This is a genomic window from Rhodovastum atsumiense (genome assembly GCF_937425535.1).
Lineage (GTDB): Bacteria > Pseudomonadota > Alphaproteobacteria > Acetobacterales > Acetobacteraceae > Rhodovastum > Rhodovastum atsumiense.
This window is the reverse complement of the sequence record NZ_OW485601.1, coordinates 3,833,722-3,891,392: the sequence shown is the minus strand read 5'-3', so window position 1 is coordinate 3,891,392 and position 57,671 is coordinate 3,833,722. Positions and strand designations below refer to the sequence as shown.

At 69.4% G+C, this 57,671-nt stretch carries 48 protein-coding genes and 2 pseudogenes (2 of these 50 only partly in view); 32 read left to right on the top strand and 18 right to left on the bottom strand.

Going from position 1 to position 57,671, the window contains the following annotated elements:
- Both NBY65_RS17720 and NBY65_RS17715 read left to right on the top strand, forming a co-directional pair.
- Positions 1–204 carry the 3' portion of a hypothetical protein gene (locus tag NBY65_RS17720; protein WP_150043063.1) on the top strand. It extends 171 nt beyond the left edge of the window, so the window shows 204 of its 375 coding nt (coding positions 172–375); the start codon falls outside the window, past its left edge; the stop codon is at positions 202–204.
- A gap of 160 nt (positions 205–364) precedes the next feature.
- Positions 365–811, top strand: a complete 447-nt coding sequence (locus tag NBY65_RS17715) for a response regulator transcription factor (protein ID WP_162530731.1) — start codon at positions 365–367, stop codon at positions 809–811.
- A 145-nt stretch (positions 812–956) separates the two neighbouring features.
- Here NBY65_RS17715 and NBY65_RS17710 read toward each other — a convergent pair.
- From NBY65_RS17710 to NBY65_RS17700, 3 genes and pseudogenes are all read right to left on the bottom strand, one after another.
- Positions 957–1,067 (bottom strand): annotated as a pseudogene (locus NBY65_RS17710) (transposase); the annotation flags it as partial.
- Positions 1,068–1,087: 20 nt separating this feature from the next.
- Positions 1,088–3,613, bottom strand: a complete 2,526-nt coding sequence (locus NBY65_RS17705) for an EAL domain-containing protein (RefSeq protein WP_162530737.1) — start codon at positions 3,611–3,613, stop codon at positions 1,088–1,090.
- Between the two features lie 121 nt (positions 3,614–3,734).
- A complete protein-coding gene (locus NBY65_RS17700; protein ID WP_162530738.1) occupies positions 3,735–4,781 on the bottom strand; it encodes a TRAP transporter substrate-binding protein in 1,047 nt (348 codons plus the stop codon).
- Positions 4,782–5,610: 829 nt separating this feature from the next.
- Between NBY65_RS17700 and NBY65_RS17695 the strand changes: the two genes are divergently transcribed.
- From NBY65_RS17695 to NBY65_RS17685, 3 genes are all read left to right on the top strand, one after another.
- Positions 5,611–5,832, top strand: a complete 222-nt coding sequence (locus NBY65_RS17695; RefSeq protein ID WP_150043066.1) for a ferritin family protein — start codon at positions 5,611–5,613, stop codon at positions 5,830–5,832.
- A gap of 313 nt (positions 5,833–6,145) precedes the next feature.
- Positions 6,146–6,370, top strand: coding sequence for a hypothetical protein (locus tag NBY65_RS17690; protein WP_150043067.1), 225 nt, complete (start codon positions 6,146–6,148; stop codon positions 6,368–6,370).
- Positions 6,371–6,514: 144 nt separating this feature from the next.
- Entirely contained in the window at positions 6,515–6,670 is a 156-nt protein-coding gene (locus NBY65_RS17685; RefSeq protein ID WP_162530739.1) for a hypothetical protein, read from the top strand.
- A 97-nt stretch (positions 6,671–6,767) separates the two neighbouring features.
- On the opposite strand, the gene NBY65_RS33840 is transcribed toward NBY65_RS17685, so the two are convergent.
- Positions 6,768–8,033: a hypothetical protein gene (locus tag NBY65_RS33840; protein ID WP_284347514.1), complete on the bottom strand. Its 1,266-nt coding sequence runs from the start codon at positions 8,031–8,033 to the stop codon at positions 6,768–6,770.
- A 438-nt stretch (positions 8,034–8,471) separates the two neighbouring features.
- Between NBY65_RS33840 and bcsA the strand changes: the two genes are divergently transcribed.
- The 13 genes and pseudogenes from bcsA to NBY65_RS17615 all read left to right on the top strand — a co-directional run bounded on the left by bcsA (position 8,472) and on the right by NBY65_RS17615 (position 29,811).
- Positions 8,472–12,929 carry a UDP-forming cellulose synthase catalytic subunit gene (gene bcsA / locus NBY65_RS17675; RefSeq protein ID WP_150043835.1) on the top strand — a complete coding sequence of 1,486 codons (4,458 nt, stop codon included), beginning with the start codon at positions 8,472–8,474 and terminating at the stop codon, positions 12,927–12,929.
- Positions 12,926–15,592 (top strand): cellulose synthase subunit BcsC-related outer membrane protein, encoded by a 2,667-nt coding sequence (locus tag NBY65_RS17670; RefSeq protein WP_162530793.1) that lies wholly within the window; start codon positions 12,926–12,928, stop codon positions 15,590–15,592. The genes bcsA and NBY65_RS17670 overlap by 4 nt, the downstream gene beginning before the upstream one ends.
- A complete protein-coding gene (gene bcsD / locus NBY65_RS17665) occupies positions 15,589–16,089 on the top strand; it encodes a cellulose biosynthesis protein BcsD (protein ID WP_150043839.1) in 501 nt (166 codons plus the stop codon). The genes NBY65_RS17670 and bcsD overlap by 4 nt, the downstream gene beginning before the upstream one ends.
- Positions 16,086–17,519, top strand: coding sequence for an MBOAT family O-acyltransferase (locus tag NBY65_RS17660; protein WP_150043841.1), 1,434 nt, complete (start codon positions 16,086–16,088; stop codon positions 17,517–17,519). The genes bcsD and NBY65_RS17660 overlap by 4 nt, the downstream gene beginning before the upstream one ends.
- A 4-nt stretch (positions 17,520–17,523) precedes the next feature.
- Positions 17,524–18,651 carry an alginate O-acetyltransferase AlgX-related protein gene (locus tag NBY65_RS17655; RefSeq protein WP_150043843.1) on the top strand — a complete coding sequence of 376 codons (1,128 nt, stop codon included), beginning with the start codon at positions 17,524–17,526 and terminating at the stop codon, positions 18,649–18,651.
- 131 nt (positions 18,652–18,782) lie between these two features.
- On the top strand, positions 18,783–19,796 hold the full coding sequence (locus NBY65_RS17650; RefSeq protein WP_150043845.1) for an alginate O-acetyltransferase AlgX-related protein: 1,014 nt from the start codon (positions 18,783–18,785) through the stop codon (positions 19,794–19,796).
- Positions 19,797–19,800: 4 nt separating this feature from the next.
- A complete protein-coding gene (locus tag NBY65_RS17645; protein WP_150043847.1) occupies positions 19,801–20,511 on the top strand; it encodes an ABC transporter permease in 711 nt (236 codons plus the stop codon).
- Position 20,512: 1 nt separating this feature from the next.
- Entirely contained in the window at positions 20,513–23,050 is a 2,538-nt protein-coding gene (locus NBY65_RS17640; RefSeq protein ID WP_162530794.1) for a tetratricopeptide repeat protein, read from the top strand.
- Positions 23,047–23,811 (top strand): GDSL-type esterase/lipase family protein, encoded by a 765-nt coding sequence (locus NBY65_RS17635; protein ID WP_239003043.1) that lies wholly within the window; start codon positions 23,047–23,049, stop codon positions 23,809–23,811. Before NBY65_RS17640 ends, NBY65_RS17635 begins: the two co-directional genes overlap by 4 nt.
- Before the next feature lie 92 nt (positions 23,812–23,903).
- The gene (locus NBY65_RS17630; protein WP_162530795.1) at positions 23,904–24,869 is read left to right on the top strand and encodes an alginate O-acetyltransferase AlgX-related protein; all 966 of its coding nucleotides are present in this window, start codon (positions 23,904–23,906) and stop codon (positions 24,867–24,869) included.
- Between the two features lie 284 nt (positions 24,870–25,153).
- The gene (locus NBY65_RS17625; protein ID WP_162530796.1) at positions 25,154–27,670 is read left to right on the top strand and encodes a tetratricopeptide repeat protein; all 2,517 of its coding nucleotides are present in this window, start codon (positions 25,154–25,156) and stop codon (positions 27,668–27,670) included.
- 174 nt (positions 27,671–27,844) lie between these two features.
- Positions 27,845–28,126 (top strand): annotated as a pseudogene (locus NBY65_RS33835) (hypothetical protein); the annotation flags it as partial.
- 290 nt (positions 28,127–28,416) lie between these two features.
- Positions 28,417–29,811 (top strand): calcium-binding protein, encoded by a 1,395-nt coding sequence (locus tag NBY65_RS17615; RefSeq protein ID WP_239003048.1) that lies wholly within the window; start codon positions 28,417–28,419, stop codon positions 29,809–29,811.
- Positions 29,812–30,121: 310 nt separating this feature from the next.
- Here the strand turns inward: NBY65_RS17615 and NBY65_RS17610 are convergent, their stop codons facing one another.
- Positions 30,122–31,255 carry a glycosyl hydrolase family 8 gene (locus NBY65_RS17610; protein ID WP_162530797.1) on the bottom strand — a complete coding sequence of 378 codons (1,134 nt, stop codon included), beginning with the start codon at positions 31,253–31,255 and terminating at the stop codon, positions 30,122–30,124.
- A 359-nt stretch (positions 31,256–31,614) separates the two neighbouring features.
- Here NBY65_RS17610 and NBY65_RS17605 point away from each other — a divergent pair, with 359 nt between their 5' ends.
- Positions 31,615–33,318: a methyl-accepting chemotaxis protein gene (locus NBY65_RS17605; RefSeq protein WP_150043859.1), complete on the top strand. Its 1,704-nt coding sequence runs from the start codon at positions 31,615–31,617 to the stop codon at positions 33,316–33,318.
- 37 nt (positions 33,319–33,355) lie between these two features.
- Here NBY65_RS17605 and NBY65_RS17600 read toward each other — a convergent pair whose 3' ends face one another.
- From NBY65_RS17600 to ftsH, 7 genes are all read right to left on the bottom strand, one after another.
- Entirely contained in the window at positions 33,356–34,147 is a 792-nt protein-coding gene (locus NBY65_RS17600; RefSeq protein ID WP_150043861.1) for a bestrophin-like domain, read from the bottom strand.
- 166 nt (positions 34,148–34,313) lie between these two features.
- On the bottom strand, positions 34,314–34,949 hold the full coding sequence (locus NBY65_RS17595) for a DJ-1/PfpI family protein (RefSeq protein ID WP_150043863.1): 636 nt from the start codon (positions 34,947–34,949) through the stop codon (positions 34,314–34,316).
- Positions 34,946–35,539: a hypothetical protein gene (locus NBY65_RS17590; protein ID WP_203330658.1), complete on the bottom strand. Its 594-nt coding sequence runs from the start codon at positions 35,537–35,539 to the stop codon at positions 34,946–34,948. The genes NBY65_RS17595 and NBY65_RS17590 overlap by 4 nt, the downstream gene beginning before the upstream one ends.
- 39 nt (positions 35,540–35,578) lie before the next feature.
- On the bottom strand, positions 35,579–37,714 hold the full coding sequence (locus NBY65_RS17585) for an AGE family epimerase/isomerase (RefSeq protein ID WP_150043865.1): 2,136 nt from the start codon (positions 37,712–37,714) through the stop codon (positions 35,579–35,581).
- A gap of 66 nt (positions 37,715–37,780) precedes the next feature.
- Entirely contained in the window at positions 37,781–39,910 is a 2,130-nt protein-coding gene (gene glgX / locus NBY65_RS17580) for a glycogen debranching protein GlgX (protein WP_150043867.1), read from the bottom strand.
- A gap of 322 nt (positions 39,911–40,232) precedes the next feature.
- Complete coding sequence (locus NBY65_RS17575; RefSeq protein ID WP_150043869.1) at positions 40,233–41,213, bottom strand: aldo/keto reductase; 981 nt, start codon at positions 41,211–41,213, stop codon at positions 40,233–40,235.
- A 163-nt stretch (positions 41,214–41,376) separates the two neighbouring features.
- Positions 41,377–43,296: an ATP-dependent zinc metalloprotease FtsH gene (gene ftsH, locus NBY65_RS17570; RefSeq protein WP_150043871.1), complete on the bottom strand. Its 1,920-nt coding sequence runs from the start codon at positions 43,294–43,296 to the stop codon at positions 41,377–41,379.
- Between the two features lie 398 nt (positions 43,297–43,694).
- Here ftsH and NBY65_RS17565 point away from each other — a divergent pair, with 398 nt between their 5' ends.
- Complete coding sequence (locus tag NBY65_RS17565; protein ID WP_150043873.1) at positions 43,695–44,273, top strand: hypothetical protein; 579 nt, start codon at positions 43,695–43,697, stop codon at positions 44,271–44,273.
- 58 nt (positions 44,274–44,331) lie between these two features.
- Positions 44,332–45,426, top strand: coding sequence for an AI-2E family transporter (locus tag NBY65_RS17560; protein WP_162530798.1), 1,095 nt, complete (start codon positions 44,332–44,334; stop codon positions 45,424–45,426).
- Between the two features lie 25 nt (positions 45,427–45,451).
- On the opposite strand, the gene NBY65_RS17555 is transcribed toward NBY65_RS17560, so the two are convergent.
- Together NBY65_RS17555 and NBY65_RS17550 are read right to left on the bottom strand one after the other, a co-directional pair.
- Entirely contained in the window at positions 45,452–45,982 is a 531-nt protein-coding gene (locus NBY65_RS17555; protein ID WP_150043877.1) for a helix-turn-helix domain-containing protein, read from the bottom strand.
- A gap of 96 nt (positions 45,983–46,078) precedes the next feature.
- Entirely contained in the window at positions 46,079–46,429 is a 351-nt protein-coding gene (locus NBY65_RS17550; protein ID WP_150043879.1) for a hypothetical protein, read from the bottom strand.
- Here NBY65_RS17550 and NBY65_RS17545 point away from each other — a divergent pair.
- Positions 46,428–46,943 carry a DUF1269 domain-containing protein gene (locus tag NBY65_RS17545; RefSeq protein ID WP_150043881.1) on the top strand — a complete coding sequence of 172 codons (516 nt, stop codon included), beginning with the start codon at positions 46,428–46,430 and terminating at the stop codon, positions 46,941–46,943. The genes NBY65_RS17550 and NBY65_RS17545 overlap by 2 nt on opposite strands.
- 67 nt (positions 46,944–47,010) lie before the next feature.
- On the opposite strand, the gene NBY65_RS17540 is transcribed toward NBY65_RS17545, so the two are convergent.
- On the bottom strand, positions 47,011–47,325 hold the full coding sequence (locus NBY65_RS17540; protein WP_150043882.1) for an NIPSNAP family protein: 315 nt from the start codon (positions 47,323–47,325) through the stop codon (positions 47,011–47,013).
- Complete coding sequence (locus tag NBY65_RS17535) at positions 47,322–48,308, bottom strand: aldo/keto reductase (protein ID WP_150043884.1); 987 nt, start codon at positions 48,306–48,308, stop codon at positions 47,322–47,324. Before NBY65_RS17535 ends, NBY65_RS17540 begins: the two co-directional genes overlap by 4 nt.
- An 81-nt stretch (positions 48,309–48,389) precedes the next feature.
- Between NBY65_RS17535 and NBY65_RS17530 the strand changes: the two genes are divergently transcribed.
- Positions 48,390–48,995 (top strand): TetR/AcrR family transcriptional regulator, encoded by a 606-nt coding sequence (locus NBY65_RS17530; RefSeq protein ID WP_150043886.1) that lies wholly within the window; start codon positions 48,390–48,392, stop codon positions 48,993–48,995.
- 27 nt (positions 48,996–49,022) lie between these two features.
- On the opposite strand, the gene NBY65_RS17525 is transcribed toward NBY65_RS17530, so the two are convergent.
- Both NBY65_RS17525 and NBY65_RS17520 read right to left on the bottom strand, forming a co-directional pair.
- Positions 49,023–49,565: a hypothetical protein gene (locus tag NBY65_RS17525; protein ID WP_203330659.1), complete on the bottom strand. Its 543-nt coding sequence runs from the start codon at positions 49,563–49,565 to the stop codon at positions 49,023–49,025.
- 84 nt (positions 49,566–49,649) lie between these two features.
- Positions 49,650–49,913: a glycine zipper family protein gene (locus NBY65_RS17520; RefSeq protein ID WP_150043888.1), complete on the bottom strand. Its 264-nt coding sequence runs from the start codon at positions 49,911–49,913 to the stop codon at positions 49,650–49,652.
- A 566-nt stretch (positions 49,914–50,479) separates the two neighbouring features.
- Between NBY65_RS17520 and cimA the strand changes: the two genes are divergently transcribed.
- The 9 genes from cimA to NBY65_RS17475 all read left to right on the top strand — a co-directional run.
- Complete coding sequence (cimA, locus tag NBY65_RS17515) at positions 50,480–52,165, top strand: citramalate synthase (RefSeq protein ID WP_150043890.1); 1,686 nt, start codon at positions 50,480–50,482, stop codon at positions 52,163–52,165.
- Positions 52,166–52,376: 211 nt separating this feature from the next.
- A complete protein-coding gene (locus tag NBY65_RS17510; RefSeq protein ID WP_150045448.1) occupies positions 52,377–53,405 on the top strand; it encodes a patatin-like phospholipase family protein in 1,029 nt (342 codons plus the stop codon).
- Position 53,406: 1 nt separating this feature from the next.
- Entirely contained in the window at positions 53,407–54,864 is a 1,458-nt protein-coding gene (locus NBY65_RS17505; RefSeq protein ID WP_203330737.1) for a GntP family permease, read from the top strand.
- Positions 54,854–55,348, top strand: coding sequence for a Na+/H+ antiporter subunit E (locus tag NBY65_RS17500; protein WP_203330738.1), 495 nt, complete (start codon positions 54,854–54,856; stop codon positions 55,346–55,348). The genes NBY65_RS17505 and NBY65_RS17500 overlap by 11 nt, the downstream gene beginning before the upstream one ends.
- Positions 55,341–55,595, top strand: a complete 255-nt coding sequence (locus NBY65_RS17495) for a sodium:proton antiporter (protein ID WP_150045449.1) — start codon at positions 55,341–55,343, stop codon at positions 55,593–55,595. The genes NBY65_RS17500 and NBY65_RS17495 overlap by 8 nt, the downstream gene beginning before the upstream one ends.
- Positions 55,592–55,885 carry a monovalent cation/H(+) antiporter subunit G gene (locus tag NBY65_RS17490; RefSeq protein ID WP_150045450.1) on the top strand — a complete coding sequence of 98 codons (294 nt, stop codon included), beginning with the start codon at positions 55,592–55,594 and terminating at the stop codon, positions 55,883–55,885. The genes NBY65_RS17495 and NBY65_RS17490 overlap by 4 nt, the downstream gene beginning before the upstream one ends.
- Positions 55,882–56,820, top strand: a complete 939-nt coding sequence (locus tag NBY65_RS17485; protein ID WP_150045451.1) for a hydrogenase subunit MbhD domain-containing protein — start codon at positions 55,882–55,884, stop codon at positions 56,818–56,820. The genes NBY65_RS17490 and NBY65_RS17485 overlap by 4 nt, the downstream gene beginning before the upstream one ends.
- A complete protein-coding gene (locus tag NBY65_RS17480) occupies positions 56,817–57,134 on the top strand; it encodes an NADH-quinone oxidoreductase subunit K (protein WP_150045452.1) in 318 nt (105 codons plus the stop codon). Before NBY65_RS17485 ends, NBY65_RS17480 begins: the two co-directional genes overlap by 4 nt.
- Positions 57,131–57,671, top strand: partial view of a complex I subunit 5 family protein gene (locus NBY65_RS17475; protein ID WP_150045453.1) — the start only. It continues 962 nt past the right edge of the window; 541 of the gene's 1,503 nt are visible here — the first part of the coding sequence; it begins with the start codon at positions 57,131–57,133; the stop codon falls past the right edge of the window. The genes NBY65_RS17480 and NBY65_RS17475 overlap by 4 nt, the downstream gene beginning before the upstream one ends.

The window sequence follows — 57,671 nt, the reverse complement described above, 5'->3', positions numbered from 1 at the left end:
AGCAATCACGGCAACAACGGCATCGGCAGCAACCGGGGCAACGGTGCCGGTGGGGGAGTGAACGGCCTGTCCATCGCCCCGCAGTCGCTATCGGCGCCGGACGGAGGCCTGGGCCTGCCGGGCGTCGTTCCCTCACCCATCCTAGAAATACCCGGCGTGTCCGGATTACAGCTTGGCCCCACCCTGCCATCTGCAATCAAATGAGGACGGCCGTCGCACATACGATCCGGCGGCTCCGTCATGCCGCGCCGGACAAGGTGACTTTGCGAACGAGGCACAATCCGGCCCGCGCGTGGCTGCACCGGCGCCACGCGCGGATTCCGGCGGGACAGCTTCGCCGCGCGGACAGTCCCCGCGTACCCTGATGAAGGGCAGCGACAGACAGCCGTTCTTCCACGCAGGGCCGTCCCGCCGAATCTGCGCGCTGCTGATCGACCCGGTCAGGTTGAGGCGTGATTGCCTCGCACAGCTTCTGATGTCCAGCGCGCCTGACTTCGAAATCCACAGTGTCGCGGACTGCGGCGAAGCAGCACAGGAGCGCGCGGCGCTCGATATCGTCCTTTTCTATGCCATGCACCGGTGCGCCGCCACGGTCGATCTGGAGGCGGATCTGCAACGGGTTGCCGCGCATTTCCCCAAGCGGCCCATTCTCATGATCTGTGAACGCAACGAGGCGTTGACGATTTCGGAGACCCTGCAAGGCGGCCTGCGGGGAATTTTCCCGGCATCCCTTGGCACGACGCTGCTGATCGCGACGCTGCGGGTGATCGTCGCCACCGCCAGGCGCGCGGAACCACCGGCGCCACGCTGAGCGCGGCTGCCGGCCACGGCACCCTGACATCCTCTCGGAGGTGAAGCCCCGAGGTTCCCAGGTTTCGCCGGGCTGGTTCCTGCTTCATCGGGTCTGCCCACAAGGCGGCTTTTGTCGGGTTCCGGGGTGGTGTCCCACCAGCCATGCTGCGCGGTGGCAGGTCCTTCGGCAGCACCGCCCACTGGCAGCCGGTGCTCAGCACGTACATCACCCCGTTCACCACGGCGTGGATGTCGACGGTTCGCTTGTTGCCGCCGCAGGCAGTTATGAGCGGCATCAGGCCGCCGCCCGCGCCCCCTGGGGGCGGAGGATGATCCCGGGCACCGCCTCGGCGGGGGATGGCCGCCCGAAATAATAGCCCTGCAGCTCGTGATATCCCTCGGCCCGCAGCCGCTCGACCTGCCCTTCCGTCTCCACCCCCTCCGCCGTGATGGCCATGCCGAGATTGGCGCCAAGCCCGGCGACGGCGCGGATCACCGCGAGCGAGCCGGCATCGCTGTCCATGCTGGCGACGAAGGAACGGTCGAGCTTGATGCGGTCGAAGGGAAAGCGGCGCACATGACTCAGGCTGGAATAGCCGGTGCCGAAATCGTCCATGGCGATGCCGACGCCGCTGGCGCGCAGCCGGTGCAGCAGGTCGAAGGTGGCGTCACTGTCGGCGAGCAGCGCGGTCTCGGTGATCTCCAGCTCCAGCCGCTGCGGCGGCAGGCCGGCGGCCCACAGCGCCCCGGCCACCACTTCCCGCAGATCCTGCCCGCGAAACTGGCGGGGCGAGATGTTCACGGCGACCTTCACCCCGTCCGGCCACAGCGCCGCGTCGTGGCAGGCGTGCTGCAGCACCCACATCCCGATCGGCACGATGGCGCCGATCTCCTCGGCGACCTGCAGGAACTCCGATGGCGGCAGCAGCCCACGCTCGGGATGGCGCCAGCGCAGCAGCGCCTCGAAGCCGGTGACGCGGTTGCGGGTGACATCCACCACCGGCTGGTAGCGCATCTCGAAGGCGCCGGTCTCGACCGCCTGGCGCAGATCGGTCTCCAGCCGGCGGCGCGACTGCAGGCGCTGCTCCATCTCCGGGTCGAAATGGCAGAAATTGCTGCGGCCGCCTGCCTTCGCCGCATACAGCGCCATGTCGCTGTTCTTCAGGATCTCGTCCGGCTCCGTTGATCCCTCCGGGGCAACGGCGATGCCGACGCTGGTGCCGATCACCAACCGGTGCCCGTCGATCTGGTAGGGGGCGCCAATCGTCTCGATCAGCCGCACTGCCAGCGCGGCGGCCGCCTGCGGCTGCTGCGGCGCGCCGCGCTGGATGATCGCGAACTCGTCGCCGCCGAGCCGGGCGACGGTGTCGGTCATGCGCACGCACTCGCGCAGCCGCGCCGCCACCGCCTGCAGCAGCCGGTCCCCCACCGGATGGCCGAGCGTGTCGTTGACGTCCTTGAAATGATCGAGGTCGAGGCAGAGCACCGCCACCCGCTCCCCCTCTCCCCCCGCCGCCAGCGCCTCGGTGATCCGCTCGCGGAACAGCACCCGGTTGGGCAGGTCGGTCAGGGCGTCGTGGCGCGCCATGTGGCGGATACGCCGCTCGGCACTGTGCCGCTCGGTCACGTCCTCATGCACCGCCACCCAGCCGCCCCCCGCCATCACGTGCAGGATGACGCTGATGGTGCGCCCGTCCGACATCTCCCGCAGATGGCGCCCATGATACCGCGTGACGCCCTGCCGCAGCTCGGCGCGGTAGCGTTCCAGGACCTCCTGCACGCCCGCCTCCGACGCCTCGGCGTCCAGCAGGGTGCGGTTGACCTGGCGCAGGATCGCCTCCAGCGTCGTGCCGGGCCGCGTCAGCGACGCCGGCAGGCCGTAGAGGGCGGCATAGGCCTCGTTGCAGATGATCAGCCGCTCCCCGGCATCGAACATCGACAGCCCGAGCGGCATGTTGCTGATCGCCGCCTGCAGGCGATGGTGCTCCAGCCGCGCCTCGGCCGAGAAGCGCCGGCTGCTCGCCAGCGCGTCGCGGTAGCCGGCGACCGCCTCCATCAGCACGCCGATCTCGTCCTGGCGCTGCGGCCGGTCATCGAGCGGCACGTCGTCCTGCCCCTCGGCCAGCCGGCGCATCGCCTCGGCGATGCGCAGCAGCGGCATGCTGACATCGCTGGAAATCCACAGGATGACGATGGAGGTCAGCACGGTGGCGGCGACGATGCAGCCAAGCGTGAGCAGGATCGCCCAGCGATAGACCGCGGCGGCATCCTCCGCCGCCTGCCGCGCCGCTTCCTTGGTGATGCCGATCAGGTCTTCCAGCCGGCGCGCGGCATTCTCGAACGTGCCCAGCACCGCCCTGTCGAATTCCGCGCTGGCCGCCGCCAGCTCGCCATTCTCCAGCCGGGCCTGCACCGAGGCCAACGCCTGGCCATACGCCTCCCACAGCCGCCGGAAGATGGAAAACAGCGCCCGCTCCTGCGGCGTCGGCGCCGAGGCCAGGTATTTCGCCTCGGCCGCGGCGATCAGCTTCTGGCTCGCCTCGATCTCGGTGGCGATCTCCGCGAGCTGGCGGAACTCCGTGGTCTGTACCTGCCGCGTGGCCAGCAGCCGATGCTCGGAGGTCCAGCGCCTGATCTGCTCCAGCGTCTCGATCTGCGGCAACTGCACGGTGCGGATCGCATTGGCGAAGCGATTCACCTTGTGCAACTGCGCCAGGCCGAAGACCCCCATGCCGACGATCAGCGACAACGCCAGGCCGAACGCCGCCATCAGCTTGAAGCTGATGCTGACGCGTTGCGGGGACCGGCGGGGATGCGTCATCGGCGCGTCGGGGCGTTGCCCCGAACCCCACCAGAGGCTCCGCCCCTGAACCTGGCCAAGGGCAAAGCCCTTGGATCCCATTCAGGCAGGCTCATGACCGAGACACGACCACCGGCGCCGCCTACTGCATGTTGCTGAAATGCTTCCAGATCGCGTAGTTGGCACGGAATTCGGCATAGGAGGCGTAGACGCGGGCGAAATTCGGGTTCTTTGCCGATTCCTCGGTGACCACCTCGTTCCAGGCCTTCTCGAAGGCAACCAGGATCGCCGGCGGCCAACGCTTCAGCCTGACCCCCTCGGCCTGCATCTCCTTCATCGCCTGCCACTGCGCCGCCTCGCCCGCGGCAATGGAATCGCGCATCGCCTCGCCGCAGGCCGTTTCCAGCAGCGCCTGGTGGCGCAAGGGCAACCGCTCCCAGAGGGACTTGTTGACATAGAGGTCGAAGAACGTCGCCTGCTGGTGCCAGCCGGGGAAATAATAGAAGCGGGCCGCGGTGTAGAGCTGCAGCGGCTGGTCGAGCGAGGGCAGCGAGAACTCGGCCGCATCGATCCGGTCCTGCTGCATCGCCGGCAGGATCTCGCCCGGCGGCAACTGATAGGTCGTGGCCCCGAGCTTCTCCATCACCCGCGCGCCCAGGCCGAAGAACCGCATGCGCAGGCCCCGCAGGTCGGCGACCGTCGAGATCTCCTTGCGGAACCATCCCGACGCTTCCGGCGGAATCAGGATGCAGGGGATGTTGTGCACGCCCTCGCGATGGAACATCTCGCGCGCGAGCTCCAGCCCGCCACCGTGATACAGCCAGGCCAGGTACTCGCCGATGCCCGGGCCGAAGGGCACCGAGGAAAACATGTGATAGGCACTGTCCCCGGGCGCGAACCAGCCCGCCCCGGCCCAGGCCGCCGGAATGGTGCCGTCGGCCACCCGCCGCACCGTGTCCGCGGCCGGTACCAGCTCGCCCGGCTCGTGGAAGGCCAGCGCCAGCTCGCCCCCGGAGACCTGCGCGACCCGCCGGGCCAGGCCATGGGCAGCATCCCCCAGGATCGGCATGCTGCCGGGGAAGGTGCTGGCGATATCGATGACAGCGGGGGAAACCGCGCCGGCCGGCAGGACAGCCCCACCCCACGCCATGCCAGCCACCACCGCCACGGCCAGCCTGATCACATTCATCGCCTTCCCCTTCATCGCAGCGCCCCCCGCCGCGCCGGGCCGGGCCGGATGCAGCCGGGCATCGGCGTGCGAGGCCCGGCGGAGCCGCCGGAAACCGCAGGGCAACGATCCCCCGGCACCACCACACTCACATCAGCCAGCCCGGCCCAAGGATGTCAGAATAATTTCTGACAGAACAACAACCGGTCCGTCGGAAGCAGTGCCCGATCCACCCGCAGCGAATCCGTTAATGTGCAACGCTGCAATCATTGATATATATTATCCTTTATGATTTGTATTTTTCTCGCATTTATGGTCATTGTGCGCCTCGGGATCCTTTATAATATCTCAAGCAGACATTGCATCATCAGAAAATCAACGTCGGATCGATGTTCCCGGCGCGGGCCGCCCCATGCCCGCGGCTTCGCCACGCCGCCTCCAGCGTGGCGTTCGTTCCCATTCCAGGCAAGTGCAACGAACGAAAAAGCCAAGACAAGAGCAAAGACATAACAGTTATCAATGAACTGTTGCACCAATAACACAACGGCCGCGAAATCTTCGCCGACTGACATGGTTATATTGGGAACGTGGATATTTTTCTCTATTGAGGGCCGCCGTCATGGCCACGCTCACGTGACCAGAAGACACTGCCGAACAACGTTACGGAGAATCCGTGCATGGCCGGCCACAGGCTCCCCCTGAAGCTGGACGACAATGATGCTGCGGCAAAGGCCGCGACACGACGGATCGCGGCGGCCGGGGGGGCACTTTCTCCCGTTGCGCCGCGGCCCACCGCCTTTCAGGCCACGCCCCCGTCCGGCCAGGCCAACGCCGTGGGGAGGGACCGGCCATGAAACCGCCATCCCTGAAGCTGCTGTGCGACGTCGCCGGCGTCACCGCACAAGAGCGATGCGTGGACGCCCGGCTGGGCCTGGTCATTTCCGCCACGGGGTTGCGCAAGCTGGCCAGGATCGCACCCGACGAGCCGACACGCGAGATCCTGCTGCGCACCGCGGCGGAACTCTCCAGGGCGAAATGGCGGGTGGTGGCGGGGGGCCGGGGCGCCGCCTGAGGCCATGGAGGCAGGGGGTGTGGCCAGCCTGCCGCACCCGCGGCATCTTGTGCTGAGTTCTGCCGCACTGCACAAAATTTTTCTTCCAGTCGGCGTCCCATGCTTCATACTGGAACCTGGTAACGCCGCGGCAGCTGCGTTGCCTTTCTGGAAGTTTCCTCCCTAAGACTTGGCGGTCCCTGTGAGGGACCGCCATTTTTCCATAATTCCGTACCCCGTCAAGCCAGCCCGATAATACCGGGCCTGCCGGGCTGTACATTCAGCGTTGATGCCGGAATTTCGAAATCAATCCAGATGCGCAGTTGCGCCACGCATGGCACTGGATTTTTTCATGGCACCAACTGTTTGCGCTTTTTGCATCCCCATTCCCGCCGGCAATCAACCCTGGCGGATCGCATCAATGATCCGCGCGGCCTGGCGCAACACGCCTCCCGGTTTCCCCTCAGCCGGGGCGCCGGCCACGCCGCCTTCGATTTATCAGGCCGCATCAAGGGGATCTGCCGAAATTATCAATCATAAGATGAAGTTCACAAAATGATCCTGATATTTTTCGACAATTCTCCCCTTCAGTCACAGGGTTCAAAGATGCATATAATGAATAATCATAAATGCTTAACAAAGCGATATTGTCATGTTCACCAGAACGACTTCCACTCCACACCCGGTCCCGATGTCCTGCCTGATGGAGGGTACCCGACTGCGCAGCATGGCGAAGGCGCATCTGGACGATTGCATCCGCTCGAGATTCCTGGATCTCGCGGAGTTCTATGAGTCGATGGCGATCGCCGCCGCCGAGAACGCGGATGAGGCGGAGCTGGACGCCGTCCTCTTCTTGTGAATTTTTTCCCTGACGCGCCCGGCCCGGTCCCCAGGCACGCGCCCCCCGGCCGCATGAGCGGTCGCGGCAGCGACGCAATCGTCGCCACCGCCCCGCCTTACCTCTCCGGCGGCGCCGTCCGGGACGGCATGCTCTGCCGCAAGGGCGGCTGAAGCATCGGATCCGGCCTCGCGCCGGCCGCCATCAGCGCCAAACGGCGGAACATGGCACCCAGGGCCTCGCCGCCCGGATCCTGGAGTGGACTGGCATCCTGGCGTGGACTGGCCGCGATCCTGCCACGGCCGCGCGCCCCGGCCGGAGCCACTGGCGGTGCGGTTTCCCGTGGCGGCAACGGCGCGGCCTGCTGCGGCGACACGATGGGTGGCGACATGATGGGCGGCGCCTCGCACGCCCCTGCCAGCCAGGGCGCGACCGCCGGCGGCGATGCCGCCTGGGGCAGCGCGACGGCTTCCTGCCGCGCCACGACGGCCGGCGCGTCGCGCAAGGCCGCCAGCCAGGGCGCGACCGCCGGCGATGCTACCGGCTGGGCTGCCGGCGCGGCTTCCTGCCGCGCCACGGCGACCGGCCCGTCGCGCAAGGCCGCCAGCCAGGGCGCGACCGCCGGCGATGCTACCGGCTGGGCTGCCGGCGCGGCTTCCTGCCGCGCCACGGCGACCGGCCCGTCGCGCAAGGCCACCAGCCAGGGTGCGACCGCCGGCGATGCTACCGGCTGGGCTGCCGGCACGGCTTCCTGCCGCGCCACGGCGACCGGCCCGTCGCGCAAGGCCACCAGCCAGGGTGCGACCGCCGGCGATGCTACCGGCTGGGCTGCCGGCATGGCTTGCTGCCGCGCCACGGCAACCGACCCGTCGCGCAAGGCCGCCAACCAGGGCGCGACCGCCGGCGATGCTACCGGCTGGGGTGCCGGCATGGCTTGCTGGGGTGCCAGATGCGGCACCGGCATGGCCGCCACGGCCCCGCCCACCCCCGCCAGCCAGGGCGCCGCAGCCGACGCCGCCAGCGGCTGGCACATCACCGGATCCCGGCAGAAATCCGGCAACCAGGATGCAACCTCGCCCCCCCCGGCGCACCCCGTCGGCGACAGGGCGTTTTCGTTGGCCGGCCTCGGCACGAAGGCCGTGCGCCGCTCCGGGGCGGCGGCGACATGCGGAAACGGCAGGACCACCCTGGGGGACGGCCCGGGGCGGTCAGGCGCGGGGGCGGCACGCAGGCCCTGCCAGGGCGCAGCGGCCGGATCCGGGCGAGGCACCGCACCGCCCGGCGCTTCGGTGCCGGTCACGCCGCCGGCCGGCGGTGCCGTGAAACCTGGAAACCGACGGTACGGAAAATCCTGCTGCCCGAAGGCGGCCAGGGCCCGTCTCACGTCATTTGGAGTTGAATGCTCCACTGCCCGCCCCCCTCAGCACGAAGGCTGCCCCGCGTTTGTGTGTTGTCTACATAAATACCCAATATCCATGCCGGCGAGCAATATACCGAAATTTTCAACCTTAAGTTACAGAGGCCGAAAGGCCCATCAGCCAACCCTGGGGCGAGCAGCAATTGCGACAGCGTAAATTTACGGTAGAATGAAACCGGGCCAACCGCAGATGGCTCCGCAAAAAACGCAGACATGGGGGATATTTGGGTGGAATGCGAATGACATGGCATCGGCATGAACACGCGGACGGCCCCCCTGGACCAAGCGGCTTCTGCGACTCCGTGGCGTCTAAAAAAAATGACATTCCTCTCAAAATTGCACATGCCGCGGCGCTGAGCCGCCGCCTTGGCGTGAGCAGCCGCACGCCATGAGCACCCCGCGACCATGAGCCGGGACGGTCCCCCGGTCCTGCACCGTCTCGGCGAGACGGCGACCCTCCTGCTTGGCGGCATGCTGGTCACCATCGCGGCGACGGTGTCGCTGAGCGCGCGCGACCAGCTGATCTTCGCCAGCGCCGTCATGGCGATGTACCTGCTGATGCGACGGGCGCAGGGCCGCGTCGTCACCCTCGTCATGATGATGTTCTCCATGACGATGACGCTGCGCTACGTGTTCTGGCGCGCGACCGAGACGCTGGAATTCGGCTCCACCCTGGAACTCGCGCTCGGCCTGGCCCTGCTCGCCGCCGAGTTCTATGCCGCGATGGTGCTGATCCTCGGCTACGTGCAGACCATCGCCCCCTACCGGCGCCGTCCCCTGCCGCTGCCCGCCGACGACGCCACCTGGCCGACCGTCGACGTCTTCATCCCCACCTACAACGAATCCCTCGACGTCGTCCGCTCGACCGTGCTGGCCGCCATGTCCATGGACTGGCCGCCGGGCAAGATGAAGGTCTTCATCCTCGACGACGGGCGGCGCGCGGAATTCCGCGACTTCGCGGCGTCCTGCGGCTGCGGCTACATCACCCGCGACAACAACCGCCACGCCAAGGCGGGCAACCTCAACAACGCCATGCGGCAGACCGATGGCGAATACATCGTCATCTTCGACTGCGACCACATCGCCACGCGCGGCTTCCTGCAACTGACGATGGGCTGGATGGTCGCCGAGCCGCGGCTGGCCATGGTGCAGACCCCGCACCATTTCTATTCACCCGATCCGTTCCAGCGCAACCTCGCCTCCGGCACCCGCGTGCCCTCGGAAGGCAACCTGTTCTACGGCCTGATCCAGGATGGCAACGACTACTGGAACGCCTGCTTCTTCTGCGGCTCCTGCGCCGTGCTGCGCCGCACCGCGCTGGAGGAGATCGGCGGCATCGCCACCGAGACCGTCACCGAAGACGCCCACACCATGCTCAAGCTGCACCGGCGCGGCTGGGAGAGCGCCTATCTGCGCCTGCCGCTCGCCGCCGGCCTCGCCACCGAGCGGCTGGGCCTGCACATCGGCCAGCGCATCCGCTGGGCCCGCGGCATGCTGCAGATCTTCCGCCTCGACAATCCGCTGCTCGGGCGCGGCCTGACGCTCGGGCAGCGGCTGTGCTACCTGCAGGCCTGCTCGCATTTCCTGTTCGCCCTGCCGCGCGTCATCTTCCTGGTGGCGCCGCTGGCCTACCTGCTCGGCGGGCAGAACGTGATCGCCGCCTCGCCGCTGGCGATCACCGCCTATTCGCTGCCGCACATCCTGCTCTCGACCATGACCAATTCCCGCATCCAGCAGCACTGGCGGCATTCGTTCTGGAGCGAGATCTATGAAAGCGTGCTCGCGCTGGCGCTGGTGCGCGTCACCCTGGTCACGCTGCTCGCGCCGCGGCGCGGCCGGTTCAACGTCACCGCCAAGGGCGGCCTGCTGGAAAACGGCTATTTCGACCTGCGCGCGGTCTATCCCAACCTGATCCTCGCCGGGCTGCTGATCGCCGGCGTGGGGCTCGGCATCACCCGCCTCGCGCTGTTCGAGAACGACACGCTGACCTTCCAGGCGCTGCTGCTCAATTCGATCTGGGGCTTCTTCAGCCTGCTGATCGTGCTGGCGGCGCTGGCGGTGGGGCGGGAGACGCGGCAGCTGCGCAACAGCGCGCGCATCGCCGCCGAGCTGCCGGTACGGGTGCGCCTGCCCGACGGCACCGAGCACGCGGGCGTCACCATCGACATCTCCTCCAGCGGGGCACGCATGCACCTGCCCGGCCTGCCGGCCACGGCGCCGGAAGGCGAGGTTGCCGTGACCTTCTGGCCGGGCGAGGAAGACATCACCGTCGCGGGCCGGCTGGTCGGCGCCGGCGGGCAGCAGTTGCAGGTGACGTGGCAGGTGGACACGCTGGAAGAGGAAGCGAGGGTGGTGCGTATCGTCTATGGCCGTGTCGATGCCTGGGTCGGCTGGGGCGACTACCCCCCCGACCGGCCGCTGCGCAGCTTGTTGAACGTCCTGGTCTCGATCCGTGGCCTGTTCCGCCCGCCCGGCTCGCTGCTGCAGGGCGAGGGGCGCGCGCGCGCCGACAAGGGATCGCGCCGCCGGCTCGGCGCCGCCGGCGGCGGCGCCGCCGCGTTGCTGCTGCTGCTGCTGGCCCTGCCCGCCGCAGCCCAACCTTTCGCGCCCACGGGGACTCCCCCGGGCGGCACCCTCGCCCCCCTCGGCGCGCCTGCCGCCGGCACGCCTGACAGCCTCGCGGCGGCCCGTCCCGCCTTCGCCGACGCCCAGGGACCGGGCTCGCGGGTGGTGGTGCTCAATCTCCGCCAGCTCGGCGCCGCCGGCACCATGACCCTGCGCGGCACCAGCGACCTGCAGGGCCTGGAATTCGGCATCCGCGCCGACGAGGTGGTCACCGCGGCGCAACTGACGCTGACCGGCGCCATGTCGCCGTCGATGATCCCCGAATTCAGCAACATCACCGTCACCCTCAACGAACTGTACGTCGGCACCATCCCGGTCGACCGCGACCACCCCACCTACCAGGTGAGCTTCCCGGTCAGCCCGACCTTCTTCCTCTCCGACAGCAACCACCTGAATTTCCGCTTCACCGGCCGCTACACCCGCGAATGCAACGATCCGCTCAGCGGCCTGCTCTGGGGCAGCCTGTATGACAGCTCCACCCTGACGCTGCGGCTGGAGCGCCTGCCCGCCCAGCGCGGGCTCGGCCGGCTGCCGCTGCCCTTCTTCGACCCGCGCGAGCGCGAGCGCCTGACCCTGCCCTTCGTGCTGCCCTCCGCCCCGCGCGACGAGACGCTGAAGGCCGCCGGCGTGCTGGCTTCCTGGTTCGGCCAGCACGCCGCCTATCGCGGCGCCAGCTTCCCGCTGATGACCCGCCCGCCCGGCGAGGGCAACGCGGTGGTGATCCTGGTCGGCGAGGACGTGGCCGCCAGCGGCCTCGGCCTGCCCGCCCTCAGCGGCCCGACGCTCGCCGTGGTCGCCAACCCCACCGACAGCCTCGGTTCGCTGCTGGTGGTGGCCGGGCGCACCCCGCGCGAGGCCGAGGCCGCCGCCACCGCGCTGGCGATCGGCGCCCGCGCCTTCGGCAACGTCCCCCTGGCCACGGTGCGCGCCCCGGAACTGCCGCAGCGGCGCCCCTACGACGCGCCCAACTGGATCCCCGCCGACCGCCCGGTGCGGCTCGGCGAGCTGGTGGAGCCCTCGGCGCTGATCAATCGCGGCTATGTCGGCATGCTGCATGTCGCCTTCCGCACCGCGCCTGATTTCTACACCTGGCGCGACCGCCCCTTCCCGCTCGACCTGCGCATCACCGCCCCGCCCGGGCCGGTGATCGATCTCGGCCCGTCACGGCTCGATGTCAGCATGAACGGGCTTTATATCCAGACCCGCTCGCTGGCGCCGGAGGGGGTCGGGCTGGACCCGCTGCGCCGGCTGGTCGGCCTGCAGCCGCGGCGGCTCGACACCACGGTGCCGCTGCCCACCTACACGGTATTCGCCCAGAACGACCTGCAGCTTTTCTTCGACGCCCGCCCGCTGCATCGCGGCGACTGCGTCGCCGTGCCGGCCGACCTGCGCATGGCCGTCGATCCGGACAGCACCGTCGACCTCAGCCGCGGCTGGCGGGTCTCCACCCTGCCCAACCTCGCCTGGTTCGCCTCGGCCGGCTTTCCCTTCACCCGCATGGCCGATCTTTCCGACACCGCCGTCGTGCTGCCCGAACAGCCGGGCGGGGTGGAGATCAGCGCCTTCCTGATGCTGATGGGCCGCATCGGCGCCTTCGTCGGCCACCCGGCGACCGGCCTGGTGGTGACCCGGCCGGGCGACCTCTCCGCCGTCGCCGGGCGCGACCTGCTGCTGCTGGGCACGCTGCAGCATCTCGGCAGCGCCGGAGGCCTGCTGGACCGCGCACCGGTGCGGCCGACGGAAGGCGGCATCACCGTCGCCGTCGCCGACGAGCTGAACCCGGTGCTGCGCCTGTTCGGCGATGCCGGCGCGCGCGATCGCGACCGCGCCGCCGCCGCCATCGCCGCGGGCCTGTCCGACGACTGGGCCGCGCTGGTCGGCATGGAAAGCCCGCTGCAGCGCGGCCGGTCGCTGGTGGCCCTGCTCGCCGCCACGCCCCAGGCGATCGAGACCATGATCCTGGGCTTCGACGACCCCGCGCAGAACCAGCGCATCCAGGGCGACCTGACGCTGTTCAAGGGCGGCGAGCCCAGCTCCTTCCGCATCGGCGACACCTACACCTTCGGCCACCTGCCGTTCTGGCTATGGCCGAGCTGGGCGCTCAGCGACCGTCCGGTGCTGCTCGCCACCATCATGCTGGGCGGGTGCAGCCTGTTCGGCCTCGGCATGCTCAGCCTGGTGCGCCACGGTGGCCGGCGTGGCCGCAAGCCCCCTCCCGCATCACGAGCCAATCCATGACCCCCCAGCCTCATCCCCTCCCCCGGCAGGACGGCCCCGCGCCCGACACGGCGGAGCCCGGGTTCCGGCAGGCCCTGCAGGTCATGACCGTGCTGGTGCCGGTCGCGGCCATCGCCGGGGTCGGCCTCGGCGGACTGACGGACCTTGCCCTCGGGCAATTCGACCGGGCCATGGCGGAGCTGGTGCCGGCCAGCGCCGCGCCGCGCCCGGCCGCCCCGCCCCCCTTTGTCCTGTCGTCTCCCCTCCCGCCCCAGGAGCCCCAGGACACCGGGGCATGGAGCCAGGACACGGCCGCCGTCCCGGCCATCCCCCCGGCCGTGAGGCCGCGCTTCGACGCCTGGCTCGCCGAGGCCGCCTCTCCCCCCTGGGCCCGCCCGGCCGAGGCGGTGATCGGGCCGAAGACCACCATCCGGCCACGTGCCGGCGCGGCGCCGGACTGGGCAGGCGATCCGGCGAGCGACCGGGAGGCAAGCGAGCGGATGGATGTCGCCGTGGCGACCCCGGCCCCGCCCGCCCCTGTCCCCGCTCCGGAGCCCCGGACCACGATCGCCGAGGCGCCCTCCGTCCCGCCGCCTTCACCGCCGGCGGCCCCCGCCCCCGCGCCGGCGAACCGCGCCTTCGAGGTGCTGCTGCAGCAGGCGGACATGTGGCAGTCCCGCAACGAGCCCGAACGGGCCCGCGACAGCCTGCGCCGCGCCCTGCTGCTCGCCCCGGGCCACCCGGAGGCCGAGGCGAGGCTGCGGGCGATGGCGCCGTCGCGCGCGGCCCCCTGGACCACGCCGCGGGAATGGCCGGCCCAGGCGGCCGCCATCCCGGCCGGGGTGAAGGTCGCCTTCACCCCCTTCGCCCTGACCCCGCCCGTCGCCCCGGCCCCCGCCCCCGGGCCGCGGCAGGTGCTGGCGCTGCGCGAGACCCTGCTGCGCCGCGAGCCCGCCAACATGGCGGCGCGGCAGGACGCGGTGCAGGCAGCGCTGGCGCTGAACGAGCGGGTGCGCGCCCGGCAACTGGCCCAGGACGGGCTGCGCCAGGCCCCGAACGACCCGCAGGCCTGGCTGGTCGCCGCCGATCTCGAACGCGGCCTGGGCGAGGAGGCGCGCGCCACCCGCCACCTGGAACGTGCCCGCGACCTGCAGGCCCAACTGGCCAGCTATCGCACCCCCGCCCCCGGCCGCGCCTATGCCGCCGCCGCCCCGGGCCGCGGCCCGGGCGGCGCGACGGGCACGGCCCCGGTCGTGGTCATGGCCCTGGTCGACGATGCCGCGGATGAGGCCGGCGCGCTCGGGCCGCTGCCGCTGCAGCCCGGCGCCCCCGCCCGGCCGCGTCCCGCCCGGCCGGTCGCTCCGGCCGCGCCCGCCCCGGCCCCGCTTCCGGCCAACAACGACCCGGACCCGTGGCAGACCCCCTTCGTCAATCCCTTCCGCCGCGGCGGCGAGCCGGCGATGCGGACGGCGGACACCACGCTGACCATCCTGCCGCGCGACACCGATCCGCTGCTGCGCGACATCGACCGCGACATCGCCACCCTGCGCAACGAGGTCGCCCCCTGGGTCCAGGGCGGGCTCGACATCCGCGGCCGCTCCGGCGATTCCGGGACCAGCCGGCTGACCCAGTACACGACGCCGCTGCAGGCCAATTTCTCCCCCGGCGGCACCGGGCGGCTGCGCATCGACATCACCCCCACCATCCTCGATGCCGGCCGGCTCGACGGCAACAATCCCTGGGCCTATTCGAGCTTCGGCTCCACCGGCCTGGCGCTGCAGGGCTCCGGCACCTCGGTCACCTATGGCGGCCCCACCGTGCCGAGCCAGCAGGCCAGCGGCGTCGGGCTCGGCCTCGCCTACCTGCTCAACAGCCTGAAGGTGGATGTCGGCAGCAGCCCGCTCGGCTTCCCCACCACCAACGTGCTCGGCGGCATCGAGTGGGCGCCGCAGCTCACCGAGAAACTGCGCCTGCGCCTGACCGGCGAGCGCCGCGCCATCGAGGATTCGCTGCTCTCCTATGCCGGCACCCGTGATCCCGTGACCGGCCAGACCTGGGGCGGCGTCACCCGCACCGGCGGGCGGGCGCAACTGGAACTGAGCGCGGGCCCGATGGAGCTGCATGCCGGCGTCGGCGGCGCGATGCTGCGCGGGCGGCACGTGCAGGACAACTCCATGGTGACGGTGCAGGCCGGCGGCAGCCTGCCGCTCTGGAAGACACCCACCCAGGAACTGCGCGGCGGGCTGGAGCTGACCTACTTCCAGTACGCGAAGAACCTGAGCGGCTACACCCTCGGCCAGGGCGGCTATTTCAGCCCGCAGAGCTACGTCTCCGCCATCATGCCGATCACCTATCGCGAGCAGGTCAATGACTGGCTGAGCTGGGAAGTCGGCGTCGGCGCCGGCGTGCAGAGCTACCGCAGCAGCAGTTCCGACTATTTCCCGCTCGATCCGGCCCTGCAGGGCGCCTGGGCCGCCAAGGCCGCCACCATGACCGGGATGACGGCGCAACTGCCGGCGAGCAGCAAGACCGGCTTCGCCGGCTCCGCCCGCGCGGCCGTCGACTACGCCGTCAGCCCCTCCCTGACCCTGTCAGGGCGCTTCGGCTACCAGCAGGTCGGCAATTTCCGCGAGGCCACCGGCATGCTCGTGGCGAAATACGTCTTCAACGGAGCCACGCCATGAGCGATCTCACGCCGGCGCCCCAGTGGCGCGTGTTCCTGCATGCGCTGGCCGAGGAAATCGACAGCCAGGGCGGCGTCGCCGCGCGCGACGAGCTGCTGCGCGGGATCGGCCGCCGCATGGCGAAGCTGCGTCCCATCCTCGCCGTTTCCGGCATCGACCTGCTCACCGCCGAGATCAACGAGCAGCTCGGCCTGATGGGCTGGGGCCAGGCGAGCCTGCATGTCGCCGACGAGTATCCCGCCCTGCAGATCGTCCACACCGGCCTGCCGCGGGTCGGTGCCGGTGGGGATCCGCCGGGGAGCTGGATGTCGGCGCTGCTCGAAGGGCTTTACCAGGGCTGGCTCGCCCAGCAGCCCGGCAGCGAGCCCGGCATGACCGTGCGCCGCGAGTCCGTCAGCGCACGCGCCGTCACCCTCCGCTACGGCCGGCGCAACGACATCACCACGGCGGGCGAGGTCAGCGGCGCGATCACGGGGCCGATCCGCGCGCCGTCATGATCTTCGCCTCCTTCGAATTCCTGCTGCTGTTCCTGCCGGCCTTCTTCGCCACGTATTTCCTGGCCCCCGCGCGGCTGCGCAACCTGGTCATCGTGGCGTTCTCCTGGGCGTTCTATGCGTGGTGGCGGGTGGATTTCCTGGCGCTGCTGGCCGGTGTCACCCTGGGCACCTTCCTGGTCGCCCGCGCCATGGACCGCGCCGGCCCGGCCAGCCGGCGCGGCCGCGTGCTGCTGCTGGCCGGGCTCGCCGGCAATCTGGGCGTGCTCGGCTATTTCAAATACGCCAATTTCGGTGTCGCCACCTTCAACGACCTCGTCACCGCCTGGGGCGGCCAGCCCATGGCCTGGACGCAGATCGTGCTGCCGGTCGGCCTGTCCTTCTACGTGCTGCAATCGATCAGCTACCTGGTCGACCTGCGCCGCGGCAGCGTGCCGGTGAGCCGCAGCTTCCTCGATTATGCCGCCTACAAGGCGCTGTTCCCCCAGTTGATCGCCGGGCCGATCGTGCGCTACGCCGAGATCGCCGATGCGCTGAAGCACCGCACCCATTCGCTGCGCCTGTTCGGCGAGGGCGCGCGCATCGCCATGACCGGCTTCGCCATGAAGGTGGTGTTCGGCGACACGCTGAGCCCGGTCGTCGACGCCGCCTTCGCCCTGCCCGCGCCCAGCCTCGCCGATGCCTGGACCGGGGCGCTGGCCTACACGCTGCAGCTCTATTTCGACTTCGCCGGCTATTCGCTGCTGGCGATCGGGCTGGCGCGGATGATGGGATTCCATTTCCCGGCCAATTTCGACAATCCCTATCTCGCCACCTCCATCCAGGAATTCTGGCAGCGCTGGCACATGACGCTGTCGCGCTTCCTGCGCGACTATCTCTACGTGCCGCTCGGCGGCAACCGGCACGGCCCGGTCCGCACCTATCTGAACCTGATGGCGGTGATGGTGATCGGCGGCGCCTGGCACGGCGCAAGCTGGAACTTCATCGTCTGGGGCGCGTGGCAGGGGCTTTGCCTCGGGCTGCATCGCGCGTGGTCGCGGCGACGCCCCCGGCATGCCCCTGCTTCACCCATGCACCGGCTCGGCGCCCATCTGCTGACCATGCTGGCGGTGGTGCTCGGCTGGGTGGTGTTCCGCGCCGCCGATCTCGGGGCCGCCGGCACCCTGTATGCCGGCATGCTCGGGCTGCATGGCATCGGCCTGTCCGACGCGCTCGCCTGGCAGATCACGCCGGACCGGCACGGGATGCTGCTGCTGGCCCTGCTGGCGGTCTATGCGCCGCTGCTGCGCGGCCTCGTCCCGCGCCCGGCGCTGCCCCTGCCCGGCTGGCTTGGTGGCGGGATGCGCGTGGCCGGCCCGCTCGCCGCCTTCTCGCTCGGCATCGTGCTGCTCTACAGCCGCGACGCCGTCCCCTTCCTGTATTTCCAGTTCTGACCCGATGTCCACGCGTGCCGACCGCCTGCTCGGGGCCATCACCGCCGCCGCCCTCGCCCTCGGTGCCTGGCAGGGGCTCGCCGCCCTGGCCGCGCCGCAATCACGGCTGCAGTTGCAGGAGGTGGGCTCGGTCGCGGCGGTGCTCTCCGGCCGCGCCGCGGCGGCGGTCAACCACATCATGTCGCACAACCTGCCCGCCGATCCGTGGCTGCGCGCGACCGGCGGCGTGCTGCGCTGGACGCTGTTCCGCTCCGGCGGCCCGCAGGTCGGCGTCGGCTGCGACGACTGGCTCTATCTCACCGAGGAATTGCGGCCCTGGCCCGCGGCCGAGGCGGCCATGGCCGGCCGCGCCGACCTCGTCCGCCGCGTCGCCGACCATCTGCGTGCGCGGGGGATCGGGCTGCTCGTCGTGGTGGTGCCGGACAAGGCCCGCGTCGCCGGCGCGCATCTCTGCGGCCTCGACTATTCGGCGCAGGCGCGGTCCCGCTACGCCGCCTTCGCCCGGCTGCTGGCCGCGCGCGGCATCGCCCAGGTCGATCTGCTCACAGCCTTTCGTGCCGCCGGGCAGGATCTCTATTACCGGACCGACACGCACTGGAACCAGGCGGGCGCGGCGCTCGCCGCCGCGCGGGTCGCCGACCAGTCCGACCTGCAGCCCGGAACGGCATCTTTCCGCACCGAGGCGACCGGGACGCCGGCGCCGCGCGCGGGCGATCTGCTGCGGCTGATGAGCCTCGACGCCGTGCCCGACCTGGGCTGGCCCCGGCTGCGGCCACGCCCGGACGAGGAAGCGCCGGAACGCACCATCGCCGCGGCAAGCGCGCCCGCACCCGGCCTGCTCGACGACGCGCCGCCGGTCGAGATCACGCTGCTCGGCAGTTCGTTTTCGGCGAATGGCAATTTCCTCGGCCGGCTGCGGCAGGCGTTCGGCCGCGAGGTCACCGGCTTCGCCCGCCCTGGCGGCGGCTTCGCCGGCGCCGCGCGCGAATACCTGGGCAGCACCGCCTTCCGCGAGACCCCGCCGCGGCTGGTGGTCTGGGAATTCCCCGAACGCGTGCTCGGCCAGCCACCCGGCCGGGACGAAGCGGAATTGTTGTCAACAATATTGACCGAATCGCCATCGGCCCGCTGACCGAACCACATGCGATCCATGGCAATGTTACCAGATAGCAACAACAACTTATCCCGCGTGGATTGCCTTTGCTTGCCAATCATCACCCATCGGATTAGTTTCGCACCCGGCAAACAGGACAGCGATCGATTATGCATTCAGTGGCCGCCACAGCGAAAACCGCGATTTCACGCCGTGCCGTGCTTGGCGGGCTGACCGCCGGCACGATCATGGCCGGCGTGCCAGGGCAGGCCGGCGCGGCCATCGTGAACCTGGTGGTGGTCGGCCAGGATGGCTGGCTGTTCCCGATCTGGGAGGAAGTGCGCCGCCTCGACCCGAACCGGATCCGCCAGACCACCGACCTGCTGAACGGCGCGGTCGAAATCCTGCGGCGCGCCGGCATCGAGGTGGCGATCGCCCTGTTGCCGGCCAAGGCGCGCATCTATCGCGCGGCCCTGCCGGAGGATTTCCGCTTCACCGCGCAGACCGAGCAGCGCTACGCGATGGCGCTGGAGGCGTTGCGCAAATCCGGCGCGCTGGTGCCCGATCTGGCGGCGCCGTTGCAGCGGCTGCACGCGGCGCAGCCGGCGACCCCGCTGTTCTTCAAGGGCGACACCCACTGGACCGCGGCGGGCGCCGAGTGTGCCGCCACCGAAGTTGCCAGCCAGATCAAACAGAAATTCCGGCTGCCGCCGGCGCCGCAGGGTGGCACGCGGCTCGGCGCGCCGGTCATGGCGCTGCAGGAGAAGAACGATCTGGTGGCGATGCTGCCGCTCTCCGAGGCCCCCAAGTACCGGCTGGAATCCTTCCCGGTGCGCCGGCCGCTGCAGCAGGGCGGCACTGCGCTGGTCGAGGACGACAGCGCCGACGTGGCGGTGGTCGGCAACAGCTTCCTGCAACCGCTGTTCGGCTTCGCCCCGGTGCTGTCCAACCAGCTCGACCGACCGGTGTCGCTGACCTGGAAGGTGCACCAGTACGGCCCGTACCAGACCCTGCTGTCCTGCCTCGGCAGCGACGCCTTCCGGCGCCGCCGCCCGAAGCTGGTCGTCTGGGCCATGCTGGAAATCGACATGAGCAATCCCTCCGACCGCCGCGATGTCTGGGGGCCGAACGCCATGCCGCCGGCCGCCTTCCTGCAGGAACTGCGCCGCGTGGTCGGCGGGTGATGGCGTGCTGACGCTCCTGTCCTTCCCCCGGCCGGTTGCCGCGCTGGCACTGCTGGGCGGCCTGCTCGCCGGTACGCCGGCGCGGGCGCAGCATCAGGTCTACGACCCGCTGCCGCCGCCGGGCTCGGCCTATCTGCGCTTCGTCAACGGGCTCGGCGACGCGGTGGCGCTGCGCCCCGACTTCCTGCCGGCACAGACGCTCGGCACCGCGCCGGAACAGCGCGTCTCCGCCTATCAGGTGGTCGAGAAGGTCGCCGGCCGCACGCTCGGGCTGCGGATGCAGCAGGGTGGCCAGGACAGCGAGGCCCGCCTGACGGTCGCGCCGGGCAGTTTCGTCACCGTGATCCTGGAGGCATCCGGGGAAGCCTCCGGGCGCGGCATCGACGCCGTGCCGGTGGTCGACCGCACCGAGTTCAACCAGAGCCGGGCCCGGCTGACCTTCTACAACGCCACCCCCGGCTGCGCCGCCGCCACGCTGGCGCTGGACCCGGACGGACCAGCGGTGTTCCAGGACGTGGCCCCGGGCAGCGCCAGAAGCCGCAGCGTCAACCCGGTGAGCGCACGGCTGAAGGCCGGTTGCGACGGCCAGGCAGCCCCGGCCTTCGCGTTGGAAGGGCTGGAAGCGGGCGGCATGTACAGCGTCTGGCTGATGCGGCCGGGCGAGGCCCCGACCGCGTTCCTGACCCGCGATGCAACGGCGCGATGGCGGCCCTGATGTGAAGCGGCCGCGCCGGACTGCGGCGCGTGCGCTGCTGGCCGCGGCCCTGATCGGGGGGCCGCTGGCCGGGCCGGCCCCGCTGCGGGCCCAGGATGCCGCGCCTTCCGCCACCGCGCTCACCCAGTTGATCGGCAACGCCCTGTTCTGGAACCAGCGCGGCCAGCCCGACCGGGCCAGGCAGGAGCTGGAGCGGGCCCTGGCCCTGCAGCCGCAGAACCCGGACCTGCTCGCCCTTGCCGCCCGGCTGGCCTACCAGCTCGGGGAATACGATGCCGGCGATGCCTGTACCGCCCGCCTGCGCGAGGCGGCACCGCAGGATCCCCGCCTGGCAGCGCTGGCGGCGGAGCAACGCCACAGCCCGGCGGAGCTGCAAGTGCTGGCCGAGGCCCGCAAGCTTGCCGATGCCGGCCGCAAGGAAGACGCCATCCGGCTGTATCGCCAGTTCACCCGCGGCAAGATCCCCGACAGCCTGGCGGTGGAATTCTACCTGCTGCTGGGCGGCAGCTCGACCGAGGGCTTCATCGAGGCCAGCGACGCCCTCTCCGCCGTCATGGCGCGCTGGCCGACGGAGCTGGCGTTCCGGCTGGCCTATGCGCGGCTGCAGACCTTCCAGGAAGGCGCCCGCGCCGGCGGGATCGAATTGCTGCGCGAGCTGACCCGCGAGCCGGCGGTGGCCGAACAGGCGCGCGCCGCCTGGCATGAAACCTTGCTGTGGCAGGGCGCGGATTTCCAGACGCGCGACCAGTTGGAGGCCTATCTGCGCGCCTATCCCGGCGACCCGGCGATCGAGGCAAAACTGAAGGAGGTGCGGGCGAGCCTGCCCGACGAGAGCGTGCTGGCGCGCATGCGCGGATGGGAAGCGCTGTCCTCGGGGCGCACGGAAGACGCCGAGCGCGAATTCCAGGCGGCACTCGCCGCCACCGCCGACGATGCCGAGGCGATGGTGGCGCTGGCGCTGATCCGGCGCAAGCAGAAGCGCTTCCCGGAGGCGACCAAACTGCTCGACCGCGCCTATGAACTTGCCCCCTATCGCCGCGACGAGTTCCGCGCGACGGTGGGCGACGGGGACCAGCCGGGCCAGCCGCCCGCCGAGGATGCCGGCAAGGCGGTCCGCGCGCGCTATGCCGAGGTACGGCGGCTGGCCGACCAGGGCGCGCTCGACAAGGCCGAGACACTGCTGCGCCAGCTCATGCGCCGGGACCGCACCGCCGGCAATTTCGTGGCGCTGGGCGGCATCCAGGCACGGGCGGGGCGGCTGGCCGAGGCGGAGGAGAGCTACCGCACGGCGCTCACGCTCGGCCCGCGCGGCGCCGACGCGCTGGCCGGCCTGTCCGATGTGCTGGACCGGCAGGGCAAGGCGTCGGAGAGCGAGGCGCTGCGGGCCGAGGCCGAGGAGAAGCTGACCCGCGCCGGTGACCGTGCCGGGCTGCGGCAGCTCGATCGCAGCCGCGCCGACCGGCTCCGGCGGCAGGCGACGGGTACGGGCGATCCGGTGGCGCGGATCGCACTGCTGCGCCAGGGGCTGGGGCTCGATCCCGATCATCCCTGGCTGCGGCTGGATCTGGCGCGGGCGCTGCAGAAGCAGGGCCAGGGCGCGGAGGCGCGACGGATCATGGCGGAGGGTGTTGCCGGCACCGCCGTCAGCCCGGATGCGCTGAAGGCCGCGATCGCCTTCGCCTACGAGACCGACGACCTGTCGCTGGCCAACCGGCTGATCGACCGCCTGCCGCCGCGCGAGCGCAGCGAGGCGATGCGGACCCTGCAGCAGCAGGCGGTGGCGCGCGAGCAGGTCCAGGCCGCCCTCACCAGTGGCGACGAGCCTTCCCGCATCCGCGCAGCCCTGCTTGTGCTCGCCGCGCAGCCGGATCCGGCCGGGGTGCGCGGCAACGAGATCGGTCGCGCGCTGCTGCGCCTGGGCGACAAGGGCGCGGCGCGCAGCGCGCTGCAGGCGGCGCTGGCGAGCACCGTCGCGCCCACGCCGCAGCAGCGCATCGCCTATGCCGGGGTGCTGCTGAAGGCGGGGCTGACCCGGGACGCCCGCGCGCTGGTGCGCGAGCTCGACCGGCGCGGCCTGCCGGAGCCGTCGCGCCGGCTGCTCGCGCAGGTGCTGGACGGCATCGCCGTGCAGCAATCCGACCGGCTGAACGAGCAAGGCCGGCCGGCGGAAGCGTTCGAGGCGCTGGCGCCGCGCCTGTCCGGCGATCCCGCCGATCCCGGGCTCAATCTGGCGCTCGGCCGGATCTACCAGGACAACGGCAGGCCGCGCGAGGCGCAGGCCATCACCGAGACGCTGCTGCAGCGCCATCCCGACAATCTCGACGTCCGCCTCACCGCGGTGACGACAGCGATCCGGCGCGGCGAGCTCGCCGAAGCGGAACGGCTGCTGGCCGAGACCCGCGACATGTTCCCCGAGGAGCCACGCGTGTACGTGGCCTCCGCCACCCTGGCGAAAGCCCGAGGACAGAACGGCAAAGCCATGAACGACCTGGAGAAGGCACGCATGCTGCGCGAACGGCAGCTCGTGAAACCCGAGTGACGCCGCACCGCGCCCTGCTGCTGGCCATCGCCATGGCCCTGGCCATCCCGGCCGCCGCCCTGGCGCAGCCCATGCCAGGGGTGTGCGGCCTGCCGGCGCGGGCGGCGCGCCCGGCGGATGCGCAACCGACCTATCTGCCCATCCCAAGCTGGCGCGAGCGCGCCACCCTGCTGGAACGCGAGCTGGCGGCCCGCCAGGGCGCGCGGGCGGGGATGCTGTTCCTGGGCGATTCCATCGTCGAGGGCTGGTACCAGGTCGTGTTTGACCTGTTCTACGCGCAGCGCGGCGCGATCAATCTCGGCATCGGCGGCGACACCACCCAGGGGCTGCTGTGGCGGCTCGCGCGCACCCCGCTCAACACGCTGCGGCCGCGCCTGGTGGTGGTGCTGATCGGCACCAACAATCTCTGGCCGTCCAAGGCGCCGGAAGACGTCGCCTATGGCATCGGCGAGGTGATCAGCCAGATCCGCCAGCGCTCGCCGGACAGCCGGATCCTGCTGCTCGGGCTGATGCCGCGCGGCCCCGGCCCGGAGCACCCGCTGCGCCAGTTGCAGCAGAAGGTGAACACGCTGATCGCCCGCTGTGCCGATGGCGTCTCGGTGTTTTATGCCGATCCCGGCGCGCTGCTGCTCGATGCGCAGGGACGGCTGCCGGCTCAGATCGCGCAGGACTTCCTGCACCCGAGCTGGGTCGGCTACGGCATCCTCTCGGGGGCGCTGGAGCCGACGATCCGGCGCCTGCTGCCACCGGCCGCGAACTGACAGGCGGCCCGCGGATGACTTCGATATCGAAACAGCGCAGACTTGCCGCTGCCGGCGCGGGCGACGCGCAGGCCGGCGGGATGGAGGATCGGATGCATAGGATCGGCCGGCGCGCGGCGGTTCTCGGGACTGCCTCGGCGCTTCTGGCGTCATCCCCCGCGTTCGCGCAGACGGGGCGGCCCTCCGCCCTCCGCGGCAAGGATGGATGGGTCTACGGGATCTGGGACAAGGCCGTGCCGGTCGATCCCCGCCAGGCCAACGAGACGCGGCAGGTCCTCACCGACACCGTGTCGCTGCTGCGCCAGGCCGGCATCGCCACCGCCTTCTGCCTGGTGCCGGCGAAGGCGACCGTCTATCCGGATTTCGCGCCGGAGGAGCTGCTCGCCCCCGCGCGCGGCCCGACGCGCTACGCCGAGGGGTTGCAGGTCCTGCGTGGCTGCGGCGGCATCGCCGCCGACCTCGCCGCGCTGTTCGCCCGGCTGCGGCGGGAGGCCCCGGCCGAGCCGCTGTATTTCAAAACCGATTCGCACTGGACGGCCTTCGCCGCGGAAGCTGCCGCCGCCGAGACCGCGAAGCTGGTCGCGGAGCGGCTCACCCTGCCGAAGAGCACCCGTCCCTTCACCCGGCTCGGCGTCGCGGTGCGCCAGCCCTACACGCGCCACGACCTGGTGCCGCTGTTGCCGCCCGCCGAGCGCAGCGCCGTTGCCGCGGAAACCCAGATGATCCGTCCGCCGCTGCAGGGCGGCGGCCTGATCGACGACGACAAGGCCGATGTCGCGGTGATCGGCAGCAGCTACATGAACACGCCCTACAATTTCGCCCCGGCGCTGTCGCAGGCGCTGGCACGGCCGGTCAGCCTGATGTGGAAGCAATTGCCGAACAGCGTCTTCGACGTGATGCGCGAGTACCTGGAAGGCCCGTCCTTCCGGAAGAACCGTCCGGCGCTGATCGTGTGGAACTTCGTCGAGACCAATGTCTTCCTCGGCCCCAATGTCGCGCTGCAGCCGCTGCGGCCCGACCAGTTCCTCGCGCGCGTGCGCGGCGCCCTGGCGGCCTAGGGGGGACAGGCCACCTTGGCGGGGTTGCAGCGCAGGTCACGTCGTCACGTAGGGCGGATAAGCGCAGCGCAATCCGCCATCGCACTGCTCCACGAGGTGGCCACCTTCCGCCGGCGGATTGCGCTGCGCTTATCCGCCCTGCATTCGATGGTCCGCGCGCCCGGGAAAGGCACCGGCGCGGGCGAAGACGGTGACGGAGAAACCGCCCCGCGATGAGTCACACAACAGCCGAACGCCAGAATGGCCCTGATGGCGACCGAAACGCCCCGGGGGAGCACGATGCGATGCCGCGGTGCCGACCGCATCCGCGCGGGACGGTGCTGCTCGTGGCCCTGCTTGCGGTCATGATAGCCGGCCTGCCCCCGGCCGGCGCGCAGATCCCACCGCAGGGCCAGCCGCAGCCCCAGCAACCCGCCTCCCTTCTGGCGCAGATCTACCAGAATGCGCTGTTCTGGGAGAACAACGACCGCCCGGAGCTGGCGCTGCAGGAGGCGGAGCGCGCGCTCGGCATCTGGCCGGCCAATCCCGACCTGCTGGCCATGGCCGCCCGGCTCTCGTCCCAGCTCGGCCACGACGCCGCGGCCGAGACCTATCGCCGGCAGTTGCGCGAGGTCGCCCCCGGTGATACGGCCCTCGCGGCGGCGGCGGAACGCCCGCTCGGCCCGGCCGAACGGGCGACGCTGGAAGAAGCCCGCAAGCTCGCCGCCGCCGGCCGCAGCCAGGATGCGCTGCGGCTTTATCGCCGGCTGTGGCAGGGCAAGGTGCCGGAGAACCTGGCCACCGAATACTATCTCGTGCTGGGCAGCTCCTCGCCGGAGGGCTTCGCCACCGCCAACACGGAACTGGCGCGCGCCGCCGAGCGCCAGCCGCTGAACATCTATCTCCGGCTGGCCTATGCGCGGCTGCAGACCTTCCAGGAAGGCACGCGGCCGGCGGGGATGCGGCAGTTGCGCGAGCTGAACCACCAGCCGCTGACGGCGCAGGCCGCCCGCGACGCCTGGCGCGAGGCGCTGCTCTGGCAGGGGGCGAACGCCGAGACCGAGCAGCAGCTCACGGCCTATCTGCAGGACTATCCCGACGACACGAAGATCGTGCAGAGGCGCGACGAGGTGCACCAGACGCTGCAGCCCAACCGCGGCCCGATGGCGCGCATCCGCGGCTACGAGGCGCATGCGCAGGGCAAGCTGGCGGAAGCCGAGCGGGAATTCCGCACCGCCCTGGCCGAGGATCCCGAGGATGCCGAGACCATGGTCTTCCTGGGGATGATGCTGCGCCGGCAGAACCGGCAGGCCGAGGCGACCAAACTGATCGAGCGCGCCTTCGCGCTGGCCCCGGACCGGCGCGACGAATTCCGCGCCACCCTGGGCGAGACCGCCGCCGCCGCGGCGCGCGCGCAATATGCCCAGGTCAACCGGCTCGCCGACCAGGGCAAGTACGACCAGGCCGAACGGCTGCTGCGGCAGTTGATGCAGAAGGACCGCAATGCCGGCAATTACCTGACCCTGGGCAACATCCAGTTGCGGGCGGGCCGGCTGGCCGAGGCCGAGGAAAACCTGCGCCGCGCCGTGCAGATGGCGCCGGGCAATGCGGATGCCGTGCTGGGGCTGGCCGACGCGCTGGCCCGCCAGGGGCGCGGGCAGGAGGCCGATGCGCTCTATGCCCAGGCCCAGGAGCTGTTCACCAGAAGCGGCAACCGGACCGGGCTGCAGGCGCTGCGCCGCAGCCGGGCGGAGCGGCTGCGGGTCCAGGCGACGAAGCTCGACGACGCGGATGCGCGGATCGCCCTGCTCCGCTCGGGGCTGGCGCTGGATCCGGGCCATGCCTGGCTGCGGCTGGACCTGGCACGGGACCTGCTGAAGCAGGGCCAGCGCGCCGAGGCGAAGCAGGTCATGGCCGGGGCGCTCGCCGGCGACCGCGCCGACCCGGATGCGTTGCAGGCGGCGATCGCCTTCGCCCAGGACACCGACGACCTGGCCCTGGCCAACCAGTTGATCGCCCGCCTGCCGGCCCGCAACCGCACCCGCTCGATGCAGGACCTGCAGGAACGGCAGGCGATCCAGGAGCAGGTACGGCAGGCCGCCGATGCCACGGAGCCGGAGGCGGCGCGGGCGCGGCTGCTGGCGCTGGCCGCCGCCGCGGACCCGAACGGGGTGCGCGGCAGCACGATCGGCCGCACGCTGCTGCGCATGGGCGACAAGGCCGGGATGCGGGCGGCGATCCGCGCGGCACTGGCGAGCACCACCGCGCCCACGTCGCAGCAGCGCATCGCCTATGCCGGGGTGTTGCTGGAAGGGGGGATGACCCAGGACGCGCGCACGCTGCTGCGTGGCATCGACCGGGCCAGCCTGCCGGTCGCGCTGCGCGGCGGGGCCGACCAGTTGATGAACGGCATCGCCGTGCAGCAGGCCGACCGGCTGAACGAGCAGGGCCGGCCGGCGGAGGCGTTCGACGTGCTGGCGCCGCGGCTGGCGGGCAACGCCGCCGATCCCGGGCTCAACCTGGCGCTGGGCCGGCTGTACCAGAAGAACGGCAAGCCGGAGGAAGCGCGCAGCATCACCGACACGCTGCTGCAACGCAGCCCCGACAGCATCGAGGTACGGCTGGCGGCGCTGGACCTGGCGATCCAGCAGCACGATTTCAGCCGCGCCGGGCGCCTGCTGGCGGAGACCCGGGACTTGTTTCCCGGCGATCCCCGCACCTATGTCGCCTCGGCCCGGCTGGCCAGGGCACAGGGGCGGACCGGCGCGGCGATCGACGATCTGGAACGGGCCCGGGAGCTGCGCGAACGCCAGCTCCGCTGAGACGGCGGATGCACCGGCCCCGCCCCCACGCGCAGACCGGTCAGCCCCGCGGGCTGCCGGCAGCACGTGGCCGAAACGGCAAGCGACACGCTCATGCCCCTGGCGGACAGCGGATCTTCTGGCCGATCATCACGCAGGCGGTTGCATCAGGTACGCTGATCGCATACCGACGAATGCGACATCTACGCCCGACTACCAGCCTGGGGCTACGCGCACAAGACGGTCTGCCACGCTCACGGTGAGTATGCGCGCGATGAAGATGGCGATGAATTCTGTGAAGTTCACGTCAACACCATTGAGGGCTTCTGGTCGCTGCTGCGCTCCTGGCTTCGCCCTCACCGGGGCATCTCGCAGGACAAGTTGCCGCTCTATCCCGGCTTCTTCCAGTTCGTGCATAACGCCCGTCGCCGTGGCAAGGCCCTGCTCAGTGCCCTCGTGGGTGGCCTGGTCGGGTGAGGCATTCTACCACCCCGCGACCCGACAAGAGCCAAACGGAAACAAGAAATTGGGCTGCATGCACTGGTTCGAGTTCCACATATTTTGAATTTAAAATATTGTCATTTCTTATTATTGAAGCGGAAATTTTCCACTAAGGCGATAAAATGACGATGTCGAGGAAATCGTGCCAGACGACGACCGCTCCCGGCACCGTGAATCCCGGTGCCACACAAGCGGTTGGGGCGGGCACCGCAAGTGGAAGCCCCCTCGCTGGGCTCCTTGGCTGTTCGGTGAGTTCGTTGGCACTCGTGCCGGAAACCGGAGACGGCTTCCTTACAGCTTCTTTCACGGTAGCGGCAGTCGCCGTGGGCACCGATACGTCCGCCACCGGGGACGTATCGGTGCAACTGATCACGCGCGGTCCGGCGACCTTCGCGTTTGGAACCGCCACGCTGACGGCAACCGCCCTTGCGTCCGCGGGCCAGACCGCCGACACCGACATCCAACAGGCACTGGACGTCTCTGGCGCGGACCTCTTCATCGAACGCCGTGTCACGGCCACGGGCAATGGCAGCATCGGCACTGGGTCCTGGTCTTCGGACATGGCGCAGGTCAGCTTCTTCGCCCTGGAATTCCAGGGACTGACGTTCCTCGGCGGCCCGATCACCGTCACGGATGCGACGGCTTCGACGATAAGCAGCCCTCCCGCGACCATCAGCAGCGACGGCGGCAGTGCGAGTGCCGCGTTCGATGCCAGCGCGATCGCCATTGGTGTCTATCCCGGCCTGAGCACGCAGGCCATTACGCAGACACTGGCCATTGCGGGGGAAGTATCCAGCGGAACCGCCACGGCCATGGTGGACAGCGGCAGGCCGGAAGCAGGAGCTACACCGTCCGGAAAGGTCTACCGGCAGGTTGGCTGCGGCAACACGGCCCTTTGCGTCGGAGAGGGGGACAACTGGGTGTTCGCCGGCGGCAGAAAAGTGGCCACCATCGCCGGGAATGGCAACAACACGATTTTCACTGGCGGTGGCCCTGCCGTCATCTCCGCGGGCAACGGGGACAACTGGGTGTTCGCCAGCGGCAGCCGCAATCTGATCACGTTAGGAAACGGCGACAACATTGTCTATGGCGGCGCTGGCGACGATGTGATCGTACTCGGGTCCGGCACCAATGCGGTCTGCGCCGGACGCGGCAACGACATCGTCAAGAGCGGGGCGGGCAATGATACGTTCCTCCTCGGGACCCCCGGACAGTGCGGCGACGGCCAGGATGTGTTCACCGGTGGTGGCGGATCCGACTGGTACCTGCTGACCGGGGCCTTCGGCAGTGATGTCATCACTGACTTCCGGGTCCGTGATGACGATCGGTTGATCATGTACCAAGGAGCCTGGGGCACGGACAAAGACCTGCAGGAAAATAACGGCAAGACGGTATGGCTGCAACGGACGGGGGGAGACGCCCGTGACCTGCAGGTCACCCTGAACTTCGGCGGCAGCAATGCCGTGATGACGCTCAGTGACTTTTTTGTCAACAATCCCGCCTATGCTGGGATTCCAAGATGGGGCGTCCTGAGCGATGCGCAGGCACTGCCCCTCCTGCGGAGCGTCTTCGTCAGCGGGACAACCAGCACCGAGGCAATTTCGCGGAACCAGCCTTTCATCATCGGCGACCAGCTCTCCATCCTGTCCGCCCTGGCGTGAAGCCGATGGCACCCGGCGAACGTCAGACCTTTCGCCGGGTGCCATCGCACGTCGGGCTGACCCGCCGTGGATGAAAGATGTCCGGACTGCGGCATCGAATCTTGATAGCTGGCACAGTTTTTTGTTGATAACCCGCTTTTGAGATTTGTTTCAGAAACGCCAGCACACGGATTCTGCGCTGGCGCGCGGCCGGGTCCGGCGTGGCGTGCTCATGCGCCCGCCGCCCGAAGGACCGGCCCGTTCGGGAACAGCCAGCCGGTCTGCCCTGGTATTCGCACGTGGTCGCGGTACGAAAGCGGCGAGGGCCGTGCTACCCCGCCATCAGCACGCGGCTGCGGTTCAGCCCGTCGCCACGTTCCTGCCAAGCCAGGCGGGACAGCAGCACCAGGGCGGCAGCGTAATAGTCGTTGCAGTCACGCACCGAGGGGATGTCGGCCGGAAACCCCGTCAGCCGCGGATCGGCCGGGGCCGTCAGCGCCAACTGCGCCACCGCCCTGAAGCCAGGCGATGCCTGGTAGCCCGCCTGCGCCTCCGTCATCAGGTCGACCCAGGCCGGCAGGCTGTTGCGGTGGCTGACCCAGAAGGAGGCCAGGGCAGCGCGCATCTGCGGCGGCATCAGCCCGCTCCAGGACAAGTACAGCGGGATGCGGATGGCATCGTAGGAGAAGCGTGGCGGCCATTTCGGATCGGGCCGCAGCCTGCCGTCACGGTCGACGCGCAGCCAGTCGGGCGGCAGTTTCCAGCTCCCGAACCGCCCGGCCTGCAGCAGGGCCATCCCGTCGGTGGCGATGCGCGGCCACAGCGGCGAGGGAAACGCCAGGGCCAGGTCAGCCATCATGGGGAAGGCGTAATAGGACAGGTTGACCGTGGTGCCGTGGGCGAGAACGAAGCCCTCGACCCCCGGCAGCAACACCATGTGCGGGCCGGCCGGCCGCACCAGCAGCGTCAGGATGTCCTGCGCCATGGTGCGCGCCTGCACCGCGTAGTCCGGCCGCTGCCAGCGCAGGGCGGCGCGCCACAGCGCGGCGGCGACGAAGATGTCGCCATCGGTCGCGTTGTTCCAGTCCGCGACCGGCACCCGGTCTCCCGGACGGTAGCGCCAGGCATGCAGGCTGTCCGAGGACCGCCGCAGCGTGCTGGCCGTCCAGCCGCGGATCGCCTCGAAACTCTCCCGGTCGTCGAAGGCCACGGCGAACAGCATGCCCCAGCCCTGCCCTTCGGTATGCGAGCAATTGCCGTTGCCGGTATCGACCACCCGGCCGTCACCAGTGACGTAGCGTGACCTGAAGGTTTCCCATTCCTCGCGATTGACACCGGGGAAACGCGCGCTGGAAAGGCTGTGCGCCGGGGCCGGCCGCGCGCCGAGCCCCGCCAGCAGAAGCCCCCCGGACACCGTCGACAGGGCATCCCGGCGCCAGATCCGGCGCTGCAGCTGAGGATTCAAAAACCCATCTCCATCACGAGAGCAGAATGGCATGAATTCGAGACACGGACAATTTTTGATATGTTATGTTAACAAGATCTGAAACGTTCAACTCCGTTTCAATGCCCGCAGCAACACATGCGCGCGAAAAGGATGACGCCGACATAGAACGACATAAAGCATGAAACGTGCCATGCCTGCCTCCCGGCTATCGCAAATATTTCATAAACGAAATATTCTGCCACTGCGGTCAATTCGGTGTGCGTCAGCAAAAATATCTATTACGTAAATAATATGATTTTGCTTTCTTAATAAGCACCATTCGTCTATCAAGACATCGGGGCAGGACAGCTCACACTGCAAGTAGAAAGATTGCTTTCATGCAACCGATATTGTCGCGTCTTCCGGTGCTCACGAAGGTGGCGATTCCCGTGGCCATGCTGTTGCTGACCTGCATCGGCATCGTCACCTATGCCGGCCTGGCCTTGCAGGCCGGGCAGGCCGAGCGCGCCTATGACCACGCCCGCCGCCTGCCCGCCCTCGAGGCCATCCGGGAAGCCCGTTCCGACATGCGGGCGGCCGCGAATTCCAGCAGCAAGGCGCAGATCGCCACCCTCGCCGCCGACCGCGACAAGCTGATCGCCGATTTCCACGGCTTCATGGCCGCCGTCCGCGAGGATATCGGGCGCTGGGCGTCCAGCAGCGACCTGCCCGGCACCGCGGCGCGCGCGGAGCGGATGCAGGGGCTGGTGGGCGAGTTCGACCGCACCATCGGCACCATCCTGCGCATGAAGGCCCGCGGCGAGGACGCCGCGCAGCCCGAGGAATTCCGCCGCGTCAGCACCGCGGCGGGCCAGATCCGGCTGACGCTGGAACCCCTGGTCGGCGAGGCCATCGACGAGGCCCATGCCGCGCTGGAAGCGGCGCAGCGCCGGGCCGGCGCCGGGAACGCGGCAACGCTGCTGACCCTGGTCCTGGGCTCGGCGGCCGCCATCCTGGTCAGCGCGGCGGTGGCGGCCTGGATCGCCATCCGGCAGATCTCCCACCCGCTGCTGCGGATGACCGGGCTGATGCAGCGCCTGACCGATGGCGAGCTCGACCTCACCATCGAGGGCACCGCGCGGCAGGATGAAATCGGTGCCATCGCACGTGCCCTGGCGCATTTCCGCGAAACCGCGGTGCAGCAGCGGGCGCTGGCGGCATCGGCCGCGGCCGAGCAGGCGGCGAAGCACGCCCGCGCCGAGCGCCTGGGCCAGTTGGTCGCGCAGTTCGAGCCACAGGTGGCGAGCCTGGTCGCGGGCCTCGGCGCGCAGACGACGGAGCTGACGCAGACGGCCCAGGCGATGCGCGGCACCGCGCACCGGACGCAGGAACAGGCCGATGCCGTTTCGGCGGTCGCCGGCCAGGTCAACCTTGCCATGCAGACCGTCGCCACCGCGTCGGAGGAACTGACCGCCTCGATCGGGGAGATCAGTCGTCAGGTCACGCAGTCGGCCCGGGTGACCGGCCAGGCCGTGCAGGACGCGCGACGCACCGACGGCATCGTCCGCGGCCTCGCGACGGCGGCCGAGCGGATCGGCGACGTGGTCGGGCTGATCTCCGGCATCGCCGGCAAGACCAACCTGCTCGCGCTCAACGCCACCATCGAGGCCGCCCGCGCCGGCGCGGCCGGAAGCGGCTTCGCCGTCGTCGCCGCCGAGGTGAAGCAGCTCTCCACGCAGACCCACCGGGCGACCGAGGAGATCACCACCCAGATCGCGCAGATCCAGGACGCCACCCGCGAGGCCGTCGCCGCCATCAAGGGCATTACCGCGACCGTCGAGGAAGTCAGCGCCATCGCCACCACCATCGCCGCCGCCGTCGAGGAACAGGGCACCGCGACCGCGGAGATCACCCGCCACACCCAGGCGACCGCCGCCGCCTCCAACCGCGCCGGCAGCTCCATCCAGGGCGTGCAGGACGCCGCGCGGAGCACCGGCGCGGCCTCGGCGGCGGTGGACACGGCGGCGACGGCGCTGTCGCAGGGGGCGACATCGCTGTCGCGGGAAATCCACGCCTTCCTCGAAGGGGTGCGGGCCGCCTGACGCAGGGCATGGCCGGGGGACGGCGCCCGTCCCCCGGTCAGCGCGCAACCTGCCCGAAGGTGGACGAGCCGATCTCCCGCACTTTCGCCAGCGTCTCGGTGAAGTCACCGACATCGAGCGGCCGCGACCCGGAGAACGGGTAGTCCAGCAGCCCGATCGCCACCAGGATCAGGCTGATCGAACAACTGAAGGTCACGCCGAACAGCAGGTGGGTGGGCAGATACGCCGTGCCCGACATCGCCACGAACAGGGTCAGCACCACGCCGAAGGCGATCAGCAGCCACCAGGTCACCGCCGGCACGCCCTCCCCCGCCTGGAAGACCCGCATCTCCCGCCGCGCATGCGCATCGGCCAGCAGCGTCAGCATGTGATCGCGCAGCACCGCGTCCTGCGGGCGCATGGCGTCGATCCCGCTGACAGTCGCCAGCATCACGCGAAACTTCTCGACGGCGTCCGGGCTGGCGGTGTGGTGTTCGCTCATCATCGGCCATTCCACCTTCACCACCGTCTCGAGATAGGCGGCGATGTCCTCGCGCAGCCGCGCGCCCTGTTCCGGCGGCAACGTACCGGACAGCATGGCGACGGCATGCAGGTCGCCGCATTCGATGCTGACCGCCTCCGCCGCCGCGGTGACATCCGCGAGCACCTGGCTGAACACGAAGGCCAGCAGCACCGCGTAGATCACCCCGAGCTGCAGGAACAGCGCGCTGCCCACCTCGTGATGACGGCGCCGCAGCTCGACACGCAGCAGCCGGAACGCCAGCGCACTGAGCGCGAGCGTCGCCAGGCAACTGCCGAGAACGATCAGCACCGCCACCCCGTACGTCATCCGCCTGCCCCGCGCCGCCGGGGGGCACGTCGCGTCCGCCCGGATGATTGACCGCCAACGACCGGCTGCCTCGATGCCGGCCGGGCCGCCCGAAGCCGTCTTTGATCCGGTCCATGGCCGCTCCGTCAGCCCCGCGCGGAGAGTTGATCCCGCGCGGGGCCGGCGGTCAGGCGTGCACCTTCTCCAGCTCGGCGATGTAGGTCCGCATGAAGCTGTCGACCATGCCGGGATGCTTGCCGGAGATCAGGTCGCCATCGATCACCAGCTCCGCGGTCTGGTCGCCGTCGTACACCACCTCGCCGCCGGCATTCTCCACGTCGCAGATGATGTTGTGCGCGCAGGTCACGCGCCGTCCCGCCAGCAATGAACGGTCGGCGCAGAACAGCCACAGGCTGTGGCAGATCGTGCCGGTCTTCAGCCCCGGCGTCGCCACCGCCCGGCGCAGGAAACGCACCGCCGGGGCCATGTTCGGCTGGCCCTTGCGCGGATTGGCCTGGTAGCGCAGCCGGTCGGTCGCATAGGCGCCGATCAGCAGGATGCCGCGGTAGTCGCGGATATCAGCCGTTTCCACCTCGGTGGTGACGGTCACCTCGGCACCGATCCGGCCGTCATCCGGGTTGGCACGGAAATGCAGCGACGGATTGCCCCACAGATGCGAGAGATAGACCACCTGGTAGCCATGGGCCGGGAAGAAGTCATTGAACTTCAGGAACTCGGTCTGGTCGAAATGCTCTTCGATCAGCACCCCGATCCGCCCCCGGACGGGCTCGCCGAAAATGCCCGTGCCGGCATCGGCGGTCATGCGCCTCCCCCTTTCTCCACCAGGGCCAGCAGATGCGCCGGCGCGGTGACGTCGCGATAGAAGGTCAACTGCTCGCTCTTGAAGTAACAGCCGCCGCGGTGCCCGCGCCGCACCCAGCAGACGCTGCCCTTGGCCACCGTCTCGTGCGTCGCGTCGTCCAGCGCCGCCCATTCGAAATGGACGAACTCGCTCCAGAACAGCACGATCGGCCAGGTCATGGTGACACCGGGCTGGGCGATCAGCGCCCACCAGTGCTTCTCCCGCTCCCGCTGCGCGGTGGTGCCGAAATACGGCCCGTCCTGGCAGAAATAGACCAGGTCCTCGCGGTACTCGCCGGTCAGGATATCGCCACGGCGCTGGCGCAACGCCTCGCAATGCGTCGGCCACCATTCGCGGTTTTCAGCCTCGATCCGGGCGGCGGTGTAGTCGGGGCCGATCTCAGGCAGCTCCGCTTCCTTGCGACGGACCAGCTCCTCGGCAAGCCGGATCAGCCGGGCGCGGACTTCCTCGGGAACGCCGCCCGGCCGCGAATAATCCGCGGCCAGCTCGGCGTAATGGTTCCTGCGTTGCGACAGGTTCTGCTGTGGCATGGGAAGGACTTCCTTGGCAGGGCGCGATGATCGCGCGGATCAGATGAAGGTCACACCGTCGCCGAAGCCGACGAGGTCGAGCTGCTCGCGCACCGCCGGGCTCGCACCGGCCACGCGCAGGTCCTCGTCCAGGTCGAGCTTTTCGCGCACCATCGCCAGCTCGCGCACCGCGCCGGCGCTGATCAGGGTCAGGCTGCCGACATCGAACACGACGCGGGTCGGCGCCGCGGCCAGCAGCCGCGCCATCTCGGCCCGGAACGCCGGCATGCCACGCTCGTCGAGCTGGCCGCACAGGGTCAGGGTGACGGACCTGCCCTCGGCTTCGGACGTGATGGTGAAATGCTCGACGCCGCTGGTCGGCACCAGGCGCACATGCACCTTCACCCGGTCGGTGGTGTCCGGCAGCGTCACCGTCAGGGCCTCGGCATCGAACTTGTCATAGGACAGGCCGTCGATGCTCACGCTCTCGATCCGCACCGAGCCGGCGGGCAGGATGTCCGGGGCGACCCGCAGCACGCCGTCGCCGTAGGATTTCGGGAACGGCCTGAAATACAGGTCGAGCGGCTGGCGGGTCATCAGCAGGTTGCCATAGACCGCGGCGAGGTAGCACAGCTCGAAGGAATGATAGCCGCTCATGGAGTGGCTACCCTTCATCCGCTCGGTGCCCATCATGTAGGGCAGGCCGTTGGCCAGCACGTTGAAGTAGACGCCGCCGGCATCATGGTCGAGGAACCAGGCGTTGTAGAAGGCCGCTGATTCGCGGGCGTATTTCAGGTACTGCGGATCCTTGCGGACGCCGGACAGGATCATGTAGGCCAGGATGCCCTGTTCCTGCTGCCACCACGCCTTGCGGTCATGCCAGGCGAAGCGGTGCTCGGTCTCGCCCGGTGCCAGCACGCGTTCCACCACGTCGTACCAACCCATACGCTGCTTGTCCATGCCGTGCGCGGGCATGAGCTCGGCGATCCTCTCGGCCAGCGCGACATAGCCCTTGTCCGGCTTCATGCTGGCGATGCGCATGAGGTTCCAGGCGATCTTGAGGTTGTGGCCAACCACGGCGCGGTTCTGCTGCCAGCCCCAGCTCTGATCGTGGCTCCAGTCGCCGTGGAACTTCTCGTTGACGAAGGCCGAATGCTCGTAATCGGGAAAATGCGTGGTGATCAGGTCGGCGCAGTCCTCCAGCATCTGCCGCTCGCGTTCGCCGCCGGTGCCAAGCCACAGATTGATCAGATAGGCCGGGGCATGGTCGCCGACCGAGTTCCAGTTCTTGCGCGCCCGGTTGCGCCCGAGCGTCTCCGACTGGCCGTTGAAGGTGACCGGATCGATATGCGACCAGTAGCCGCCTTGCTCGGGATCGTGGAAATAACGGTCGAACAGCGTCATCGTCGCATGCGCGTCGGCGAGGATGCGGCTGTCGCCGGTGGCACGGAAGGTCTGCACCGGCCCGGCGAGCGCGTAGATCTGCTCATAGGCGGGGATGGCGTCGAAATCGTCCCCGAATTCCGAGGCCAGCACCTTGCGCACCCGCGCGCCGTTCACGTCGATGGCGTGGTACCAGTAGCTGGTGCCGGAGGTCGGGTCGGAGGCACGGAAATGGTCGCGCAGATAGGCGGTCCCGACCTCGGCGGCCTCGAGGAACCTGTCCTCGCCGGTGAGCATGAAGGCGCTGGCGAAACCGTAGACCAGGCGCGAGATGGTGTCGCATTCCTGGCGGAAGGTGTTGGTACGGGTGCCATCGGCGGTGAGGGTGGTGCGATAGTTGTGGTAGTTGATGTCGATGGTGCCGTCGGCGCCACCGAACTGCGCGCGCAGGAAGAACTGCGCCAACTGGCGGATCTGCCTGATCCACCAGTTCTGCTGCTCGAACACGAACTCCGTCCCGGTGCGGCCGGCGAAGACCAGCGTCTTCGCCTCGAACGGCTTGCCCGGCTCGGGATAGAAGACGCCGTAGGTGAAGAGGAAGCGGTCCGGCACCAGCATCTCGCGCATCTGGCCGGTGCAGTCGACATAGGCCTCGCCGAGATTGCGGACCAGCTCGGCGAAGGTGGTCTGCGTCAGGCGGGCGGTGAACTCCCGCCCGTCGGAGGTGCGGATGCCGAAGCTGTCCGCCGCCCGGTCGAAGCCGGTACAGTAGCCCGCGATCATGTCGGAGAACGAGAACGCGATATCCACCATGGGTCGGATTTCCCATCGGATGTTGTTGTGCAGGCGTGCGACGTGTTGCCTGGCGCGGAGCGCGGCTCAGGGCCTGAGCGGCGCGGAGCCACCCGTCGTGGCGCGCAGGCTTGCCAGCAGCACGATGCTGTGGCCGTTCACCAGGTATTCGTTACCGCCGATCGGCACCGCCTTCCCTTCGCCCACGATGTCGTCCGGCGGGGACAGCGAGGTATCGGCGACGCGGCCCCACGCATGGCCCTCGATGTGCGGCAGCTCGAAGGCGATCACGTGGTCGGACATGTTCATCATCACGTGCAGGTCGCGCTCGTCGGCGGCGCCGCCGAAGGTCGCGGCGAGCACGCGGGAGGCGGGATCGTCCCAGTTCGGCTGGCCCAGCCGGGTGCCGTGCCAGGAGATGTCGGGCAGGCCGCGCGGGTTGCGCTCGCCGGTGAAGAAGCGCGCCCGCCGCAGCATCGGGTGATAGCGGCGCAGCGCGATGGCATGGCGGAAAAAGCGCAGCACGTCGGCGTGACGTGCGGTGCCGGTCCAGTCGGTCCAGCCGATGGCGTTGTCCTGGCAATAGGCGTTGTTGTTGCCGCCCTGGCTGCGGCGGATCTCGTCGCCGCCGCTGATCATGGGCACGCCCTGCGCCAGCAGCAGCAGGATGGCGAAGTTCTTCACCTGCTGCGAGCGGAAACGCTCCGTCGCCGCATCGCCCGGCCCTTCCACGCCGCAGTTCCAGCTATTGTTGTCGTCGGCGCCGTCGGCGTTGTTTTCGCCGTTCGCCTGGTTGTGCTTGCCGTTGTAGCTGACCAGGTCGTTCAGCGTGAACCCGTCATGGCAGGTGACGAAGTTGATGCTGTTGATCGGCATGTGGCCGCTGGCCTGGTAGATCGAGGCGCTGCCGCAGACCCGGTCGGCGAGCTGCCCGACCAGTCCGGGCTCGCCGGCGACGAAGCGGCGCACCACGTCGCGGAAGCGGCCGTTCCATTCCGCCCAGCGATAGCCGGGGAAATAGCCGACCTGGTAGGCGCCGCCGGCATCCCACGCCTCGGCGATGATCTTGGTATTGGCCAGCGTCTCGCTCAGCTCGATCGCCCAGACCACCGGCGGGTGCATCACCGGCACCCCGGCCTCGTCGCGGGTCAGGATCGTGCCCTCGTCGAAGCGGAAGCCGTCGATATGCATCTCCCGCACCCAGAACTCGAGGCATTCGACGATCATCTTGGCAACGACAGGATGGTTGCAGTTCAGCGTGTTGCCGCACCCCGAGTAATCCATGTAGTATTGCCGGTCCTGCGGCACGAGGTGGTAATAGACCGAGTTGTCGAGCAGCTTGAAGCACATGGCCGGGCCCATGTGGTTGCCCTCGTCGGTGTGGTTGAACACCACGTCGAGGATCACCTCGATGCCGGCCCGGTGCAGCGCCTTCACCATGTCGCGGAATTCGGTCAGGTGCGTCGCCTGCCCCGGCGTCTGGCAATAGGTGCTGGCCGGGGCGAAGAAGCCGATCGTGCTGTAGCCCCAGTAATTGCGCAGCTTCGTCCCGTCCGGCGTCTCTCGCAGCACCGCGGTGGAATCGAACTCGAACACCGGCAGCAGCTCGATCGCGGTCACGCCGAGCGCCTGCAGGTGCGGAATCTTCTCGATCAGCCCGCGATAGGTGCCGGGATCGGCCACGCCCGCGCTGGGGGAGCGAGTCATGCCGCCGACATGCGCCTCGTAGATGATCAGGTCCTGCATCGGCAGGCCAAGCGGCGCATCGCCCTCCCAGTCATAGTCATCCCAATCGATGACGACACTACGCATCGATCGCGCCACGTTGTCGCCCGGCTCGCAGGCGGCGACACGATCCCACAGCGCGAGCGACTGGCCGCGCGCGTAGGGATCGATGGCAAGCTTGGCGCGGTCGAAACGGTGGCCATTGGCGAAATCCATCGGCCCGTCGACGCGATATCCGTAATGTGCGCCGGGCCGCAGGCCCTCGATGAAGACATGCCAGAACCCGAAGGTGCGGTTGGCGTTGGGATCGAGGGTCACGACCTGGCTTGGCTGCGGCGCGGTTTCGCCGTCGAAGAGCAGCAGCTCGACGCCGGTCGCATTGCGCGAAAAGACCGAGAAATTGACGCCATCGGTCTGCACCGACGGGCCAAGCGGATGCGGGCGTCCTACGGAGGTGGCATACGCCTCCTGGACGCGGCCAACCTTGTTCATGACTGCATTCCCCCCAGCCCAATCCAGCCCGAGCGAAGTTACCGGAAATTCGTCAACCAATACGGCTGCGACCGGTAATTCAGTATGTCATGCGCTCGTTATGGGAGTCATTCTTGGCGTTTTAACAGTATCGTTATTGGAGTCTAAATTTAGATATGTTTGAAAAGATAAGAGTGGAATATTTTCTTTTAGCTTATCTTTATAATTTCATTATAATACGATAGAGCAATTTTCTTTCCTTGCTCCATTCATCCCACATCACCATCACCCAACCTTCGGTCGCGGCGGACACGGGGCGACCTGCCCGTGCCCGCCACAGCCTTCAGGAGAAACCGAGCACCGGATGCGGAACGTACGAAGCTTCCAGCGCGACGGTCTCCTCAGCGCTCAGCGTCACCTCCAGCGCCGCCACCGCATCGGTCAGATGATGCATCTTCGTCGCCCCGACGATCGGCGCCGACACGCCCGGCTTCTGCAGTACCCAGGCCAGCGCCACCTGCGCCCTCGGCAGGCCGCGCGCGGCCGCAACCGAGGCCACCGCCTCGACCACCTTGCGATCCGCCTCCACGGCCGCACGGTACAGCGTCTTGCCGAACTCGTCGGTCTCGGACCGCGCGGTGGCCTCGTCCCAGTCGCGCGTCAGCCGACCCCGTGCCAGCGGGCTCCACGGAATGACACCGATGCCTTCGGCCCGGCACAGCGGCAGCATCTCCCGCTCCTCCTCGCGATAGAGCAGGTTGACATAGTTCTGCATGGTCACGAACCGGGCCCAGCCATGGCGTTCCGACAACGTCAGCGCCCTGGCGAACTGCCACGCATACATCGATGACGCACCGATGTAGCGGGCCTTGCCGGCCCGCACCACGTCGTTCAGCGCCTCCAGCGTCTCCTCGATCGGCGTCGCCCCATCCCAGCGATGGATCTGGTAGAGATCGACATAATCAGTGCCGAGCCGCTTCAGGCTGGCATCGATCTCCGCGAGGATCGCCTTGCGCGACAGCCCCGCCCCGTTGGGGCCGGGACGCATCCGGCCATGCACCTTGGTCGCGATCACCACCTCGTCGCGGCTGGCGAACTCCCGCAGCGCCCGGCCGACGATCTCCTCGCTCGACCCGTCGGAATAGACGTTGGCGGTGTCGAAGAAATTGATTCCCAGCTCCAGCGCCTTGCGGATGAACGGACGACTCTCCGCCTCCGGCAAGGTCCAGGCGTGGTTGCCCCGCTGCGGCTCGCCATAGCTCATGCAGCCAAGGCACAGCCGCGACACATCCAGGCCGGTGCGGCCGAGCTTCACATACTTCACGTGGACTCTCCTGATCCTGCCTCCCGCCCCGCTTGGGTCCGGGCCGCACCAGTCAAGCGCCTTTGGCGCCGCGGCGGCAAGATCGCGGGGCGCTGCCCCGCCCCCGGCAGGAGGCTCCGCCTCCTGCACCTCCGCCAAGGGCAAAGCCCTTGGAACCCATGCCTTATCCGGGCTGGGGCAGCGGCTCCAGCCCTGGCGGCGGCATCGGGAGGGCCGGGCGCTCCGGCGCCGGGATCGGGCTTGCGTCCGGCGGTGGCCGCCGGATCACCCGTTCGCCACGCAGCACGCTGCGGATCTCCTCGCCCGACAGCGTTTCATACTCCAGCAGGCCACGTGCCAGACGGTGCAGGTCGCCCAGATGCGTGACCAGCACGTCCTTGGCCCGGGCGTAGGCGGCATCGATGATCGCCTTGACCTCGGCGTCAATCGCGCGTGCCGTCGCCTCGGACACGTTCCTGGTCTGCGTCACGGAATGGCCGAGGAACATTTCCTGACTGTTGTCGCCATAGGCGATCAGGCCAAGCCTGTCGCTCATGCCCCATTCGGTGACCATGCGGCGGGCCTGGTCGGTCGCCATCCTGATGTCGCCGGCCGCGCCGTTGGAGACCTTGTCGGCGCCGAAGATGATCTCTTCCGCGGCGCGCCCGCCCATCGCCATGGTCAGTTCCGCGAGCAGCCTGGACTTGCTTTTGGAGTAGCGGTCGCCTTCCGGCAGGCTCATCACCAGGCCCAGCGCACGGCCGCGCGGGATGATGGTGGCCTTGTGCACCGGATCGCATTCCGGCTCGTGCAGGGCACACAGCGCGTGGCCGGCCTCGTGATAGGCGGTCATGCGCTTCTCCGCCTCGCTCATCACCAGCGAGCGGCGCTCGGCGCCCATCAGCACCTTGTCGCGGGCGGTCTCGAACTCCGCCATCGTCACCGCCTCGGCGCCCTGCCGGGCGGCCAGCAGGGCCGCCTCGTTCACCAGGTTGGCAAGGTCGGCACCGGAGAAGCCGGGCGTGCCGCGGGCGATGACCCGCGTATCGACGTCGGCGGCCAGCGGCACCTTGCGCACGTGCACGCCCAGGATCTGCTGGCGCCCGTTCACGTCCGGGTTGGGCACCACGACCTGCCGGTCGAAGCGGCCCGGACGCAGCAGCGCGGGATCGAGCACGTCCGGCCGGTTGGTGGCCGCGATCAGGATGACGCTGTCGCTGCTGTCGAAGCCATCCATCTCGACCAGGATCTGGTTCAGCGTCTGCTCGCGCTCGTCGTTGCCGCCACCCAGGCCCTTGCCGCGATGGCGCCCCACCGCGTCGATCTCGTCGATGAAGATGATGCAGGGGGTCTTCTTGCGGCCCTGCTCGAACATGTCGCGCACGCGCGAGGCACCGACGCCCACGAACATCTCGACGAAGTCGGAACCGGAGATGCTGAAGAACGGCACGCGGGCCTCGCCGGCGATGGCACGTGCCAGCAGCGTCTTGCCGGTGCCCGGCGGGCCGACCAGCAGCACGCCCCTGGGAATCTTGCCGCCGAGAAGCTGAAAGCGCTCCGGATCCTTCAGGAAGTCGACGATCTCCTGCAGCTCGCCCCGGGCCTCGTCGATGCCGGCGACATCGGCGAAGGTGACGTGGCCCTGGGCCTCGGTCAGCAGCCGGGCGCGGCTCTTGCGGAAGCCCATGGCGGCACCACCGCCGGACTGCGCCTGCCGCATGAAGAACACCCACACGCCGACCAGCAGCAACACGGGGGCCCATGACAGCAGGTAATAGAGGGCATAGGACAGCACCGAATCTCCCTGCTCCGGCACCACGTCCACCTTCACGCCCGTGGCATCCAGTCGCGACAGCAGCGCCGGGTCATCGGGCATGTAGCTGCGGACCGGCTCGCCGGTGCGCAAATGCCCGGTGACGGCATGACCCTGCAGGGTCACGTCGTGTACCCGGCCTGCCTTCACCGCATCGAGGAAATCGGAATACGCCATCGCCGGCGGGGCTGCCGAAGTACCGGGCTCGACCTGCAGAATGACGAGCAGGATCATCCCGGTCAGTAACGAAAGAATCGCCCCAACCAAGAGGCTACGGCGCAATCTTGTCATTCGCTTCCCCGGCCCGACGAGCCTTGCGCTGCTTCGCGGACGCCGGCCGTGCCGGCGCGGCAGGGCGGGTCCGGTCCCGACCCTCGTCTGATCGTTTCCAGCCAACTGAACACCGGGCCACGGCTTGCGTTTCCTTTCCGTTATCTAAACTACGGTTGAGCATTTTCGCCGCCCGATGCCCAAACGGCGCGGGGCTGCGGTTCACCGGATCTTGAGCGGCGCCGGGTGGTGCTCAATTTGAGCAGGCAGAATGTTGCCCCCCCCGCGCCGGCGGATGTAGAGGATCGGTATCTTTGCCGTGCGCTTTTGCCGCCGCCTGCTGACATGGCCCGTCACGCAAGACCGGTGGCAGCGACTGAACACCACCAGGAACACGTCGACTTCAGGAGGCACCGCACATGAGCGGCAGCAGCGATGTTTCGACCAGCCCCGATTCCCTGGCGGATGCTCCCGCGACCACCTCGCGTTTCCTGCGCTGGCTGGCGCATGACCTGCCGTTCATCCTGATGCTGGTCCTGGGCGTCATCGGCGCTTCCTGGACCAGCTTCATGGGGCGCCCCGCCGTCTGGTACTGGATCGTGCTCGCCCCCGTCTTCGGCCTGGTCTGCATCGTTGCCGGCTGGAACAACTTCGACACACCCCGCGAGCGCGTGGGCCTGGTGCTGCTGCAGGCGCTCAACTGGACGGCGTTCCTGATCGCCATGTACCTGCTGTTTCTGCCCGAGGTGCGGGGCGTCGTGAACGACAACGCGGATGGGCTGAGCCTGCTGACGCTGCTCGCGCTCGGCACCTTCGTGGCCGGGTTGCTGGCGCGGACATGGCGGGCCTGCCTCGTCGGCGGTTTCCTTGCCCTCGCCGTTCCCGCGATGGCGTGGCTTGAACAGGCCGTCATGGTGCTGGCCCTGGGCGCGCTGGCCCTGGTTGCCTTCGGCGCCGTGGTGTGGCGGATCCAGCACCGCCGGCTGCGGGTGGCATAACCCGCAAGGCGGCGACCACCGGCCTGGCTGCATGGCCCCGGACACTTCTTTCGGCAAAATGGCAGGCAGGCCCGATCGCCGGACCCTGCTGGAAGCGGCGCTGACGCTGCTGACCGCCGGCGTGCTGATCGGGCTCTGCTTCCGGGCGCTGGCGCCGTTCGTCGCCTCGATGGTCTGGGCGGCAATCCTGGCCATTGCGGCCTGGCCACTCGCTGACCACCTGGAGCGTCGCCTGGGATGGCGGCGCCAGATGGTGGCGACGCTGATCGGCGCGGGTTACTTCGTGCTGCTGGCCCTGCCGCTGATCTATCTCAGCCTGACGTTGCGCACGGTGTTCCGCGACATCTGGGCGATGGCCTCCGACGTGGCCGTGCACGGCCTGCCCCCGCCCCCCGGCTTCGTGCCGCACATCCCCGTGGTGGGACCGCGCCTCGCCCGTCTGTGGCAGGAGGATGTCCGCAACCTCGCGGCATTGGGGGCAGAGTTGCAGAGCGTGCTGCTCGATGCCGCGCGCCTGGCCTTGCTGCAACTGACGGACGTGCTGTCGGCGCTGGGCGAGGTGGTATTCGGCATCGTGCTGGCCAGCCAGATTCTCGCCATGGGGCGCAGCGTGCCGGACATGATGCGGCGCTTCGCCACGGTGGTGGGCGGGCAGGCCGCGGGCGAGGCGCTGGCGGTCACGCGGGAAGCGATCCTTGCCGTCGCCTGGTGGCTGATCGGCTGCGCCCTGGTGGAAGCCGTTCTGTCCGGGATCGGCTTCTGGCTGGCGGGGCTGGAACTGGCCTCAGTGCTCGGCTTCCTGTGTTTCGTGCTGCGGGTGCTGCAGATCGGCCCATGGCCGGTCTGGCTGTTCTCGCTGGCATGGATGCTGTGGGAGGGATCGGGTGTCGGAAAGATCGTGTTCCTGGCGGGATGGTTCATCGTGGCGGTGACGGGCACGGTTGAACTGATCCGCCCGCTGCTGGTCGTGCAGCGCCCGGCGGTGCCGGCGCCCCTGCTGTTCCTCGCAGTGCTGGGCGGGCTGTTCGCCTGGGGATTCTCCGGCATGTTCCTCGGCGCGGCGGCGCTGTCCGTGGTCGCGTCGCTGACGCATGGCTGGCTGGCGATGGCAGGGCCGGCATCGCCAGCCGAACCGCCCTCCGCTACACCCTGATCAGGACGGCGGCGCCATCGCCGCCTCAGTCACACCAGCCAGGTGGTGCCTGCATCCGCGCGAGGCAGGCCGGACGTCGGTTGAAAGCGGCGGCAAGACGCACGCCGCGCTCGATGCCACGTTGGCTGATCTCCGCCAGATCCGTCGCCGCGACAGGCTTGCCGTCCCGGCACGCCAACCGCCAGCCCAGGTCCGGCCCTTGCTCGACCCAGCCTCGCCCGCGCATGAGCTCCAGCTTGCGGCGAACGGTCTGGCGCGGAATCCGCGTGATGTCGGCAATGCGCGACGAAGCGATCGAGGCCGTGGGGCAGATCGGACCGCCATCGCCACGCAGATGCTCGCTGAGATGAACCTGCCCGACGACAGCGAGAATGACCATCTGCTGCAGGTCGCCATTGAACGCCTGGGACAGGTCGATCAGGTGCTCAGCCACGAACTCGATCAGGTGATACTGGCAGTATGCGGAATCGCCGGTGAATTCCATCCGGACGTGGCGGTTGTGAAATCTGGCGACATCCGGCACCCACGCCTGTGGTTTCACCGCGCACTGTTCCATGCATTGCCCTAATGTCGCCTCTCCCGGCGCGATTCTTATTGGCGCCCCCCACGGCCGCCCGGTCAATCGAAATCATCCTTGCGCGCAACCTTTCAATCACCGGGGGACATGCCCCTCGCAAATGGAGCCTGTATTCTTCATTTTTCTTTCGCTTTTCATTTCACCTGCACCGACAGTGCCGGCCCACGCCAGGGTGACCTTCGTGGCATCCGGGATTCGCAACGGGCCTGATGCCAGCGCCATCGTTGTGATCACGCCGGGCGCTTGCGGATGCTTGCCAAGGCGCCCGCCGCGATGCCATTCATGCCGCGCGCGCTGCGGCGACGCCGCTTCCGGCCACCGCTCCGCCGCCACCTCGACGCGACCGGTTCCGGGACAACCAGATGCGCATGGTTCTTGCCGGACCTGCGGGCTGCGTCGGACCTCCATCACCGAGAGGAATCCCATGAGCGATCTCGTGTTCATCGCCTTCGAGACCGAGGCGAAGGCGGAAGAGGTTCGGAGCAAGATCCTGGAAATGAGCCAGGACTACCTGATTGACCTCGGCGACGCGGTCATCGCCACGCGTGACGAGAAGGGACGCGTCCACCTCAACCAACTGATCCACACGGTGGGTCCGGGGGCTGCGACCGGGGCGCTGTGGGGCATGCTGATCGGGTGGATCTTCCTGATGCCCGTCGTCGGCGCCGCCGTCGGCGCGGCCTCCGGGGCGATCGGCGGCGCGCTGACCGATGTCGGCATCAACGACGACCAGATGAAGGAAGAAGCCCGGGAAGCGCTCAAGCCGGGCACCGCCGGCCTGTTCCTGCTGATCCGCAAGATGACCACCGACAAGGTGCTGGAAGACCTGAAGGGCGTCGGCGGCAAGGTCATCAGGACCTCCTTCGACCATACGAAGGAAGCGGCGCTGAAGGCGGCCATCGAGCCGCATGTGCCGGGCGGGGCCGAACAGGCGGCCTGACGCGCACAGGGACAAGGGACCCGGGCGAGGCGTCGGCCCCGCCCAGGCCCGCTCCCGCCGGACGGTATCAGGCGAGCGGCGAGAACGCTGTCGGATTGAGGATGGCGCTTTCCTGTCGCACGATCAGCGGCAGCGCGACGGGCAGGAACCGGCTCTGCCACTCGGCATCCTGATAGAGCCGGGCGCGGCGTTCGGCGCGCTGGTCCAGGCTGGCATAGCGCCAGAGATGGAAGACGTGGTTGAGCGGCCCCGGATCGGCCGTCCAGTAGCCGACCAGCTCCGCATAGCGCGAGATGATCGGCAGCCCCACGTTCTGGAAATGCGCGACGTACTCGCCAACCTTGCCGACCTGGATCTGGTAGGTCCGCAACTCGTAGATCATGCGTTCAGTCCCTTCATGCGGTCGGCGGGATAGCGCTCCCCGGCGGCGGCGCCGGGCGGCAGCGCCGCATCCAGCCGCGCGAGCTGTTCCGTTGACAGCATCAGCGCCGCGGCGGCGGCGTTCTCCTTCAGCCGGGGAATGCGGCGGGTGCCGGGGATCGGCAGGATGTCGGGCCCCTGCGCCAGCAACCAGGCCAGTGCCACCTGCGCCGGGGTATGGCCGAGTTCCGCGGCCAGGGCGGTGACCGCGCCCACCAGCCGCAGATTGGCTTCGAGGTTTTCGCCCTGGAAGCGCGGCGAGAGGCGGCGGATGTCGCTTTCAGCGAGTTCGGTGTCCTTGCCGAAATGCCCCGTCAGCATGCCGCGCCCGAGCGGCGCATAGGCGACGAAGGCGACGCCCAGCTCACGGCAGGCGGGCAGCACGCCGGATTCCGGATCGCGGCTCCACAGCGAATACTCGGTCTGCACCGCGGCGATGGGATGCACGGCATGGGCGCGGCGCAGCGTCGCCGCCGACACTTCCGACAGCCCCAGCGCCCGCACCTTGCCCGCGCGCACCAGATCGGCCATGGCGCCGACTGTTTCCTCGACCGGGATTTCCGGGTTGAGGCGATGCGCGTAGTAAAGATCGATGGTCTCGACGCCGAGGCGTTGCAGGCTCGCCTCGCAGGCAGTGCGGACATAGGCCGGGCTGGTGTCGATGCGACGCGTGTGTTCGCCCGGCAGGCGCACGATGCCGAACTTGCTGGCCAGCACCACGCGATCACGCCGCCCCTTGAGGAAGCCGCCGAGCAGCCGTTCATTGTGGCCCGTGCCGTACATGTCGGCGGTGTCGAAATGGGTGATGCCGATCGCCAGGGCATGCTCCAGCGTCGCCAGCGACTGCGCATCGTCACTCGGGCCGTAGAACTCGCTCATGCCCATGCAGCCAAGCCCGATCGCCGAAACGGCCAGGCCACTTTGTCCAAGCGCCCGCGTCTGCATCGTCTTTCTCTCCTCGATCGAGGCGGTTATGATGCGTCCGGTTTGGATACTACACCGTGTAGTTTACTTTTGTGGGGCGCCGTGTCAAGACAGGCCGCACGCAGCGACGCCAAGCGGGAGGCGATTATCGCCGCCGCCACCTGCACCTTTCTGGCCGAGGGCTATGCCGCTGCGGCGATGGACGACATCGCCGCCCGGGCGCAGGTGTCCAAGCGCACGATCTACAACCACTTCCCCGCCAAGCGCGATCTGTTCCAGGCGGTGGTCGCGCGGCTTTATGCCTCGCTGCTTGCCCCAGATGCCGGCATGCTGACCGATGCCGCCCCGCCCGCGCGGGCGCTGCCCGCCTTCGCCGCGCATGTGCTCGCGCATCTGCGCCAGCCCGATCTGCAGGCGCTGCTACGGCTGGTGATCGCCGAGCATCACCGCTTCCCGGAACTGGCGCAGGACTTCTTCGCCGGCGGCAAGGGCCGGGCGCAGGCATTGCTGCAGGGCTATCTGGCGGCCCAGGCGGCGCGCGGCCGGCTGGCAATCGCCGATCCCGCGCGTGCGGCCTGTGAGTTCCTCGGCGCGATCAAGGAAGGCTGCTACTGGCCGGCCCTGCTGGGGGTGCCTACGGCCCCGGATGACACGGCGATCGCCTCCGCGACCGCCGCCTTCCTGCGTGCCTATGCGCCGCGACGTTGAGCAGGCGGTGATCCGGCCCGCCCGGTGTCAGGGCCTGGCTTCGCGGCGTTGCCCGATGAACCAGGTGAGTCCGCCGGCGAGCACCACCAGCAGCGTGGCCAGCACCAGCAGCGGGGCCGATTGCTTCAGCCAGCCGAAGACCGGAACGGCGAAGAACAGCACGCCGCCGACGGCGCAGATCCGCCAGATCCGCAGTTCCAGCCCGGCCACGAAGGTGCCCAGTGCCAGGAAGGTCAGCATCACCAGCGGGATCGCAATCGGGTTCAGCAGCGCCTGCATGCCGTAGCTGAAGAACAGGGTGATGGCGAGCAGGAAGGCCACCCAGTTCAGCGCCTGGGTGACGAGCATCTGCCGCCGCTGCTCCCCGGTTTCGAGGCGCCCCCATCCGGCGACGGTGCAGATCACCCCGAACACCGGGGTCAGGATCACCCAATAGACCAGCGACAGGCGGAAGATGACGCCGAACAGGCCCAGCGCCACCATCGCGATGTATGGCCATTCCTGCACCAGCCGGCCCGACAGCGTGGGGTGGCCGGCCGCGCCGTCACCGATATGTCGCACGTCATTCATCCCCGTAGCATCCCATCCCCGGGCGCGGCCCGGATGGCCGCGCCGTGCAAACCCCTGTTGCCGCCTCGGTTGGTTGGACGCGCCCTACTGCGCGCCGCTGCGCCCGGTCTGGTAGCCGGCGTCAAAGGCCGATTGCTGGGCGCGCTGATGTGCATCCCACACGAGGCCGCCGGCCAGGCCGGTCCCGGCGCCGATGGCCGCCCCCATCCCGGCATTGCCGGCGATCGCCCCGATCGCCGCACCGGCAGCGGCGCCACCGGCGGTGCCGGTCAACGCACGCTGCTGGGTGGGGGAAAGATCAGCGCAACCAGCCAGCAGCAAAAGCGCAGCAAGTGCGAATCTGTGCATTTCTTTCTCCGGATCCTGGCTACGCCATGGAGTGCCGCGAACAGACGCTGGCGTTCGACCGGTTCGGTGGAGGTCGCCCCCGTGGACCGCACATGAGGGCACAGGAGCGAGTGGAAACCACGAGAAATGAAGGCGTATCGTTGCGGTCAGTTCCGCCATCGCGGCGCACTCTGGCGCCGCATCGTCTCGCAGGTCAACCAGCTATGCTGCATCCGTCTGCACGGCGCGGATGCACAATGGCGTGGGCGTCCGCCCGTCATGAATCCGCGCGTTCGTAGCGCCCGACCAACACAATTCCTGCCCGCATTTCGATTTGAAATCGAACCGACCCGGCGGACGGCCACCCTGCCGGGGAAGCAGGCCGATCTCGCGCGAACCGACGCCTTGTCGACAACAAGGCAACCCTGGGTGCATTATCCCCCCTCCGGCCTGCCGTCCCTGGCCACAGCGCGGACAAGGCAGACCAGACCGTACCGCAGTCTCAAGGCTTTCATTCGATATGGTTCGTTCCCCCCGGCGCGGCTAGGTTCACCCCACAGGCGCAGCAAGGGATATGTGGTTGACCCATGACGATACTGACGCCATCGATACCGCCCGCTTCCGACGCGACCACGGTCGCACCCCATCGGCCCGTCCAGGCGGTTCCGGATCGCCGCATCGTGCTGTATGACACCACCCTGCGCGACGGTGCCCAGACGCAGGGGGTGGATTTCTCCGTCGTCGACAAGCAGGCGATCGCCACCGAACTCGACCGGCTTGGGATCGATTACATCGAAGGCGGCTGGCCGGGCGCCAACCAGACCGACGACGCGTTCTTCGCCCACCCGCCGAAGCTGCGCCACGCCGTGCTCACCGCCTTCGGCATGACCCGCCGCCACGGCCACAGCGCCGCCAACGATCCCGGCCTGAACGCGGTGCTGCGCGGCGGCACGACCTCGGTCTGCCTGGTGGGCAAGTCCTCCGACCGGGCCGCCGAACTGGCGCTGGGCGTCACCCCGGCGGAGAATCTCGACCTGATCGGCGACACCGTGGCCGAGGCGGTCGCGCGCGGCCTCGAGGTCCTGTTCGATGCCGAGCATTTCTTCGACGGTTATCGGCGTAACCCCGAATACGCGCTCTCCTGCCTGCAGCGGGCGCACGGCGCGGGCGCGGCCTGGCTGGTGCTGTGCGACACCAACGGCGGCACCCTGCCCGAGCAGATCTCCACCATCGTCGGCGCAGTAGCCGCGGCGCTGCCGGCAGCGCGCCTGGGCATCCACACACATAACGATACCGAAACAGCGGTGGCGGGCAGCCTCGCCGCGGTCGGCGCCGGCGCGCGGATGATCCAGGGCACGATCAATGGCCTGGGCGAACGCTGCGGCAATGCCAACCTCACCGCGCTGATCCCGACGTTGATGCTCAAGCTCGGCTATGAAACCGGCATCAACGAAGACGGGTTGCGCCGCCTGACCGAAATCAGCCACATGCTGGACGAGCGGCTCAACCGCGCCCCCAACCGGCACGCCGCCTATGTCGGGGAAAACGCCTTCGCCCACAAGGGCGGGCTGCACGCCGCCGCCATGGCGCGCGACAGCACCACCTACGAGCATATCTCGCCCGAACGCGTCGGCAACCGCCGCCACATCATCGTCTCCGAACAGGCCGGCCGCGCCAACCTGCTCTCCCGCCTTGCCGAGATCGGCATCACGGTCGATCCCGACGACCGGCGCGTGCCATTGCTGGTGGAAACGGTGAAGCGACGCGAATTCGAGGGCTTCACCTATGACGGCGCCGAAGCCAGCTTCGAACTGCTGGCACGGCGCATCCTGGGCGAAGTGCCGGAATACTTCCGCGTTGCATCCTTCCGCGCCATCGATGAGCGCCGCTGGAACGCCCGTGGCGAGTTGATCACCATGTCGGAAGCGACCGTGAAGATCGATGTGCAGGACCAGCGGCAGATGACGGTGGCCGAGGGCAACGGCCCGATCCACGCGCTGGATTCGGCGTTGCGCAAGGTACTCCTGCCACTGTTCCCGGTGCTGGCGGGCATGGCGCTGGTGGATTACCGCGTGCGTATCCTGACGCCGCGCGACGGTACCCGGGCGGTGACGCGGGTGATGATCGACAGCCATGACCTGCACGCCACGGACCTCGGCCGGTGGTCAACCGTCGGTGTCTCCGGCAACGTCATCGACGCGTCCTTCAGCGCCCTGCACGACGCGATCACCTACCGGCTGTTCCGCGCGCGACCGGAAGGGGTGGACGCGTAAGTCAAGGCAAGGGCTCCGCCCTTGACCCGGCAGGGGCCACAAGGCCCCTGCACCCCAGTATCGCTGCGCGGCGTGTAAAAACACCCCCGATCGCGTCACGGGATGTCCGCGCGGGCGAAAGCGCCGCGGCCAATATCGGTTTTTTTGCACTCGCAAAAACGTTCAGCCGGGCGCGCTTGCGCCTGCGGGAACGATCCGCTCAGGTGCGGCCATGAGCGAACCACGCGAGGACCACGTGCTGATCGACCTGGCCTTGCAGGGCGGCGGTGCCCACGGGGCCTTCACCTGGGGCGTTCTGGATCGGCTTCTTGAAGAATCCCGGCTGCGCATCGACGGGATTTCCGGCACCTCGGCCGGCGCCATGAACGCCGCGGTGCTGGCATCCGGCTATGCGGAAGGCGGCGCCGAGGGTGCGCGCGCGGCGCTCGCGGCGTTCTGGCGGCGCGTGTCCGACGCGGCCCGGCTCAGCCCGTTCCAGCGTGGGCCGCTCGACATTCTGCTCGGCCGCTGGACGATGGATTATTCGCCGGTCTTCATCACCATGGACCTGCTGTCGCGGCTGGTTTCGCCCTATGACCTCAATCCCCTCGGCACCAACCCGCTGAGCGACATCCTGGCGCAGAGCGTCGATTTCGCGCGCCTCGCGCAGGGGCCGATCAAGCTGTTCGTCACCGCGACCAACGTGCAGACCGGCAAGGGACGGGTGTTCCGCAACGCCGATCTCACCCCCGACATTCTGCTCGCCTCCGCCTGCCTGCCGACGATGTTCCAGGCGGTGGAGATCGACGGCCAGCCCTATTGGGACGGTGGCTATGCCGGCAACCCCACCATCACGCCACTGGTGCGCGAATGCACGTCGCACGATACGATCCTGGTGCAGATCAACCCGGTGGAGCGGCCCGGCACGCCACGCAGTGCGCGCGACATCCTCAATCGCCTGAACGAAGTATCCTTCAACAGCGTGCTGCTGAAGGAACTGCGCATGATCGCGCTGCTGCGCCAGGTGGCGACCCCCGGCAGCAACGAGGGCGCGCAATGGGCGGCCATGCGCATCCATCGCGTCGTCAGCGAACGCATGGTCGATCTCGGCTACTCCTCCAAGCTGAATGCGGAATGGGGCTTCCTGACCATGCTGTGCGACGAGGGGCGCCGCTCGGCGGAAGCCTTCCTGGCGCAGGACGGCGCGAATATCGGCCAGCGTTCCTCGCTCGATCTGGACGCCTTGCTGCAGGGCATCTGACATGATCGGTCTCGCCGGCATCCTGCTCGGACTCGCGCTTCTCGTCTGGCTGTCCTTCCGCGGCTGGAGCGTGCTGCTGCTGGCACCGGCCGCGGCGCTGCTGGCCGCGCTGTTCGCCGGCGAGCCTCTGCTCGCGCACTGGACCCAGACCTTCATGGGCGGGGCCGCGCGCTTCCTTGCGCAGTTCTTCCCGCTGTTCCTGCTCGGCGCCCTGTTCGGCAAGCTGATGGACGACAGCGGCTCGGTCGCCGCGATCGCCGCCTTCATGACGGATAAGCTCGGGCCGCGCCGCGCCATCCTGGCCGTGGTGGTGGCCGGCGCGCTGGTCACCTATGGCGGCGTCAGCCTGTTCGTCGCCTTCTTCGTGCTGGCGCCGATGGCGCAGGCGCTGTTCCAGGCCGCCGCCATCCCGCGCCGGCTGATGCCGGCCGCGGTGGCGCTCGGCACCTCCACCTTCACCATGTCGGCGCTGCCGGGCACGCCGGCGCTGCAGAACGCAATCCCGATGCCGTTCTTCGGCACCACCCCCTTCGCCGCGCCGGGCCTGGGCCTGATCGCCGCGGCGATCATGTTCGGCTTCGGGTTGTGGTGGCTGGAACGTGCCCGCGCCCGCGCCGCCCGTGCCGGCGAAAACGGTGCTGCCGCCCCGCCGCTGCTGCCAGGAGAAGTGGCGGAAGACCTGCTGGTGCGCGAGCGCGCCACTACGGCACGGGAATTCGATCCGGCGGAGATGCAGCACGGGCATCGCGGCGAGCGCAAGCCACCCGTCCTCGTGGCGGTGCTGCCGCTGGTCGTGGTGGTGGCGGTGAACCTGGTGATGTCCTTCGTCGTGCTGCCGCGCCTCGACGCCGGCTTCCTGGCCGAACCGCGCTGGGGCCCGACCACGCTGGCCGCGGTAGGCGGGGTGTGGTCGGTGGCGACCGCGCTGGCCGCGGCGATCCTGGTGCTGGTGCTGGCCAACCGCACGCGCCTGCCGGCGCTGCGCGACACCGCCGATGCCGGCGCCAATGCCTCGGTGCTGCCCGCGCTCAGCGTCGCCAGCCTCGTCGGCTTCGGCGGCGTGGTGGCGGCGCTGCCGGCCTTCGCCCTGGTGCGCGAATGGGTGCTGGGCATCGGCGGCGGCCCGCTGGTCTCGCTCGCCCTCGCCACCAACGTGCTGGCGGCACTGACCGGCTCCGCTTCCGGCGGCATGACCATCGCGCTGGAGGCGCTCGGGCCGACCTACATGGCCCTGGCGGCGCAACTGCACATCGATCCGGCGCTGCTGCACCGCGTCGCCGTGATCGGCGCCGGCACGCTCGACAGCCTGCCGCACAACGGCGCGGTGGTGACGCTGCTGGCGGTGTGCGGCTCCACCCATCGCGAGAGCTACCTCGACATCGTCATGGTCTGCATCCTCGGCGCGATCCTGGCGCTGGCGACGGTGATCGTGCTGGGCACGCTGTTCGGTGCCTTCTGACCCCTCCCCTGCCGGCGTGGCGCTGGCGACGCGGCTGGGCGGCTGCTTCGGCCTCTGGCTGGTGCTGTCGGGTGGCGGCGCCGCCGACATGCCGGTGGGCATCCTGGCCGCCGGGCTCGCCGCCTGGGCCAGCCTGCGCCTGTTGCCGCCGGCGGGTCCGGCGCGCCTGCGCCTGCCCGCGTTAGCCGGGCTGGTGCTGCGCTTCCCGGTGCAGTCCCTGGCGGCGGGGATAGACGTCGCCCGCCGCGCCCTCGCCCCGACGCTGGCGCTGCGCCCCGGTATCCTCGCCCATCCCTGGGCGCTGCCGCCCGGCCCGGCGCGCGCGGCCTTCGCCACGCTGAGCAGCCTGCTGCCGGGCAGCGTCCCCGCCGGATCCGATGACGGCGCCACGCTGGCCGTGCATTGCCTCGACACCGGCCAGCCGGTGCTGGCCCGGCTCGCCACGGAGGAAGCGCGGTTCGCGCGGGCGCTGGGCCATGGCTGACTTCCTCACCGCCGCCGCCCTGGTCGTCCTCGCCACGGTGGCGGCCGGGCTGCTGCGGCTGCGGCGCGGCCCCGGCGCGGCCGAACGCATGCTGGCGGTGCAGTTGCTCGGCACCGGCAGCATCGCGGTGGTGCTGTTGCTGGAGGCGGCGAGCGGCCCGGATATCGCGCTGACCCTCGCCGTGCTGGCGGCCCTGGCCCCGGCGGCGTTCGCACAGGGCGGCGACGGCGGGACGCCTCGCCGATGATGCTGCTGCGCGACGGCTTCACCATCGTCGCGGTGTCGCTCGGGACGGTGTTCTTCGTGGCCGGCACGGTCGGGCTGCTGCGCTTCCCCGATACGCTGACCCGGCTGCATGCGCTGGCCAAGGCGGACAATCTCGGCCTGGGGTTGATCGTGCTCGGCCTGCTGCCGCGCACCGGAAGTCTGGCCGAGGCATTGAAGCTGGTCCTGGTCTGGGTCCTGGTGCTGCTGGCGGGCGGCACCGTGTCGCAGATGATCGCCCGGGCCGCGCGCGGCGGACCGCCCTCCGCGTGAGCCTCGATCCGGTCCTCGACGCCGGCCTCGCTTTGCTGCTGCTGGCGGTGGCCGGCTGGACGGTGGCGACGCGGGCGCTGCTGGCGTCCGTCATCGGCTTCATCGGCTGCGGCGTGCTGCTCGGCCTCGCCTGGGTGCGGCTGCAGGCCCCGGACGTGGCACTGACGGAGATCGCCATCGGCAGCGGCGTGACCGGGGTGTTGCTGCTGACCGCGTCCACGCGGCTCGGCGAGGCTGCCCCCTCCACGCCGGCCGCCCCCCTGCCCGCGCGATGGCCGGCGGCCTTGCTCAGCGCCCTGGTCGCGGTGGCGCTGGCGGGGGTGCTGCTGACGCTGCCCGATCCGGCCCCCACCCTGGCGCCCGCGGTGATGGCGGACTTGCCGCGCACCGGCCTGGGCAATCCTGTAACTGGCGTGCTGCTCGCCTATCGTGCCCTCGACACCTTTCTCGAAGCGGTGGTGCTGCTGCTGTCGCTGTACGGGGTCTGGTCGCTGGCACCCGACCCGGCCTGGAACGAGCGGCCCGTCCCGCCGGGCCGGCCCGGCACCGACGATGCGCTGGTCCTGCTGGCGCGCATCCTGCCGCCGGTCGGGCTGCTGCTGGGCATCCACCTCGTCTGGGTCGGCGCCACCGCGCCCGGCGGTGCCTTCCAGGGCGGCACGATGCTGGCCGCCATGGCGCTGCTGGCGTGGCTCGCCGGGCGCGCACAGCCGCCGCCGATCGGCCGGCTATGGCTGCGTTTCGCCCTGGCGGCGGGGCCGGTGCTGTTCCTGCTGGTCGGGCTCGCCGGCTTCGGCCTTGCCGGCGCCTTCCTGGCCTATCCACAGGCCGCCGCCAAGCCGCTGATCCTCGCCATCGAGGCGGCGCTGACGCTTTCCATCGCGGCGACGCTGGCGATGCTGGTGGCAGGACCGCCCACGCGGGACGCGCCATGAGCGCCGTCCCGGTCTTCGGGCTGTGCGGCGCGGCACTGGTAGGACTGGGCCTGTTCGCGCTGGTGACGACGCCGCATCTGCTGCGCAAGATCGTCGCCTTCAACCTGATCGGCGCCGGCGTGTTCCTGATCTTCGGCAGCATCGCCCGCCGCGGCGCCGCCGACGCGGTGCCGCAGGCGCTGGTGATCACCGGCGTCGTCGTCGCCTTCGCCGCCACCGCGCTGGCGGTGATGCTGGTGCTGCGGCTGTTTCAGGAAACCGGCGCGGTGACGTTGGCCGAAGCGGCGCCCGATCACGACGAGGACGCGGCATGACCGCCACCGTCAACGGGTACCTGCTGGTGCTGGCGCTGGTCCTGCCGGTGGCGGCCACGCTGGCCGCACCGTTGCCCGGCGGCCGCCATGCGGAGCGCATCACGCTGCTGCTGCTGCCGGCCGGGCTGGCCGTCGCCCTGGCCATCGCCGCGAGCGTGCTAGGTGCCGGCGCGCCGTTGGTTTACCTGCTCGGCGGCTGGGTGCCGCCGCTCGGCATCGCCCTGCGCGCCGACGGATTCTCGGCGGCGATGCTGGTGACCACGGCGCTGGTGATTGGCGCCACCGCCCTGGTGGCACGGGACGGATTCCGCACCCCACCCGATGTCGTCGAGGCCCGCCGGCCGCTGGTGTTCTGGACATTGCTGCCAGCGCTGTGGGCAGCGCTGACCGCCGTGTTCGTCGGCGGCGACCTGTTCAACCTCTATGTCGGGCTGGAGCTGCTGACCTTCGCGGGGTTGCCGCTGGTCTGCCTCGACGGCGGCGCGGCGACGCTGGCGGCGGCGCTGCGCTATTTGCTGTTCGTGCTGCTCGGCTCGG

Bases quoted from the DNA above. Each gene is read 5' to 3' on its own strand.
- NBY65_RS17545 (WP_150043881.1), top strand. From the start codon at position 46,428: ATGAGCGATCTCGTGTTCATCGCCTTCGAGACCGAGGCGAAGGCGGAA.
- cimA (WP_150043890.1), top strand. From the start codon at position 50,480: ATGACGATACTGACGCCATCGATACCGCCCGCTTCCGACGCGACCACG.
- NBY65_RS17555 (WP_150043877.1), bottom strand. From the start codon at position 45,982: ATGGAACAGTGCGCGGTGAAACCACAGGCGTGGGTGCCGGATGTCGCC.
- NBY65_RS17495 (WP_150045449.1), top strand. From the start codon at position 55,341: ATGGCTGACTTCCTCACCGCCGCCGCCCTGGTCGTCCTCGCCACGGTG.
- NBY65_RS17490 (WP_150045450.1), top strand. From the start codon at position 55,592: ATGATGCTGCTGCGCGACGGCTTCACCATCGTCGCGGTGTCGCTCGGG.
- NBY65_RS17550 (WP_150043879.1), bottom strand. From the start codon at position 46,429: ATGGGATTCCTCTCGGTGATGGAGGTCCGACGCAGCCCGCAGGTCCGG.
- NBY65_RS17685 (WP_162530739.1), top strand. From the start codon at position 6,515: ATGGAGGGTACCCGACTGCGCAGCATGGCGAAGGCGCATCTGGACGAT.
- glgX (WP_150043867.1), bottom strand. From the start codon at position 39,910: ATGAACAAGGTTGGCCGCGTCCAGGAGGCGTATGCCACCTCCGTAGGA.
- NBY65_RS17590 (WP_203330658.1), bottom strand. From the start codon at position 35,539: ATGCCACAGCAGAACCTGTCGCAACGCAGGAACCATTACGCCGAGCTG.
- NBY65_RS17630 (WP_162530795.1), top strand. From the start codon at position 23,904: ATGCATAGGATCGGCCGGCGCGCGGCGGTTCTCGGGACTGCCTCGGCG.
- NBY65_RS17655 (WP_150043843.1), top strand. From the start codon at position 17,524: ATGTCCACGCGTGCCGACCGCCTGCTCGGGGCCATCACCGCCGCCGCC.
- NBY65_RS17705 (WP_162530737.1), bottom strand. From the start codon at position 3,613: ATGACGCATCCCCGCCGGTCCCCGCAACGCGTCAGCATCAGCTTCAAG.
- bcsD (WP_150043839.1), top strand. From the start codon at position 15,589: ATGAGCGATCTCACGCCGGCGCCCCAGTGGCGCGTGTTCCTGCATGCG.
- NBY65_RS17505 (WP_203330737.1), top strand. From the start codon at position 53,407: ATGATCGGTCTCGCCGGCATCCTGCTCGGACTCGCGCTTCTCGTCTGG.
- NBY65_RS17520 (WP_150043888.1), bottom strand. From the start codon at position 49,913: ATGCACAGATTCGCACTTGCTGCGCTTTTGCTGCTGGCTGGTTGCGCT.
- NBY65_RS17695 (WP_150043066.1), top strand. From the start codon at position 5,611: ATGAAACCGCCATCCCTGAAGCTGCTGTGCGACGTCGCCGGCGTCACC.
- NBY65_RS17650 (WP_150043845.1), top strand. From the start codon at position 18,783: ATGCATTCAGTGGCCGCCACAGCGAAAACCGCGATTTCACGCCGTGCC.
- NBY65_RS17595 (WP_150043863.1), bottom strand. From the start codon at position 34,949: ATGACCGCCGATGCCGGCACGGGCATTTTCGGCGAGCCCGTCCGGGGG.
- NBY65_RS17715 (WP_162530731.1), top strand. From the start codon at position 365: ATGAAGGGCAGCGACAGACAGCCGTTCTTCCACGCAGGGCCGTCCCGC.
- NBY65_RS17535 (WP_150043884.1), bottom strand. From the start codon at position 48,308: ATGCAGACGCGGGCGCTTGGACAAAGTGGCCTGGCCGTTTCGGCGATC.
- NBY65_RS17670 (WP_162530793.1), top strand. From the start codon at position 12,926: ATGACCCCCCAGCCTCATCCCCTCCCCCGGCAGGACGGCCCCGCGCCC.
- NBY65_RS17540 (WP_150043882.1), bottom strand. From the start codon at position 47,325: ATGATCTACGAGTTGCGGACCTACCAGATCCAGGTCGGCAAGGTTGGC.
- ftsH (WP_150043871.1), bottom strand. From the start codon at position 43,296: ATGACAAGATTGCGCCGTAGCCTCTTGGTTGGGGCGATTCTTTCGTTA.
- NBY65_RS17560 (WP_162530798.1), top strand. From the start codon at position 44,332: ATGGCAGGCAGGCCCGATCGCCGGACCCTGCTGGAAGCGGCGCTGACG.
- NBY65_RS17700 (WP_162530738.1), bottom strand. From the start codon at position 4,781: ATGAATGTGATCAGGCTGGCCGTGGCGGTGGTGGCTGGCATGGCGTGG.
- NBY65_RS17625 (WP_162530796.1), top strand. From the start codon at position 25,154: ATGCCGCGGTGCCGACCGCATCCGCGCGGGACGGTGCTGCTCGTGGCC.
- NBY65_RS17660 (WP_150043841.1), top strand. From the start codon at position 16,086: ATGATCTTCGCCTCCTTCGAATTCCTGCTGCTGTTCCTGCCGGCCTTC.
- NBY65_RS17525 (WP_203330659.1), bottom strand. From the start codon at position 49,565: ATGAATGACGTGCGACATATCGGTGACGGCGCGGCCGGCCACCCCACG.
- NBY65_RS17565 (WP_150043873.1), top strand. From the start codon at position 43,695: ATGAGCGGCAGCAGCGATGTTTCGACCAGCCCCGATTCCCTGGCGGAT.
- NBY65_RS17510 (WP_150045448.1), top strand. From the start codon at position 52,377: ATGAGCGAACCACGCGAGGACCACGTGCTGATCGACCTGGCCTTGCAG.
- NBY65_RS17600 (WP_150043861.1), bottom strand. From the start codon at position 34,147: ATGACGTACGGGGTGGCGGTGCTGATCGTTCTCGGCAGTTGCCTGGCG.
- NBY65_RS17690 (WP_150043067.1), top strand. From the start codon at position 6,146: ATGGCACTGGATTTTTTCATGGCACCAACTGTTTGCGCTTTTTGCATC.
- bcsA (WP_150043835.1), top strand. From the start codon at position 8,472: ATGAGCCGGGACGGTCCCCCGGTCCTGCACCGTCTCGGCGAGACGGCG.
- NBY65_RS17585 (WP_150043865.1), bottom strand. From the start codon at position 37,714: ATGGTGGATATCGCGTTCTCGTTCTCCGACATGATCGCGGGCTACTGT.
- NBY65_RS17605 (WP_150043859.1), top strand. From the start codon at position 31,615: ATGCAACCGATATTGTCGCGTCTTCCGGTGCTCACGAAGGTGGCGATT.
- NBY65_RS17480 (WP_150045452.1), top strand. From the start codon at position 56,817: ATGAGCGCCGTCCCGGTCTTCGGGCTGTGCGGCGCGGCACTGGTAGGA.